Here is a 57,671-nt window from a genome sequence, read left to right on the forward strand (position 1 = left end):
GGCCTCGGCCGCGCGCCAGGCGGCCCTGGCCGCGCGGCGGGCCTCCAGCTCGGCGCCGCCGTAGCCCTTGTCCCCGGTGGCCGTGGCGGAGTCCACGCCGCCGGAGCGGGACTCCGCGGGACGGGCCGCGCCGGACGCGACGGCCGCCCACATCGCGGCCCGCGCGGCGTCCTTCGAGGTCATCCGGTCCGCCGGGCCGCCCACGGCGTCCACGACGGCGGACCGGGACGCGTCAGCGGCTCGCGTGCCCCACTCCCGGGCCACCTTCCCCGGGACCTTGCCCTCGATCAGCTCCGCCCGCTTCGAGGCGTACGCCCCGCGCGCGACGTGGCAGTCCGCCAGCGTCTTGGCGTCGGCCCTGTCCCACTTCCCCGCGGTATTGGCGCACACCCGCATGGACGCGTGCCCGCCGTCCACGGCCTGCGCCGCGGGGGCCAGGACGGCCCCGCCGAGCAGGACCGCGGCCCCGGTCAGACCGACGGCCACAGCCTCACGTGCCGTTTTCCGTGCCATCCCCACGACTTCCACATCCCGTCTGCTCGTGCCCCCGGGCCCTGCCCCGGCGGAGCTCGCCGACATCATGGAAGCCGCGGACGCACGCACCGGCCGCGAACCGCCGCTCCTCACCCTTACGAGACCCTTGCGAGGCAGCGGGATTCACCGTCCTCGTGTGCCTGCCCCCCGGTCCGGTCAGCGCGCGGACGCCGCCACGGTGTCCTTGCTCACCAGGGTGTCGCCGGACCAGCAGAGCCGGTAGAGGTCGACCTCCTGCAACAGGTCGCGGCCGGAGCGGTAGAACTCGCAGCGGCAACCCGGCGGCCGGGGCGCCGCCCGGGCGTGGTCGGGCGCGTACGGGAAGGCGCGCGCCGGGAGCAGCGGGGTGAGCGCGACGCGGGACTGCCCGGGCCGCACCTGGTCGAACCGGGACGGCGGCAGCACGCCCGTGGTCAGTTGCCAGGCCAGGTAGAGCGCGGCCGGCGCGAAGAACGCCGCGGCGGCGACCGGTGCCGCGAAGGCGGCGAGGGAGCGGCGGCGCGCGGCCCGCCGTACCGCGGCGAGCCGTTCTGCCGCCTGCGGGGCCGGGTCGAGGTCCGCGTCCCCGTACGCGGGCGGTCCGGAGGGCGCCGGGCGCGCCGCGCGGCGGGGCGGGGCCTGGTGCGGGAGGACCGCGGTGACGCGGAACCCGCCCTGGTGGGGACCGGCCCGCAAGGTGCCGCCGAGCATCGTCACGCGTTCCTGGAGTCCCGCAAGTCCCCGGCCGCGCGTGCCGTCCGGGCGGGGTGCGGGCGCCCCGGCCCGCCCGGCCGCCGGGGCGTTCACGACGCTCACGCGAGTGCAGGTGGCCCGGTGGTCGATGGCCACCGTGACGGCGCCGCCGGGAGCGTGCTTTACGGCGTTGGTGAGGGCCTCCCGCACGACGCGGTACATCCCGCGTTCGACCAGCGGCGGCAGCGCGGGCACCATGCCTTGTCGCTCCCAGCGCACCGGCACACCGGAGGCGACCGCCCGGCCGAGGAGGTCCTCGACCGTGTCCTTGCCGGGCGGGCCGTCCGCCCCCGCCCCTGCCGCTGTCTCTGCCTCCGTTCCTGTCTGCGTTCCCGAGCTGCGTGGTTCGTGCAGGAGGGCGACGGTTTCCCGTAGGTGCTCGACGGCGTCCGCGATCGTCCCGCGCAGCTCGGCGAGGTCGGCGCGGTCGCGGTCGGTGAGGTCGGGTGAGAGTTCCAGGGCGCCCGCGCGCAGGGCGACCAGGCTCAGGGTGTGGCCGAGCGAGTCGTGCATGTCGGCCGCGATGTCCGCGCGCTCGGTCAGCCGGGCCCGCTCCGCGACGAGGTGCTGCCGCTCCTCCAGGCTCCGGGCCAACCGCCAGCCCTCGCGTACGAGTTCACGGCGGCCGCGCCAGTGACGTCCCGCGAGCCACGGCGGCAGGAGGGCGGTGGGCAGCACCGCCAGGGCGTAGAACCACCACACGGGCGGCACCCGCAGGACGGCACAGGCCGTGACGTCGATCGCGAGGCACGCGGCGAGCACCAGGAGCGGGCCCCGCACCTGGGCCACCCGGACACCGAGCAGACAGCTCACCGCGGCCAGCGACAGGGCCTGGGCGTTGGCGGGGCTCGCGGCGTCCGCGAGGCCCAGCGCGCACAGGCCGTTGACGAGGAGCACCGAGGCCCCCGGCCGGCCGCGGGACAGGGGCACGGCCACCGCGAGGACGGCCAGCGGGAGCAGCAGGTCCACGACCGACGAGGCCGCGCTCGCGTCCCGGAAGCCGTACCCGGTGGCGGCGGCGAGCACGGCCCACAGCGCCCCGTCGACGAGAAGCGACCTGGCCGGGGGTATGCGGGGGCGCGGCATGGTGGGGGTCGTCCTTCCGGTCGGTGCCGTGACGTGCTCAGGTCGATTCTGCGGGGCGCGTGCGGGGCGCCCGCCGGGTGGTGGGCTGTTGGCGGGCGCCGATCCCGTGGCGCGAGGGCCGGTCCCGTGGCGCGGGTGCCGATCCCGTGGCACGGGGGCCGACGGCACGTCAAGTGCCCGCGAGGAGCGCCACGCACGCGACGTCGGACCTCCCCGCGGACCTGCGCACACGCGGCGAACCTGCGCACACGCGCGTTCCTGCCCACGCGCGACGGACCCGCGTACGCGCAGGGACTCACGTACACACGGCGGGCCCACGTCCACGCGACGGCCTACGTCCACGCGACGGCTCCACGTCCACGCGGCGGCCCCGCGCACGCGCGGCTGACCGCACGGGTGCGGCTCAGGCGTCCCTGCGCCGCAGCACGTACTGGCCGGCCGCGTGGGCCGCCGCCGCCCAGGCGGCGACGAGGAGGACGGCCGCCGCCGGGGAGAACGGGGCGTCGGTGCCCGCGCGCATGAAGTGGTCGCCCGCCCCGTACGGCAGGCGGTCGTTCACGGCCGTGAGCGCCTCGCCGCCGAGCCCCAGGAGCACGCTCGGCAGCGCCCACAGCAGCGTGCCGAGGATCGACAGCGCACCGGCCGCGTGCCGTGCGGCGAAGGCCACGCCGACGGTGAGCACGGCGACGAGCGCCTGGTAGACGCCGACGGCCAGGACCTGGGCGAGGGTCGTGCCGGCCGCGAACGAGGCGCGTCCGTCGAACGCCCCCCAGGCCACGGCCGTGCCGACCACGGCGTACCCGGTGCCGCCGAGGAACGCGACCACGGCCGTCACCAGTGCCTTCGCCGCGTGCACGCGGTGCCGCCGCGGCACCCACAGCAGCGAGGCCCGTACGGTCCCCGTGGTGTACTCGGAGGTCACCGCCACCGTGGCCAGGACGACGAAGACGAACTGGGTGACGACGGCGGAAGCGGCCGCCGCGTTCCCCACGGGCTGGACCGGATGGTCGTTGATGTCGGCGATCGAGGCGTAGTAGAAGGTGAACACGGCGGTGATCGCGAGGCCCGCCAGGAGGCAGAGGGCGGGGGCGCGGACGGACCGGAGCTTCGTCCACTCCGCGGCGACCGCCCCGGGGAAGCCGCCGGGCGTGCGCCCCTCCGCGCTGCCGGGCCGTCGCCCGCCCGAGCCGCCGGGCGCGCCCGGTGTCGGCAGTGTCCGCCCGTTCCGTCCCGTCGTGGTGGTCACGGCCGTCCTCCTTCGTCGGTGCCGCCGGTGGCGTACTCGACGCTCCGTGCGGTCAGGTCCATGTACGCCTGCTCCAGCGACACGCGGACGTCGCTCAGGCCGTGCAGCCGTACGCCGTGCCGGTGGGCGAGGTCGCCGACCTCGGCGGCGGTGCGGCCCTCGACGGTCAGTCCGCCGTCCGCCGCCGTCTCGACGCTCACCCCGTCGACGGCCATCAGGGCGCGGACGAGCGCCGCCCGTTCCTCCGGGTCGGGGACCGAGGCGCGCGCCGACGGGGGCGAAGCGGCGGCGAGGAACTCCGTCATGGAGGTGTCGCTCAGCAGCCGTCCCCGGCCGATGACGACGAGGCGGTCGGCGGTGAGCTGCATCTCGCTCATCAGGTGGCTGGAGAGGAACACCGTGCGGCCCTCCGCCGCCTGGTCGCGCACGAGCCGGCGGATCCAGCGCACGCCGTCGGGGTCGAGGCCGTTCACGGGTTCGTCCAGGATCAGCACCGGCGGGTCGCCGAGCAGGGCGCCCGCCACCCCGAGCCGCCCGCTCATGCCCAGCGAGTACGCCCCGGCCGGGCGGCGGGCCGCCGTGGACAGGCCCACCGTCTCCAGGACCTGGTCCACCCGGCTCACCGGGATGCCGTTGGTCCTGGCCTGGGCGATCAGATGCGCGCGGCCGGAGCGGGCCGGGTGGACGGCCCGGGCGTCCAGCATCGCGCCGACCGCGCGCAACGGCCGGCGCAGGTCGGCGTAGGGCCGGCCGGCGATGAGGGCCCGCCCGCGCGTGGGGTGGTCGAGCCCCAGGATCATGCGCATCGTGGTGGATTTCCCGGCCCCGTTGGGGCCGAGGAAGCCGGTCACCCGACCGGCCTCGACGTCGAACGTCAGGTCGTCCACGGCGAGTGTGCCGCCGTAGCGTTTCGTCAGTCCTCGGACGCTGATCACGAACGTTCCTTCGCTGTCGGTCACGGAGCTCCGGCGCGCGCGGCACGCGGAGCCGGGTGGGTACGGATCGCGGGTGTACGGATCACGGCCTACAAAGCCCGGCCTGCGGGGCGCGGCAGCCGCCCCGGTTCCGTACGGCAGCGACGCTAGGAGCGCCCGCGGCCGGTGCCCATGGGCCGAAAGGAAGGGACGTCCTGCCTTTCGTCAGGGACCTGCCCCGACCTGGGACGTAACCGGGGGACGCGCCGCCCGCGGGGCGGGAAACCGGCCGTAGGCTCGTCCGCGTGGAAGACACGACACCGAGCGAGCGGCCGGTCCGGGTCCTGGTGGCCGACGACGAGGCGATGGTCCGGGCCGGGGTGCGCGCCATCCTGGCCCGGGACCCGCACGTCGACGTCGTCGCCGAGGCGGGTGACGGGCACGAGGCCCTCGCGCTCAGCCGCCGGCACCGGCCGGACGTCGTCCTGCTGGACATCCAGATGCCGGGCCTCGACGGGCTGACGGCCGTGGCGAGGTTCCGGCGGGAGCTGACGGCGGTCGGTGTGATCATGCTGACGACCTTCGGCCAGGACGCGTACATCACCCGGGCCCTGGAGGAGGGCGCCGACGGTTTCCTGCTGAAGGCGGACGACCCCAGGGAACTCCTCAACGGGGTGCGGGCGGTCGGCGCCGGCGGCGCCTACCTGTCTCCCCGGGTCGCAGGGCGGGTCATCGCCGGGATGCGCGCCCACCGGTCGGCGCACCCCCACCGGTCGCTGGACCGGCTGACGGAGCGGGAGCGCGACGTGCTCGCCGGGCTCGGCGCGGGCCTGTCCAACGCGGAGATCGCGGAGCGGCTGCACCTGGTCGAGGGCACGGTGAAGGCGCACGTCAGCGCCGTGCTGACGAAGCTGGGCGCGCGCAACCGGGTGGAGGCGGCCATCGCCGCGCACGAGGCGGGCCTGATCGCGCGGCACGGCGGCTGACGGCCTCCGCGATCCGCCGCGGTCCGTGGGGCGGGTGCCGTTCCGGCGCCGGAGGGCGGGAGGCACGGGCCGCGTCCGGGCCCGGGTCCGCGTCCGCGTACGGGTCCGCGTCCGGAAAGCGGCACAGGCCGCGTCCGGGCCTGGGCCTGGGCCTGGGCCTGGGGGGAGCGTGCCTTGCTGGGCAAGGTTCCGTGCGTTCTTCGGCAAAACGTCGCGCCGACGGCTCCTAGGGTTGCGTCTCGTCGCGTTGCAGAAACACATCTATCCGCGTTCGTTCGGGGGCCTCATGGAACAGCGTCTCGGCACGGTCACCTCCGCGGTGACGGCTCAGGTCCGCACCGCCGAGGACGTGCCGCCGACGCCCTTGCCCGCGGAATTGCGGTACGAGGTCTCCGACCCCTATGCCGTGGTGCTCACCCTCGGCCCGTCGACCGACTGGGCCGTGACGTGGGTCTTCGCCCGTGCCTTGCTCACCGAGGGGCTGCGGCGGCCCACCGGGGCGGGCGACGTGACGGTGGTGCCCGCACCCCGGCACCACCGGCGTCGTCACCACCCGCGCTCCGTGCGCGTCGTCCTGCGCAACGGGTCCGGGCAGGCGCTGGTGGGGCTGGCGGTCGGGGACGTGGCCGCGTTCCTGCGGAAGACCTTCGCGCTGGTGCCCGCCGGGGCCGAGGGGTACCACGTGGACCTTGACGGGGTCATCACCGCGCTCATGGGCAGGAACCTCTGACCGCGAGCCCGGCTTCCGCGGCGCCCGCCGCCGGATGATCACGCTCCGGATTATCGGCGGCCGTGTCGGCGTTGTGCCCAGTGGCCACCGGGTCGGCGACACGTCGTAGCGCGTGCTCCGGCATCCCCTCGCACGCGACACCTCGCACGCGACACCGCACGTACCAGAGCGGGCCGGGACGACCGGCTGCTCGATCCGTCAGCTAAGGAATACCGAGTGTCACAGGAACAGAAGAACCCGGTGCCGAGCACGCAGTTCGGCATCTTCAGCGTCGGCGACGTCACGCCGGACCCGACCACGGGCAGGACGCCGACCGAGCGCGAGCGCATCAAGGCCATGGTCGCCATCGCGCTGAAGGCCGAGGAGGTGGGCCTGGACGTGTTCGCGACCGGGGAGCACCACAACCCGCCGTTCGTGCCGTCCTCGCCGACCACGATGCTCGGCTACATCGCGGCGCGGACGGAGCGGCTGCTGCTTTCCACGTCCACCACCCTCATCACCACGAACGACCCGGTGAAGATCGCCGAGGACTTCGCGATGCTCCAGCACCTGGCCGACGGCCGGACGGACCTGATGCTGGGGCGCGGCAACACCGGCCCGGTCTACCCCTGGTTCGGCCAGGACATCCGGCAGGGCCTGAACCTCGCCGTCGAGAACTACGCCCTGCTGCACCGCCTGTGGCGCGAGGACGTCGTCGACTGGGAGGGCACGTTCCGCACGCCGCTGCAGGGGTTCACTGCCACGCCGCGCCCGCTGGACGGCGTACCGCCGTTCGTCTGGCACGGGTCGATCCGCTCCCCGGAGATAGCGGAGCAGGCCGCGTACTACGGCGACGGCTTCTTCCACAACAACATCTTCTGGCCGGCCGACCACACGAAGCGGATGGTCGAGCTGTACCGGACCCGCTACGCCCACTACGGGCACGGCACGCCGGAGCAGGCGATCGTCGGCCTCGGCGGGCAGGTGTTCATGCGGAGGAACTCGCAGGACGCGGTGCGTGAGTTCCGGCCGTACTTCGACGTGGCCCCGGTCTACGGGCACGGCCCGTCCCTGGAGGAGTTCACGGAGCAGACGCCGCTGACGGTGGGCTCGCCGCAGCAGGTGATCGAGAAGACCCTGGCGTTCCGCGAGTACGCCGGTCACTACCAGCGCCAGCTCTTCCTGATGGACCACGCCGGGCTGCCGCTGAAGACCGTCCTCGAACAGCTCGACCTGCTCGGCGAGGAGGTCGTGCCGGTGCTGCGCGAGGAGTTCGCCCGCAACCGGCCCGCGGACGTGCCGGACGCCCCGACCCACGCCTCCCTGCGCGCCGCCGCGGAGGCCGAGGCGTCCAGGAACGCCGAGGACGCCGTGAGCGCCGGGGCGACCGGCGCCGGCGGCCGCGAGGAGGTGGCCGCGGGATGAGGCTCGTCGTCGTCTCGGCGGGGCTGAGCGTCCCGTCCTCCACGCGGTTGCTGGGCGACCGCCTGGCCGCCGTCGCCGCGAAGGAGGCCGCGGCCCCCTCCCCCGCTCCGGCCGCTGTCCAGGTCGTCGAGTTGCGTGACCTCGCCGTGGAGATCGCGCACAACTTCACCAACGGGTTCCCCGGCCCCGCGCTGGCCGACGCGTTCGGCGCGGTGGTCCGGGCGGACGGCCTGATCGTGGTCACGCCGGTGTTCTCCGCCTCGTACAGCGGTCTCTTCAAGTCCTTCTTCGACGCGCTGAGCGTGCACGACGAGGACGCCCTGGCCGGGAAGCCGGTGCTGATCGCCGCGACCGGCGGCACCGCCCGGCACTCGCTCGTCCTGGACCACGCGCTGCGCCCGCTCTTCGCCCACCTCAAGGCCGTCGTCGTGCCGACCGGCGTCTACGCCGCCTCCGAGGACTGGGGCGCCGCGGGCCTTGACCGGCGGATCGAGCGGGCGGCCGGCGAGCTGGCGGCGCTGCTGCGGGGGGTGTCGGCGCCGGGGAGCGCCGCCGCGGGGCAGGCCTCCACGCTGGTGCCGTTCGAGGAGCGTCTCAGCGCCCTCGGCCAGAGCCCCCGGCCCGGCAAGAGCCCCCGCGCCGTCTCCTGAACCGGCGGCCGGGGTTCCCGGGGGCCTTCCCCCGACGGGAACGGTTGGCCGTGGGGCGACCGGGAAATCGGGAGCGTGAGCGACCCGGAGTACAGGAGGCGCGCCGATCGGTTCTATATTCATACAAACCATCCATGCGCGGCCCTGCTGCGATGAACGGGGGGTAGGACCGCGGTGGTCGAGACCGACAGCACCACACACGCCGGGGCGGAGTCCCGCACTGCCCGCAACGCGCGCAAGAAGGCCCGGAAGCGCAAGCGCCTCGGCGTCGGCGCGGCCGTGCTCGTCGTGGGCGGGGCGGCCACCGCGTCCCTGCTGACCCTCGGGGACTCCTCCGGGGGCGGCGGTGACGCCGGGCGCGCGGCCGCCGCCTCCGCGCACGGGGCGGCCAAGGGGGCCGCGAAGCACGGGAAGAAGGGCAAGGGGGACGAGGAGGACTGGGACGGCAAGGTCCGGGTCCTCGGGGACGGCTCCACCTCCTACACCGGGCCGCAGCCCGGTCAGCTCAAGCCCAAGAAGCTCAAGCCGGGCGAGAAGCCGCCGCAGTTCGTGGTGTTCTCCTGGGACGGCGCCCTGGAGGGCGACGACCACCGCTTCTCCCACTTCCGCCAGGTGGCGAAGGAGAGCGACGCCCACATGACCTTCTTCCTCACCGGCATCTACCTGCTGCCGGAGAGCAAGAAGGCGCTCTACCGCCCGCCGCAGCACGGCCCGGGCGCCGCCGCCATCTCGTACCCGACGGTTCCGCACATCCAGGACACGCTCGGGCAGTTGCGCGGCGCCTGGAAGGACGGGCACGAGATCGGGTCGCACTTCAACGGGCACTTCTGCGGGTCCAAGGGCGGCGGGGACTGGAGCGTCGCGGAGTGGAAGAGCGAGATCGACCAGACGTACGCGTTCATCAAGAACTGGAAGACCAACACCGGGTTCTCCGGCGAGGCGCCGCTGCCCTTCGACCCGGACCGGGAAGTGGTCGGCGGCCGGGCGCCCTGCCTGGAGGGCCAGAAGAACCTGCTGACCGCGATCAAGCCGTTCGGCTGGCGGTACGACGCGAGTTCCTCGGGGGACTTCCAGATATGGCCGTCCAAGACCAGCGGCATCTGGAACTTCCCGCTGCAACTCCTGCCCTTGCAGGGCAAGGAGGTGCAGGTCCTCTCGATGGACTTCAACTTCCTGTACCACCAGTCCGGTGACAGCACCCAGGGCGACCCGGCGAAGTTCCCGGCGTGGGAGGAACAGGTCCGGGCCTCGTACATGAACGGCTTCAACCGGGTCTACAACGGCAGCCGGGCGCCGATGTTCATCGGCAACCACTTCGAGGACTGGAACGGCGGCATCTACATGAACGCCGTCGAGGACGTGATGCGGGACGTGTGCCCGCGCAAGGACGTCCGGTGCGTGTCGTTCCGGGAGCTGGCGGACTGGCTGGACGCCCAGGACCCGAAGGTGCTGGCCCGGCTGCGCATGCTCGACCCCGCGCAGGCGCCGGACTGGGCGTCGCTCGTCAAGTAGCGCGGCGCGGGCCGGGCCGCCGGTGTTCCGGCGGCCCGGCCTACTTCACCGAGGCGATGTAGTCGGCCCACAGGTCGACCGCCCGGTCGCTGCCGAGGGTCCCGGGGGCGTCGCCGCCCAGACCCTTCAGCGGCAGCGGCACCAGGTCGGTCAGCGCCATGCGGTAGACGACCACGGCCGTGGTCTCGGCCTCGGTGCCGCCCACGAACCAGCCCGCCGTGTTCCCGGCGGTCGTCCCGGTCTTGCCCACGGCGCCGGGGCGCACCGCGCCCGCCTCCCTGGCCGCCCCCTCGGTCATGGTGGCCCGCAGGGCGTCCGTGACCGCGCGGGCGGTCCGCTTGGACACCGCCCGGGCGGACTTCGGCTTGTCCAGCGGGACCGTGGCACCGGCGCGGGTGACCGAGCTCACCGAGTAGGGGTCGGTGTGCGTGCCGCCGGCGGCGAAGGTCTGGTACGCCCCGGCCATCCGGATGGCGCTGGGCGTGGAGTTCTCCCCGAGCGCGAACGGGGGCACCCGCTCCCCGAGGCTCGACTTGAGCAGCCCCGCGCGCAGGGCGTACGACTCCACCCGGTCCAGGCCGACGTCCAGGCCCAGTTGCAGCAGGGGCGTGTTGACGGAGTGGGCGACGGCCTGGCGCAGGGTCACCCGGCCCCAGTCGCGGTCGCCGTCGTTCTCGCCCTTCACCACCTTGCCGCTGCGGTCCCAGTACGGCCCCTCCGGCGTGCGCACGGCGACCCCGTCGTCGCCGTCGTAGACGCTGGCCGGGGTGACGGGCGTGCGCGGCCCGCCGCGGGTGCGCTGCACGCCCTCCTCCAGGGCGGCGGCGTAGACGAACGGGGTGAAGGCCGAGCCGGCGGGGATGGTGGTCGCGTTCGACTGGTTGAAGCCCTGCTTCAGGTAGTCGCGCCCGCCGTACAGGGCGAGCAGGCGGCCGTCCGGGGCGACGCTCGCCGCGCCGATCCTGGCGTGCTTGTCGGTGCGCGGCCGCCGCCGGGGGTCGAAGTCCTTCTCGGCCTTGCGGACGGCGGTGGTGAGGGCGTTGGTGCGGGCCTTGTCGAAGGTCGTGTGGATCTGGTAGCCGCCGAGGTCGAAGTCGGCGGCCTTGATGTGCCCGTTCCTGACGGCGTGCTGCTTGGCCAGCTCCACCAGGTAGCCGGTCTGCGCGCCGGGGGTGCCGCCGGTGCCCGGCCCCGTGGGCTCGGGGAACTTCGTGTACGTGGCGCGCTCGGCGCGCGTGAGGTGGCCGGTCTCGACCATGCGGTCCAGGATCCAGCTCCACCGCTCGACGGCCCGCTTGTGGTTCTCCTTGCCGAGGGCCGGGTCGTAGAGCCCGGCGCCCTTGAGGAGGGCGGCCAGGAAGGCGCCCTCGCTGGCGTTCAGCTTGGAGACGTCCTTGCCGTAGTAGGCGTGGGAGGCGCGCTGTATGCCGTAGGTGCCGCGGCCGAACCAGCTCGTGTTGAGGTAGTCCTGCAGGATCTTCTTCTTGCTCGTGCGGTTGTCCAGCTTCACGGCGAGCAGCAGCTCGGTGAACTTCCGCGACAGGGTGCGGTCCTGGCTCAGGTAGACGTTCTTCACGTACTGCTGCGTGATGGTGGACCCGCCCTGGGTCTCACCGCCGCCCACCGCGGCGCGCAGGGCCCGCAGGACGCCGGTCGGCGAGACGCCCGAGTCGGAGTAGAAGCTCGCGTTCTCGGCCGCGAGGACGGCGCCCTGGACCTTCGGCGGCACCTTGTCGAGGGGTATCTCCTGCCGGATGACCCAGCCGGTCCTGGCCATGACGGAGCCGTCGGCCCAGTAGTACACGTTGTCCTGTTGTGTGGCGAAGGAGTTGAGGTCGTCGGGTATGTCCGTGGTGGCGTAGGCGATCGCGACGAAGCCCGTCAGGCCGAAGCACAGGTACAGGAAGGCGCCCAGCCACTGGCGCCAGGAGGGCACCCACCGCCGCCATCCGCTGCGGCCCGGCCGGGGGTAGGCGGGACGCAGGCGGCGCAGGTGCCTGCGGGCCACGGCGAGGGCGCCGGACATGCCGCCGCCGGACCGCGGCCGGCGCCGCGCCCCGGGCTTCCTGCGGCGGCCGGTCCCCTGGCCACGGCTCCCGAACACCGCCCGCAGGCCTCCCGTTCGCCCTTCCGCGGCCGTACTCCTCCCACCCACTCCGCACGCCTCCTCTGCTGCCTGTTCCGCTCACCCTAGAGGTACCCGGAACGGTGGCTGCCGGGGTGTGGGCACGGTGTCCGGCGGCCGCCGGAGCCCGCGGGGGACGAACATCACGACGCGGGCGCCCAGTTGTGCGAAGATTCCGTCCCCCGGGCGACTCGACCGGGCGACAAAAGAGGAAACAGAGTGATATCCAAGAGATACAGACCCGCCGTCATCGCCGGTCTGACCATGGCCGTGCTGTCCGGCCCCCTGCTGGCGTACCCCGCGAACGCCGCCACCGGCACCCCCGCCCCCACCGTCAAGGCCGCCGACGCCGCGCCGCACAAGGCCGACCGCAAGACGGCCGCCACCTTCGCCCGCATCGCCGAGGACGTCCTGTCCCGGCGCACCCAGGCCCTGGTCCAGGGGCGCGGCGGCTCCGAGGACGGTACCGCGAAGACCCGGATGTCCGCCCGCCTGAAGAAGGACGAGGACGCCGCGCTCCGGTCGCTGCGGTCCCGCAAGTCCCGGCTGGCGGCGCTCGGTGAGGCCTACACGGACGCGGACACCCGCGTCCGGGCGGAGCGCGCCACGATCACCGGCAGGACGGCCACCGTCCGGGTCACCGCGTCCTCGACGCTCACCTACAAGAAGGTGCGCGGGGACGAACCGGACACCACCGCCTTCTCGACGCGGCAGGAGCTGACGTTCGCCGCCACGGGGAACGGCTGGGAGCTGACCTCGGTCACGTCGCGGGACAACGGCCCGGTGGCGGTCGACGAGCCGCCGACGGCCCGGGTGAAGACCGTCAAGGACGACGGCAAGCAGTACCCGAACGGCACGCCGGCGTCCACCGCGTACCCGACGAGGCCGACGCCGAGGAAGACCGGCGGCGCCTACGACTACTCCGCCATGGCGCGGTACACGGAGAAGTACTGGCGCACGTACAACGCGGCGTACCGGCAGTTCAACGGCGCCGGGGGCGACTGCACCAACTTCGTCAGCCAGGCGCTCAAGGCGGGCGGCTGGAAGTCCGTCCCGGGCACGTCCTCCGACTACCGCAACTGGTGGTACGACGGCGGGCGGCAGAGCGCCTCCTGGGTCGGGGTGAACGAGTGGGCCTGGTTCACGCTGTCCAACCGGCGGGCCCCGAACCTGACGAACGTCTACCAGCTCGACGTCGGCGACGTCCTGCAGGTCGACTTCGACAGGAACGGGTCCAAGGACCACTCGATGATGGTGACGTACCGCGACCGGCGCGGCATGCCGTACCTCACTTACCACTCGACCGACACCTACCGCAGGTCGCTGGCGAGCATCATCGCGTCGTACCCCAACGCGCGTTACTTCGCCTACCGCACCTGATCCCGTCTCACCACCGCCGGGCGGCGGGCCACGGGGAGACCCCTGACCCGCCTCGGTACGGCCCCGCGCCGCGCGGACGCGTCCCCCGGGACCGCGTGCCGTCCGGAGCGGGGCCGTACTGCCCGGCGGTGGTCACGGAGCGGGGGCCGCGGTCGGCCGACCCCTCCCGCGCGGGGGTGCGGCCGCGTGACCTTCGCGGGGGCATGGCCTCCCGTCATCGCGTGCGCCTGGTGACGACCGTGACCAGGCCGCCCAGGAACACCCCGGCGACGAGCGCGGGCGCCGGGGACCACGCGGCCAGCAGGACGCCCGCCGCGGCGACGGCGAACGGCACGCCGTCGGCCGCCCGCCTCTGGTGCGGCCGCAGGTGGATCGCCCACACCGTGGTCAGGAAGACGGCGGCCGGGACGGTGACCGCGAGGCCGGCGCCCACGGACGACGTGCCGGGGTGGCGGGCCAGGTGGTCGGCGTAGGCGGCCAGGCCCGCGCCCTCGGCGGTGGCCGACGCGAAGATCAGGTAGTGGCCGTAGGCCCAGGTGAAGCGCTTGCGGTGCGCCTGGTGCGTGGTGGCGAGCAGCGTGTGCGCGGGCCGGGCGAAGTACAGCCACCACAGGGCGAAGGCCATCAGCAGGCCGCCCGCGGCCAGCGCGTACAGGGCGCCGGTGCCGTGGTGCCGGTCGAACGCCCCCCGTACGGCGACCGTGGCGGCCGCGACGGACTCGCCGAGCACGATGAGGGTGAACAGCTCGTAGCGCTCGGCGATGTGGTGCGGGTGCCACGGTGTCATCCCCGCGGACTGCGCCCACACCGGAACCATGAGTTCCGCCACCACCATCACGGCGATGCCCGGCAGGTGCGCCCGCTCCGGCAGGAACAGCAGCGCGACCCAGCCGGCCTGGCCGGCCGTCACCCCGGCGGCGAAGCGGAGCGTGGTCCTGCGCCGGGCGCGGTCGGCGAGCCCGGCCCGGAGCCACAGGGCGGCCAGCGCCGTGCGCAACACCACGTAGCCGAGCGTGATGACGAGCAGGTCGCCCCCGTCGAAGGCCCGGCCGACGCCCGCGGCGAGGACGAGGGAGCCCGTGATCTGCGCCAGGACGGTCAGCCGGTAGGGGGTGTCGTCGGAGTCGTAGGCGGAGGCGAACCAGGTGAAGTTCATCCACGCCCACCAGATGGTGAAGAAGACCAGCGCGAAGCGCAGGACGCCGGAGGCGGCGTCGCCGTGCGTCAGCGCCTCGTGCAGGTGCTCCGAGGCCTGCGCCACGGCGACGACGAAGCACAGGTCGAAGAAGAGCTCCAGGGGGGTGGCGGACCGGTGCGGTTCGCCGGGGTCGCGGCCGGTCATGGTGTGCCGCCGCCGGACGGCCGGAGCGGCCGGGATCGCCCGGGAGCTTCCCGCGCGGCTCAGCGGAGGGCTCCCAGGGCCGCTCCGACCGTCCGGTGGAAGGTGGGATAGGTGTAGATCATGTGCCGGAGCCGGTCGACGGGGACCTCGGCGTGGACGGCGACGTTCAGGCCGTAAAGCACCTCCCCGCCCGCGGGCCCGGCCGAGGTGGCGCCGACCAGCACGCCGCGGTCGGCGTCCTCGACCAGTTTGACGAACCCCTCGTTGCCCGGTCCGTGGATCCAGCCGCGGGTGGAGGAGGCGAGGGGCAGCACGCTGGTGCGCACCCGAAGGCCGCGCTCCCGTGCCTGCCGCTCGGTCAGTCCGACGGCGCCGATCTCGGGGTCGGTGAAGGTGACCCGGGGCAGCGCGCGGTAGTCGGCCTCGGGGCCGGGCTGCCCGAGGATGTCGCGGACCGCGATCTCCGCCTGGTACATCGACACATGGGTGTAGGCGCCGCGTCCGGTGATGTCGCCGACCGCCCACAGCCCGTCCGCGGCCCGCATCCGGCCGTCCGTGGGCACGTGCGGCGCGGTGGGGTCGAGCCCGGCCGTCTCCACCGCAAGCGCGGCGAGGTCGGCGCCCCGGCCGGCGGCCACGAGCAGGCGTTCGGCGCGCAGCACCTGGTCGTCGTCGAGCCGGACGGTGAACGCGGTGCCGTCGTGTCCGACCTGCCGCGCCCGGGTGCCGGTGAGGACGCGGACGCCGTCGGCGCGCAGGGCCGCCGCGGCCAGGTCGCCCGCCTCCGGTTCCTCCCGTGACAGCACCCGCTCCTGGCCCTCGACCACCGTGACGGCGCACCGGAACCGGGCGAAGACCTGGGCGAGTTCCACCCCGACGGCGCCGCCCCCGAGCACGATCAGCGACGCCGGCAGTTCCTCGGCCGCCATGGCCTCCCGGTTGGTCCAGTACGGGGTGTCCGCGAGCCCCGGGACCGGGGGGATGCGGGGCCGGGTCCCGGTGGCCAGGACGACGCCGCGCCGGGCCTCGACGGTGTGGTCGCCGACGGTCACCCGGCGCGGTCCCGCGAGCCGTCCCCGGCCGCGGACGAGGCGCCCGCCCTTGGACGTCAGCCGGTGGGCCGCCGCCCGGTCGTTCCAGTGGTCGGTGGCCTCGTCGCGGATGCGGCCGCCGACCTTGGCCCAGTCGGCGGTCACCGTCGCCTCCCCGGCGAGCGACGGGGTCCGGCGCGCCTCGGCGAGCAGGTTGCCCGCCCTGATCATCATCTTGCTGGGTACGCACGCCCAGTACGGGCACTCGCCGCCGACCAGCTCCGCCTCGACGCCCACCACGTCGAGACCGGCCTCGGCCAGGGTGCCCGCGACGTACTCACCGCCCGGTCCCAGACCGAGAACCACCACAGCCGCCTGCTCACGCATGTCCCTCGCCGTTCGTCGTGCCGCCCGTCCCCCGGGCGTGCTCGACCGCCGAACCTAGGGCCGCCGGAACGCCCCGCTCGGACAACGGGCGCACGCGTGCTTGCCCGAGAGCGCACACCCGCGGCGGCCGGTCGTGCCGGACGCCGACGAGTGGCGGGTGGGCGGGAACAGTACGGGGGCCGGGGCCGGGCCCCGGGAGAGCCGGATGTGGCACGCGCCACGCGCGCTGCGTACCCTGCGTCCCTGGACGCCCGCGCGTCCCGGCCGTGGCGGAGAAGGGTCGCATGGCGGGGGGATTCGGGGGTAAGGGCGTCGTGTGTTGCACAGTGACTCGGGAAGCAAGGTGGTCCGCGTGACCCAGGCGGAGGACGACGAGCGGCAGTCGCCGGTCGACGACGTCATAGCGGTCTCCATGGCGTTCGAGAGCAGCGCCGAGATCGCGGAGGCCCGGGATCTCGCCCGGTCGTTCCTGGCCGACGTCCAGGCCGTGCACGGCCTGCCCGTGTCGGGCCGTGCCATGGGCATGGTGCAGCTCGTGGTGAGCGAGCTGGTGACCAACGCCCGCAAGTACGCGCCGGGGCCCTGCCTGCTGACGCTGGAGATCGTGGACGGCGCGGTGCGGATCAGCGTGTGGGACAGCGGCACGGCGCTGCCGGTGATCCTGGCGCCCGACCCGGACCGGGTGGGGCAGCACGGCCTGGAGATCGTGATGGCGGTCTGTACGAGCTTCGCCGTGCACCGGGAGCCGGTGGGCAAGCGCATCACGGCCGACGTCGTCCTGGCCGACGACCCCGCCGGCGCCCTGGCCGGCCGCCAGATGCTGTGACGTTCCGCCGCACGCCCCTGACCGCCCCGGCCTGAGCGGGCGGACTCCACGCACGACCGCGTACGGTCCCCGGTTCTCTCTCCCGGCTCTCGCGGCGTGCCTGACGACGGGCTGGGCAAGGGCGCCTCTCGCGACGCGCCTGACCACGGGCTGCGCGGGGGCGCCCTGGAGGCGGCAAACAAAAAGGCAAGGAGCCCGCTGCTCCTCGCCACTTTTAACGTATAACACACAGGGGTCCTTGCGGCAAGACCCCCTCCGTGCCGCAGAATCTCCGGCCTGAGCCGGATTCGATGCTTGCGGACGTGGGGGATGCCGAGTGCGTGTGTTGTTGTCGACGTATGAGTCGCGCGGGGACGTCGAGCCGTTGACGGCTCCTTCCCCACGGCCACGGGACCGGCGCGCCGCTGCCGCCGTGACCCGCGCGCCGTCGTCCGGCCGGAGGCCCCGGGAGTCGTCGGTCGGCCCGATGCCCCGGGCACGGCGAGCACCCCGGCCCGGCGAGCCCTCGTAGCGAGATCAGCCCGGAGCGACCCGGCGTACGGGACACCTGGAACAGCCCCGCGCCACCGGCCCGCCCTCGCACGTACGAAGCCCCCCCCAAGGACCCGCGCGCCCCCGGCGAGCCGCACCGGCGGCCGCCAGGGTCCGCCTCCCCCTCCCACGGAGCGTCGCTCCGCAGGCGTCCGCGGCAGCCATACCGACATCCGGACATGTCGACCTCCAGACACACCGGCATCCAGACACACCGGCACACCGACGTACCGACGTACCGGCACACCGACATACCGACATGCCGGTCCGGACGCCCAGTCGCCCGCCGCGCACCAGCGTGCGCGCACCAGGGCCGTCAGCGGCCCCAGAACGGAGCTCATACCGTGCACCCCCAGACCACCACCAGCGTCTTCGACCTTCCCGAGCGCCTCTCCGCCAAGGCCGAGCCCGCGCTCGTCGCCGACGACGAGCGGCACTTCGCGGCCGTCGCCGCGTGCCTGGAGCAGACGATCGCCGAGGTGTCCGGCCGCCTCGATGCCGAGCGCAGGGCGCCCGGCGGCACGGGCCGGGCCGCGATGGACCGGGACGCGGAGGTCCACCGGCTCACCGCCCGGCTGCGCACCCTGCGCCGCTTCGGCCTCGACCTGTGCCTCGGGCGCATGGTCGGCGCCGACGGCGGCGAACCCCTGTACGTGGGCCGCCTCGGCCTGACGGACAGCACGGGCCGCCGGCTGCTGGTCGACTGGCGCTCCCCCGCGGCCGAACCGTTCTTCGGGGCCACGCACGCCAACCCGATGGGGCTCACCAGCCGCCGCCGCTACCGCTGGACGGGCGGGCGGATCAGCGACTACTGGGACGAGGTGTTCGCACCGGAGGGGTTCGCCGGGCACGCCGCGCTCGACGACCAGTCGGCCTTCATCGCCGGCCTCGGCACCCACCGGTCGCCACGGATGCGGGACGTGCTCGGCACGATCCAGGCCGACCAGGACGCCATCATCCGCGCGGGCTCCCGGGGCGCCCTCGTCGTCGACGGCGGCCCGGGCACGGGCAAGACCGTCGTCGCCCTGCACCGCTCCGCCTACCTGCTGTACGCGGATCCGCGCCTCGGGCAGCGGCGCAGCGGCGGCGTCCTCTTCGTCGGCCCGCACCGGCCGTACCTGGCGTACGTCGGCGACGTCCTGCCCAGCCTCGGCGAGGAGGGCGTGCAGACCTGCACGTTGCGGGACCTCGTCGCCGAGGGGGCGCGGGCGGTGCCCGAGAGCGACCCGGACGTGGCGCGGCTGAAGTCGTCCGCGGACATGGTGCGGGCGATCGAGACGGCCGTCAGGTTCTACGAGGAGCCTCCGGCCACGGGCATGACGGTCACGACGCACTGGTCCGACATCTGGCTGAGCGCGGACGACTGGGCCGCCGCCTTCGCCGCGGCGGAGCCCGGTACGCCGCACAACGAGGCCCGTGACCAGGTGTGGGAGGAACTGCTCACGATCCTGGTGGACAAGCACGAGGGCGACGCCCCGGAGGGGCGGCTCCGCGCGTCGCTGGCCGCGAACCGGGAGCTGCTCACGGCCTTCGGGCAGGCGTGGCCCCTCCTTGAGGCCGCCGACCTCGTCTCGGACCTGTGGTCGGTCCCCGCGTACCTGCGGATGTGCGCTCCCTGGCTGGACCGTGCGGACGTGCAGCGGCTCCAGCGCGCCGACGCCCGGGCCTGGACGGTGTCCGACCTGCCGCTCCTGGACGCGGCGCGGCAGCGGCTGGGCGACCCGGAGACGGCCCGGCGCAGGCGGCGGCACGAGGCCGTCCTCGCGGCCCAGCGCGAGCGCATGGCGCAGGTCGTCGACAACCTGATCGAGGCGGCGGCCGCCTCCGGGGCCGACGGGGACGACGGCGAAGGCCTGGTGCGGATGTTGCGCGGCCAGGACGCCCAGGTCAGCCTGGTCGACGAGACCGAACTTCCGCCCGCCGACCCGGACCTGCTGGCCGGTCCGTTCGCCCACGTCGTCGTGGACGAGGCGCAGGAGCTGACCGACGCGGAGTGGCAGATGCTGCTGCTGCGGTGCCCGTCCCGGAGCTTCACGATCGTCGGGGACCGCGCGCAGGCCCGGCACGGGTTCCCCGAGTCGTGGCGGGAGCGGCTGGAGCGCGTCGGGTTCGACCGGATCACCCTGACCTCCCTGAGCGTCAACTACCGTACGCCGGAGGAGGTCATGGCGGAGGCCGAGCCGGTCATCCGGGCCGTGCTCCCGGACGCCAACGTGCCGGTGTCCATCCGCAGCGGAGGCGTTCCCGTCGTGTACGGGTCGGCGGCGGAGCTGCACCCCGTCGTCGATGGCTGGCTGGCCGAGCACGCCGACGGCGTCGCCTGCGTCATCGGCGAGCCCACGTTCCCGGCGACGTCCCGCGTCCGGTCCCTGACGCCGGAGCTGTCGAAGGGCCTGGAGTTCGACCTGGTCGTGCTCGTCGACCCGCAGGAGTTCGGCGAGGGCGTCGAGGGAGCGGTCGACCGCTACGTCGCGATGACGCGCGCGACGCGGCAACTGGTGGTCCTCACGCGGCCGTGACGACCGGCGCGCAGGACCGCCACCGGCTCCGGATGCACGTCACCTGAATCGCCCATAACGTGACAGACGTCCCGTCCCCCACTGAAGGAGTCACCATGGGCATGGACAAGGCCAAGGGCAAGGCCAAGGAGATGGCCGGCAAGGCCACCGGCAACGACCGGATGCAGGCCAAGGGCAAGGCCGAGCAGGCCAAGGCCAAGATGCGCGAGGCCGCGGACAAGGCACGAAGCAAGGCGCGCGACACGACCGAGGGGGTGCGCGACTCCTACCGCGAGGACCGCTGAGGCCGCGCCGGGAGCCGTCCTGACGTAGGCGCGAGCCACCCGGCCCCGGGCGGGAGCAGTGATCCTGCCCGGGCAAGGGGGCGCTCGCGGCAGCGGGGGCCCGGCACCGTGCCGGTCCAGCGGCGGGCGGTCGCCGATATCGCGTGCGGCGGAGCCGGGGGGTGCCGTATCGTGGACGGGTCCCTGCGCCGAGCTGTCGGTGGCGGTGGCCGGAGTTCCCGTCCGTACGGGAGTTCCTCCTCCTACCGGAGTTCCTGCTCCTACCGGAGTTCCTGTTCCTTCTGCGCAGTCTTGAGGTGACGTCCTATCCACCAGGCCCTGTAGTCGTCCGCGTTCCCCACGTGCTGTCGTGTCGCACGTGTCCGGGGGCGGACGTCGCGCAGGCCTGAGTCGCGCCACCCCTCCCCCGCAGTTCTCTGTCTTTCTCCCGGGTGCAGCTCTGCCGTCTGCCCCGGGCTCCGTGTTCTCCGGCCCCGGTGCGGCTGCCGGCAGGGCTCCCCGATTCCTTGGATCAGGAGTTCCCGTCGTGTCTTCCTCCGCGCTCGGCAGCGAGCCGCAGCACACCACCCCGCCCCCGGACCACCCGGCACCCCACCACCCGCGCATGGCCCTGGCAGCCCGGATCGCCCTTCTGGTGCTGCTGGTCGCCGAGCTGATGGACATCCTCGACCAGTCGGTCGTCCTCACCGCACTGCCCGCGATCGAGGAGTCGACCGGCGCGGGACCGGTCGCGGTGCAGTGGCTGACCACCGGCTACTCCCTGCCCGTCGCCGTCGGGCTGATCACCGGCGGGCGCCTCGGCGACCTCCACGGCCGGCGCAGGGTCCTCCTCGCCGGCACCGTCGTGTTCACCGCGGCCTCGCTGCTGTGCGGCCTCGCCACCGGCCCGGGCGTGCTGATCGGCGCCCGCGTGCTCCAGGGCGTGGCGGTCGCGCTGATGATCCCGCAGGTCCTGGCCACCCTCCACGTCACCTTCGAGGGGCAGAACCGCAGCAAGGCCTTCGGCCTGTACGGGGCTGTCCTCTCGCTCGCCAACGTCTTGGGCCCGGTGCTGGGCGGCCTGCTCACCGAGGCCGACCTGTTCGGGCTGTCCTGGCGGCCGATCTTCCTCATCAACGTGCCCGTCGGCCTCGCCGTGCTCCTCCTGGGACGCCGGTTCATCCCCGAATCGACCGCCCAGAAGGCCGACCGGCTCGACCTGACCGGCGTGCTGCTGTCCGCACTGGCCATCGTCCTGATCGTCTTCCCGCTCACCGAGGGCCACCTCCACCACTGGCCGCTGTGGTGCTTCGCCCTGCTCGCCGCCGGGCTCCTCGCGCTCGGTGCCTTCCTGCGCCACCAGCGGGGCAAGCAGGACGACGCGCCCCTCGTACGCCTGTCCCTGTTCCGGGGCGGACAGTTCGCGGGCGGCACGGCCGCGCAGCTCGTGCACGGCCTGCTCTGCGGGATGTTCTTCCTGACCTGGACCCTCTACCTCCAGCGCGGCCTGGGCATGAGCCCCTTCCACGCGGCCCTGGCCTTCGTGCTGCTCTCCCTCGGGGAGCTGGCCGGCGCGACGATCGCGGCGAGGAGCGCCGGGCGTTTCGCCCGCCGCTTGCCCCAGGCCGGAACCCTCATCGCCCTCGCGGCGACGGCCGCCTACGGGCTCCAGGCCGACTCCGGTCGGGCGGACCTGGGCCTCGCGGCGATGACCGCCCCGGTGGTGCTGATCGGCTTCGGCCTCGGCATGGTCAGCGGTCCGCTCGCCGACATGTCGCTCGCCCGCGTCCCGCACGAGGACGCTGGTTCCGCCTCGGGCCTGTTCAACACGGCCATGCACCTGGGCATCGCCCTCGGCACCGCGCTGACCGCCCTGGTCTTCTTCGCAACCACGGGCGGCTCGTCCGACCCCGGGCTCCACCGCGACGCGTTCCTCACCGTGCTGTGGTGGGTCGGCGGCCTCCTCGCCCTGATGTGGGCGCTGATGTTCGGCCTGCCCCAGCAGGCCGAACGCCGGGCCGACTGAGCCACCCCGGGTCCCGGCCACCACGTCGGCCGGGACCCGGACGCCCCGTGCCCCGGCACGTCCGGTGCCCGGTCCGTCCGCCGGGCGGGGGTCAGCCGCCGATCGGGGAGATCGCGATGCAGCCCGTCACGACCTTGTCGCCGGTGGACTCCTTGAGGACCTTGCCCTTGTGGATCACCTTGCAGGCGACGTCGCCGGCGATCGGGTCCGTCGAGATCGGGACGACGGTGGGCGGCATGATGCCGCGCAGCGTCACGGTCTTCTTCCACGGCAGCTCCGGCTTGACGACCTTCTCCAGCTTGGGGTTGGACGCCGACCCCTTGCCGGAGGCGAACTGGATCTCGTCGATGTTCTTGCCGGTGACCTCGTAGGTCACCTCGTAGGTCTCGTCGATGGCCTTGTCGACCGCGTCGACGGCCTTCTTCTCGGCCTCGGAGCAGGCGCTCAGGCTCAGGGCGAGAGCGGCGGCGAGGGGGAACACAGCGGTGCGGATACGTCTGTTCATCCGGGCAGACAACAGTAAAGGAGAATTAAAGTCAATCCGCGGTCGGGGTGATGCCGCAGGTCAGCACGGGGTTGAGGGGCTTTCGACGGTACGTCACCCGGGGCTACCGCCCACGTCCGGGCGGGCGTGGCGGTCCTGGGCCTCGAGGACGGTGTCCGCGTAGGCCGCGGCCCAGGCGCCCAGCGCGCGGATCGGGGTGAGCAGCGCGGTGCCCGCCTCGGTGAGGCGGTAGTCGACGCGGGGCGGGGCCTGAGCATAACGGCGGCGCTCCACCAGGCCGTTGCGCTCCAGGCGCCGCAGGGCCTCGTTGAGCACCTTGGGGCTGATCCCGCCGATGCGGTCCAGGAGCACCCGCGGGCGCTGGGGGCCGCCCTCGCCCAGGACGAAGACCACCACGCTGTCCCAGCGGTTGGCCAGGACCTCGAAGGCGACGCGGGCCCGGCAGTCCGCGGCGAAGCGGTCCCCGCCCAGGTCCCCCGCGGTGACCGCCGCGTCGGGCCCGTACGACGCACGTGGCGCTTCCCGACCGCCCGACTGCCCTGCCCCGCTTGCTCGTTGTCCCGCTCCCCGTTCGCGCATGGGGCGATCCTGCCACGTCGATGCGTACCGAACGGTGTGCGTCGGACCGCCTAGCGTCCAGGGCGTGACGCCCCGTGGCGGGGACCACGAGAGGCAGCACAGCAGGGACCACCGGAGGAAAGGGAGCGGGACGATGCGGATCGGCATACTCGGCGCGGGCGGCATGGCGGCGGCACTGGGCGGGGCCTGGGTGCGGGCCGGGCACGAGGTCGTGGTGGGGGGTCGGGACACCGCCGCGGCGGCCGGGACGGCCGCCCGGATCGGGGCGGCCGGGCACGGGGGCCTGGGCGAGGCGGCGCGGTACGGCGACACGGTGCTGGTCGCCGTGCCCGCGGAGGCCGCGCCACGGCTGGCCGGGGACCTGGCCCGGGACCTCGCCGGGCGGACGGTGCTCGACTGCACCGTCCCGATGGCGCCCGGCCCCGGCGGCCCGGCGCTCACCACGTCCGGCGGCACCGACTCGGTGGCCGCGCGCGTCGCGGCGGCCGCGCCCGGTGCCCGGGTCGCGAAGGTGTTCGGCGTCTGCCACGAGAGCGTGTGGACGCTGCCCCGGCCCGCCTTCGAAGGGGCGCCGCTGGCGGTGCCGTTCTGCGCGGACGACCCGGCCGCGGCCCGGGTGGTGACGGAGCTGGTCGACTCGATGGGCTGCGCGCCACTGCCGTGCGGCGGCCTGGACCGGGCGGGGCTGCTGGAGGCGGCCGCGGTCTTCGCCGTCGGCGTGTGGTGGTCCGGCGGCGAGGCCCGGCACGCCTTTCCCTCCCCCGCGCTGGCCCCCGGCGCGGTCGACGACACGCCGTAGGCACACACTCCCTCCCGTGAGCCGGCCCGTCCGCGCCGTGGTGGCGCGGACGGGCCGAGTCAGTAGGGGTCGGGCTCCGCGGGGGCGCGGCACGGCGGTGCGGCGGCCGTGTCCGCCTCGTGGCGGCTCCGGTCGGGCGGAGGTCAGCCGTCGGCCGTGACCTGGCCCTCGCGCCGCGGCTCGGCGGCTCCGGACGGCTTGTCCCCGGGGTCCCCGAGGTCTCCCCTGGCCTCCACGTCCCCCGCGGGGTCGTCCGGGCGGGACATGTCCGCGAGGGAGAGCAGCACCATCTTGGTGACCGTGCCGTCGTCGCCGACGACGTCCCGCACGTGCTGGGCGCCCAGGCGGCGGCAGAGCGCCAGGCTGGCGGCGTTCCCGGCGCCCACCATGCCGTAGACCTCCTTGAGGCCCAGGGTCTCGGCCGCGTACCGCATCAGACCGCGGATCGCTTCGAGACCGAGGCCGCGGCCCCAGTACGCGGGGGCGAGCGCGGTGATCAGCTCGTGGCCGTCGACGTTGCCGGTCTTCTTCACCTCGGCGTGGCCGATGTAGGCGCCCTCGTGCCACAGGCCCCACACGTCGAAGATCCGCTGGGGGTACACGTCCGTGAGGATGGCCCGGAACAGGGTGCGGATGTCGGCTTCCGGCACGCGGTCCTGGCCCATCCAGCGGCACACCTCCTCGTCGCGCAGCAGCCCGACGAAGTGGTCCTCGTCCTCGGGACGGTAGGGCGTGAACTCAAGGCGCGCGGTGCGCAGGGGTGGTGTCGGCGGAGTCATCGTCCGGCTCCTTCTTCCATTCGTTCGCGCAGGCTGCGGGGGCGCATGTCGGTCCAGACCTCGTCGACGTAGGCGGCGCACTCGGCCTCCGTGCCCTCCTGGCCGGTGCGGTGCCAGCCGGCCGGTATCTCGACGTCCATGGGCCAGAGCGAGTACTGGTCCTCGTCGTTGCGCAGCACCTGGAAGCGGTTGTCCTCGGTCATGGTGGCTCCTCCGTCGGTTTCGTGGCTCGTTGCTCGGCGGTTGGCGGTCGGTGCGGGTCGTCGGTGCGGGGTGGTCGGGGTCGGGGTGGGGTGGTCGGGTCGGCGGTGCGGGGTGGTCGGTGGGTGGTGTCACGCCCCGGGGCACCGGCGGTGCGGGCGCCCCGGGGCGTGGTCCTAGAGGCTGCCGCGGGCGTGCCGGGCGATGTGGTGCAGGGCGGTGGCGAAGTCCTCGGCGGCGCGGCGCACGGCCTCCGTGTCGTACAGGCCGGTGCGGTGGTGCCAGGTGAAGGCCAGGCGGCCGTCCTGGACGGCGCCGACCACCTCCAGCGGGTGCGAGCCGCTGTCCCGGGGGTCGTGGTCCTGGCCGAAGGAGCCGTGCTCGGCGCGGACCAGGCCGTCGCCGGGGGTGTCCGGGCGGGCGTCCCACTGGCCCAGGTAGTTGAAGACCACCTGGCTGTGCGCGGCGGCGCCGAGCCTCGCCCGGGTCTCCGGCGGGCCGAAGGTGCGCAGCGCGCCGAAGCCGAGGCCGTTGCCGGGCACCACGCGCAACTGGCGGCGCACTGACTTCACCAGGGCCCGCCAGTCCCGGGAGGCGCTGAGGTCGTCGGGGGCGGTGACCTGGAGGGCAACCGGGTGGACGGTGGTGAACCAGCCGACCGTACGCGACAGGTCGACGCCGTCGAGGAGGTCCTCGCGGCCGTGTCCTTCGAGGTCGAGGCGGACCCGGTCCCGGCCGGTCCAGCGGGCCAGGGCCAGGGCGAGGGCGGACAGCAGGACGTCGTTGACGCGGGTGCGGTAGGCCGTGGGGGCGGCGCGCAGCAGCGCCGTGGTGTCCTCCTCGGTCAGCTCCACGGTGAGCCGCCCGGTGGTGCCCGCCTCCGCCGCGGGCACGTCGGCGGCCGGGGGCGGGTCGGCGGTCACCGTCTCCTCCCAGTAAGGCAGTTCGTGGTCGAGCCCGCCCTCGGCGACGTGCGCGGCGAGCCCTCGGGCCCAGTCGCGGAAGGACGTGGTGCGCTCCCCCAGGGCGACGGGCTCGCCCGCCGCGGCCTGGCGGTAGGCGGTCTCCAGGTCGTCGGCCAGGATGCGCCAGGACACGGCGTCCACGACCAGGTGGTGGGCGACGAGGAGGAGGAAGGCGGGGCGCCCCGGGTCGCCGGTGAACAGCGCCGCCCGCAGCAGCGGTCCGGTGCCGATGTCGAAGCCGGTGTGCAGGTCGTCGGCGGCCTTCTCCATGGCGGCGTCGGCCTGCTGGGGCGGCAGCCCGCGCAGGTCGTGCCGTACGAGCACAGCCCCGTCACCGCCGCCGTGGCCCTCTGCCCCGCTGTCCCCCTCGGCACCACTGTCCCCGTCCTTGGGCGGCGCGTTGTACTGGCGCCAGCCGTCGGCCTCCCGGGTGAAGCGCATGCGCAGGGCGTCGTGGTGTTCGAGGAGGGCGTCGAGCGCGGTGCGCAGGGCCTTCGGGTCGGGGGTGTCGGCGAGTTCCAGGAGCGCCGACTGGTTGAAGTGGTCGTGGCTGGCGCGCGGGGTGGTCAGGAACCACTCCTGGATGGGCGTCAGCGGCACCTCGCCGCTGACCGGGCCCTCGCCGGAGCGCTGGGGCTCGGTCTTCACGACGGCGGCGAGTTCGGCCACGGTCTGGTGGGTGAACAGGTCGCGGGTGGCCAGGTGCAGGCCCTCCCGCCGCAGCCGCGACACGACCTGCATGCTGAGGATCGAGTCGCCGCCGAGGAGGAAGAAGTTGTCGTCGGCGCCGACGTCCTCCACGCCGAGGACGTCGCCCCAGATGCGGGCGATACGGCGTTCGGTGTCGGTGCGCGGCGCCACGTGCGGGCCGCTCGCGGTGTGGGCGGGGCCGGGCGCGGGCAGGGCGCGCCGGTCGGCCTTGCCGTTCGGGGTGAGGGGCAGTTGCTCCAGCGGGACGAACACCGAGGGCACCATGTGCAGCGGCAGCAGCTCGCCGAGGTGTTCGCGCAGCTCGGCCGTGTGCAGCGCGTCCGTGCCGGCCTCGGCGGGGACGACGTAGGCGACGAGCCGGGCGGAGCCGCTGTCGGTGCGCACGGCGACCGCCGCGTCGCGCACCCGGGGGCTGCGGCGCAGGGCGCTCTCGATCTCGCCCGGTTCGATGCGGAAGCCGCGGAGCTTGATCTGGTCATCGGCGCGTCCGGCGAAGCGCAGGTCGCCGTCGGCGCCCCAGCGGACCAGGTCGCCGGTGCGGTACATGCGCTCCCCCGGGGCGCCGAACGGGTCGGCGGTGAACCGCTGCGCGGTCAGGCCCGGCCGGCCGGCGTAGCCGCGGGCGAGGCCCGGGCCCGCCACGTACAGCTCGCCGGTCACGCCGGGCGGGACGGGGCGCAGGGCCGTGTCGAGGACGTACAGGCGGGTGGCGCCGGCCGGGCGGCCGATGGGCGGGGCGCCCGTGCCGGGGGTCAGGGGGCCGGTCCAGCTCGCGACCACGGTGGCCTCGGTGGGACCGTAGGAGTTGATCATGCGGCGGCCGGGGGCCCACTGCTCGACGAGGTCGGGCGGGCAGGCCTCGGCGCCGACGATGAGCGTGCGCAGGGCGGGCAGGGCGGACGCGGTCTCCGGTGCCACCGTGGCGAGGGCCGCGGGCGGGATGAGGGTGTGGCTGATCCGGCGCTCGGCGAGGGCCTGGGCCAGGCGTTCGCCGACGAGCGGCCCCTCCTCGCCGGTGACCAGGGTGGCGCCGCTGAGCAGGGAGACGCACAGCTCCAGGACGGAGGCGTCGAAGCTGGGCGAGGCGAACTGCAGGACCCGGTCGCCGGGCCCGGCGTCGTACCGCTCGGCGGCGGCCGCGGCGAAGCCCGCGAGGCCGCGGTGGGTGACCACGACGCCCTTGGGGGTGCCGGTGGAGCCGGAGGTGTAGATGACGTAGGCGGGGTGGTCGCAGGTGAGGGGGGCGGTGCGGTCGGCGTCGGTGGGCTCGGTGTCGGGTCCGTCCGACGCCCAGACGTCCGCGGGTTCGTCCAGGGTGAGCCAGGCGCCCGCGTCGCGGACCATGAACTCCCGGCGCCGGACCGGGTAGGCGGGGTCCACGGGCAGGAAGGCGCCACCGGCCTTGGCGACGGCGAGCTGGGCCACCACGGTCTCCGCGGTGCGGGGCAGGGCGAGGGCCACCACCCGCTCGGGGCCGACGCCGCGGCCGATCAGACGGTGGGCGAGGCGGTTGGCGGCGCGGTCCACCTCCGCGTACGTCAGCTCCCGGTCGCCGTCGAGGAGCGCCACCGCGTCGGGCGTGCGGGCCGCCTGCCGTGCGAACAGCGTGGGCAGGGTCGCCGCCGGCTCCGGCGGGGTGGTGCCCCTGCCCTGGTCGAGGAGGGTCTTGACTTCGGCGTCGGTCGTCAGCGGCAGGGCGCCCAGGGGGCGGTCCGGGTCGTCGGCGACGGCGGTCAGGAGGGTCGCGAGCTGGTCGGCCATCCGGTCGGCCGTGGCCGCCTCGAACAGGTCGGTGTTGTAGGTGAGCAGCCCGTGCAGCTCCCCGGTGTCGGTCTCGGCGAACTCCAGGGTGAGGTCGAACGCCGCGTGCTGGAGCTCCGGTTCGATGTCGGAGGCCTCCAGGCCGGGCAGGTCGAGGTCGCCCGCCGGGGTGTTCTGGAGGACCACCATGACCTGGAAGAGGGGGGTGCGGCTGGTGTCGCGGACCGGCTGCACCTCGTCGACGACGCGCTCGAAGGGCACGTCCTGGTGGGCGAAGGCGTCCAGGACGGTCTGCCGTACGTCGTCGAGGAACGCGGGGAAGGGCCGCTCGGGCTCCACGTGCGAGCGCAGCACGAGGGTGTTGACGAAGAACCCGATCAGGTGCTGCACCTCGGGCCGGTCGCGGCCCGAGGTGACGGTGCCCACGGCGATGTCGGTACCGCCCGAGAGGCGGGCGAGGTAGGCCTGCGCGGCGGCGACGAGCGTGGTGAACAGGGTGGCGCCGCGGTCCCTGCCGACCCGCGCGAGACGGCGGGCCGTGGCGGGCGGAAGGACGAGGCGGGCGGTCGCGCCGTGGTGGGTGCGCACGGCGGGCCGCGGCCGGTCGGTGGGCAGGTCGAGGGGTTCGGCGTCGGCCAGCCGCTCCTTCCAGTACGCGAGCTGGGCGTCGGCCCGGGGGCCGTCCGCGGTGCGCTGCCAGTGGGCGTAGTCGGCGTACTGGACGGGCAGCGGCGGCAGTTCGCCGGTCGGGGCGCCGACGGCCTGGCGGTAGAGGTGGGCCAGGTCGCCGGTGAGGACGGCGGTGGACCAGCCGTCGGTGACGATGTGGTGCAGGGTGAGGGCGAGGACGTGGTCGTCGTCGGCCAGCCGTACCAGCGCGGTGCGCAGCAGGGGGCCGTGGCGCAGGTCGAAGGGGCGGACGCGCTCGTCCGTCAGGAGCTGGTCGAGCTGGGCGACGCGGTGCTTGTCGGGCAGGTGGGACAGGTCGTGCAGCGGCAGCGGGACGTCCTGCGGCGCGTGCACGATCTGTACGCCGTGGCCGTCGACGGTGTCGAAGGTGGTGCGCAGCGAGGCGTGCCGGGCCACCAGGCCGTTCAGGGCCGTGGCCAGGGCGTCGGTGGCGAGGTGGCCGCGCAGCCGCAGGGCGAGGCCGGTGACGTACTCGGCGCCGCCGGGGGCGAACTCGGCGAGGAACCACAGGCGTTGCTGGGCGTACGACATCGGGGCCGTGGCGCGGGCGACGGGGACGATGGCGGGGCCGGGCCCGGCGGGGTCCGGTTCCGCGGTGGCCAGGCGGGCGAGCGCGGCGGGGGTGGGGTGGGTGAACACCGCGCGCGGCGACACGTCGGTGCCGAACTCCTCGGCGAGGCGGGAGGCGAGGCGGATGCTGAGGATCGAGTCGCCGCCGAGGGCGAAGAAGTCGTCCTCCGCGCCGGGCCTGGCGATGTCCAGGACGTCGGCGAAGACGTCGGCGGCGCGGCGCTCGGCGTCGGTGCGGGGCTCGACGCGGGCGGTGCGCTCCGCGCCGGTGTCGGGTTCGGGGGCGGGGAGCGCCGCGCGGTCGACCTTGCCGTTGGCGCTCAGCGGCAGCGCGGGCAGCGGCACGAACGCGGAGGGCACCAGGTAGTCAGGCAGGGTCCGCCCGGCGAAGGCGCGCAGCCCGTCGGGGTCCTGCCCGGCGGGGCCGACGAGGTAGGCCACCAGGCGGCGGGAGCCGGGGCGGTCCTCGCGGGCCACCACCGCCACGTCGTCGACGCCGGGGTGGGCGGCGAGGGCGGCCTCGGCCTCGCCGGGCTCGACGCGGAAGCCGCGGATCTTGACCTGGTCGTCGGCGCGGCCGAGGAAGGCGACCGTGCCGTCCACGGCGCGGCGGACCAGGTCGCCGGTGCGGTACATGCGGGTGCCGGGCGGTCCGAAGGGGTCGGCGAGGAAGCGCGCCGCGGTGTCCCCGGGGCGGCCGAGGTAGCCGCGGGCCACGCCCTCCCCGGCCACGTGGAGTTCGCCCGCGCAGCCCGGCGGGACGGGCCTGAGCCGGGCGTCGAGCACGTACACGCGCATGGCGTCCAGCGGCCGGCCGATCGGGACGGCGGCGGGGACGGCGGCGGGGTCGGTGAGGGCATGGGAGGTCGCGAAGGTGGTGGTCTCGGTGGGGCCGTAGCCGTCGACGACGGTCAGGCCGGGGCAGGCGGCGAGGACGCGGCGCACGGCCGCCGCCGGGACGACGTCGCCGCCGGTCCACACCTGGCGCAGTCCGGTGAAGCAGTCCGGCGCGTCCTGGGCGAGGAGGCGGAAGAGCCCGGCGGTGAGCCACAGCGCGGTCGGCCCCTCGTCGCCGGCGAGGCGGCGCAGCAGGGCGGCGTCGACGGTCCCCCCGGGGGCCACCAGCACGGTGCCGCCGGTGAGCAGGGGCGCCCACACCTCGAAGGTGACGGCGTCGAAGGCGACGGGCGAGTGCAGCAGGACGCGGGCGCAGGCGCCGTCGGCGAAGCGGCTGTCGGTGGCGAGCGCGGCCACGTCGCGGTGGCGCACCGCGACGGCCTTGGGCTCGCCGGTGGAGCCGGAGGTGAACATGACGTAGGCGAGCCGGTCCGGGTGGGTGGCCGGGGCGGTGGGGCCGCCGGGGGCGCCGGGGCGGGCGGCGGTGACGGCGGCGGTGGTGAGCCGGGCCGTGGCGCCGACCCGCTCCAGGAGGGCGCGGCGGCGCTCCTCGGGGGCGCGGGCGTCCACCGGCAGGTAGGCGCCGCCCGCCTTGAGGACCGCGAGCTGGGCGGCGACGAGTTCGGCGGAGCGGTCCATGAGCAGGGCCACGCGGTCCTCGGCGCGCAGGCCGCCGGTGAGCAGCCGGGCGGCCACGCGGTCGGACCAGTCGTCGAGCTGGCGGTACGTCACCCGCAGGTCGCCGTCGCGCACGGCGACGGCGTGCGGGGTGCGGCGGGCCCGGTCGGCGAAGAGGGCCACGGGGGTGCCGGGCGGTGTCCGGTCCGCGGGCGTGTGCCAGGCGGCCAGGAGGTCACGGTCGTCCGCGGTGAGCAGGTCGAGGCCGGCCACGTCGCCGTCGAGGCCGTCGGCGAGGCGGGTGAGGAGGCCGGCGAGGCGGGCCGCGGCGCGTTCGACCGTGGCCCGGTCGAAGAGGGCGGCGTCGTAGGCGAGGTCGAAGCCGAGGCGGTCGTCGAGGTGGGCGCGCAGGCACAGCGGGAAGGTGGTGGCGTCGTCGGCGCGCACCTCTTCCACGCGGACGCCGGTCCGGGCCGTGGCGGACTCGTCGACGGGGTAGTTCTCGAACACCACCATGCTGTCGAACAGGGCCTCGCCCGCCGGGACGCCGCTGAGCGCCTGGATGCGCGGCAGGGCGACGTGGTCGAAGCGGCGGGCGTCGCTCTGCTGCTCCTGGAGGTCACGCAGCCAGGGCAGGAGGCCGGTGGCGGGGACGCGGACCCGGGTCGGCACGGTGTTGATGAACATGCCGATCATGGTGTCGACGCCGGGCAGTTCGGCGGGGCGGCCGGAGACGGTGGTGCCGAACACCACGTCGTCGCGTCCGCTGTGGCGGGCGAGGAGCAGGGCCCAGGCGGCCTGCACCACGGTGTTGACGGTGAGGCCGCCGCGGGCGGCGGTCTCCTTCAGGCGCCGGGAGGCGTCCTCGGCCAGGGTGTGGTGCACGGCGGCCTCGGAGCGGGCGCGGTGCGCCTCGGCCGGGGGGCGGTCGTAGGGCAGCGGGGTGCGGGCGGTGAATCCGGCGAGGGCCTCGGCCCAGTGCCGTTCGGCCGCGTCCTGGTCCTGGCCGGCGAGCCAGTGGAGGAAGTCGGCGAAGGGCCGCCGGACCGGTTCGGCCGCCTGGGGGCCGCCGGTGAGGGCGGCGTAGCGCTCGCACACCTCGGTGAGGAGCTGGCCGGTGCTCCAGCCGTCCAGGGCGAGGTGGTGGGAGGACCACAGCAGCAGCACCTCGTCGCCGGGCAGGGCGGCCAGGGTGATGCGGGTGAGCGGTGCGGTGGTCAGGTCCATGCCCGCGGCGCGGTCCTCGGCGAGCAGGCGCTCGACGGCCTCGGCGCGGGCGCCGGGTGGCAGGTCGCGCCAGTCGAGGTGGGTGACGGGCAGCTCCACGTGGTGGTGGACGACCTGCACGGGGTGCGGCAGGCCGTGCCAGTGGACGCTGGTGCGCAGCGCGGGCGTGCGGTCGGCGAGCTGCTGCCAGGCGGTGGCGAAGGCGCGGGGGTCGCGCACGCCGGAGAGCCGGACCGCGGTGCGGTCGAAGTAGGCGCCCTGGGTGTCGACGAGGCCGTGGAAGAGCATGCCGGACTGCAGCGGTGTCAGGGGCAGGACGTCGGCGACGTGCCGGCCGTCGCCGACGAGGCGGTCGAGCTGGTCCTGGGTGAGGCGGGCGAGCGGGAAGTCGGAGGGGGTGCGGCCGCCGGTGCCCGGGCGGGCGCAGTGCGCGGCGATGTCGCCGAGCGCGGCGCGCATGTCCTCGGCCAGGTGCCGCACGGTGGCCTCGTCGTAGACGGCGCTCGGGTACGTCCAGCCGAGTTCGAGGCGTCCGTCCTGGACGACGCCGGTGACCTCCAGGAGGTAGGGCCGGGTCTCGTCGGGGTCGGTGTCGCGGCCCGCGGGCGGCAGGGAGGCGCGGTAGAGGGCGTCCTCGCCGGTCCCGGCGGTGTCGAACCGCCCGTGGTAGTTGAAGCCGACCCGCGGCGCGGGCGCGTCGGCCAGCGGGCTGTCGGGCAGCAGGTGGCGCAGCGCGCCGTGGCTCAGGCCGCGCAGCGGCACCGCGCGGAGCTGCTCCTTGACGGAGCGCAGGGTGTCGCGCCAGTCGGCGTCGGGGTCGACGGTGAGGGCGAGGGGGAACTCGGCGGTGAACCAGCCGACGGTCCGGGACAGGTCGACGTGGTCGAAGAGGTCCTCGCGGCCGTGGCCCTCCACCCCGAGCAGGACCTGGTGGCGGCCGCACCAGCGGGCCAGGGTGCGGCCGAGGGCGCTGAGCAGCACGTCGTTGACCTGCGTGCGGTAGACGTCGGGGACCTGGCGCAGCAGCGCGTCGGTCTCGTCGCGTCCGAGGGTGACGGTGAGGGTGGCGGCCGTCCGCTGGGTGTTGGGTCCGGGGCGGCCCGCGGGCAGCTCGGCGGGGGCGGTGGCCGTCCGGGTCCAGTGGTCCAGGTCGGCGTCGAGGGCGCCGGAGCGGGTGTGGGCTTCGAGGCGGGTGGCCCAGTGGCCGTAGGAGGTGCCCACCGGGGGCAGTGCGACGGCCCGGCCCGCGGCGGCGGCGCGGTGGGCGGTCTCCAGGTCGGCGAGGAGGATGCGCCAGGAGACGCCGTCGATGACCAGGTGGTGCGCGGTGAGGACGAGCTGCGCGGGGCGGCCGGGGCCGCGGTCGAAGAGCAGGGCGCGCACGACGCGCCCCTCGGCCGGGTCGAGCGCGGCCTGGGCCCCGTCGGTGGTGTGCTGGACCCGGGCCTCCAGCTCCGCGTCGTCCAGGCCGGACACGTCGTGGGTGGTGACGGCGCCGGGCGGGGGCTCGGGCAGCGGCTCCTGGTGCCAGCCGTGCTCGATGTGGCGGAAGCGGGTGCGCAGGGCCGCGTGGTGGCGTACGACGGCGTCGGCGGCGCGCGCCAGGGCGGGCAGGTCGGTGCCGGGGGCCAGTTCCAGGCGCTGGGTCATCGTGAAGCGCGGCGTGTCGCCGGGGCGGCGGCCGTCGAGGTACCAGTGCTGGATCGGGGTGAGGGGCGCCGTCGCCGGTTCGGCGGTGCCCGCGTCGGGCGCGTCGGGCGCGGATTCGCCCGCGCGCAGGGCGAGTTCGGCGACGGTGGGGTGGCGGAAGACGTCCTTGGTGGTCACGGTGAGGCCCGCGCGGCGGGCGCGGGAGACGATCTGGATGCTGAGGATCGAGTCGCCGCCCAGGGTGAAGAAGTTGTCGCGCGCGCCCACCCGGTCGACGCCGAGGACCTCGGCCCAGATCGCGGCCAGGCGCTCCTCGGTGCCGGGGCGGGGCGCCACGTAGGGCGTCCCGGTGTCGGTGGGCGCGGGCGGGGCGGGCAGGGCGCGGCGGTCGGTCTTTCCGCTGCTGGTGCGCGGGATGCGGGTCAGCGGCACGAACGCCTGGGGCACCATGTGGTCCGGCAGCGTCCGGCGCAGCCCGAGCCGCAGCTCGTCGCCCTCCGGGGTGCGCTCCCCGGCGGGGACGACGTACGCCACGAGGAGGGTGCGGCCCCCGTGTTCGCGGGTGGTCACCACGGCCTCGGCGACGTCCGGGTGGGCGGTCAGCGCGGCCTCGACCTCCCCGGGCTCGATGCGGAAGCCGCGGACCTTGAGCTGTTCGTCGGCGCGGCCGAGGAACTCCAGGAGGCCGTCGCCGTCCCAGCGGGCGAGGTCGCCGGTGCGGTACATCCGCTCCCCCGGCGCGCCGTAGGGGTCGGCGAGGAAGCGGGTGGCGGTCAGGCCGGGCCGCCCCGCGTAGCCGCGGGCGACCTGGCGGCCCGCGAGGTACAGCTCGCCCGGGGTGCCGGGCGGCACCGGCCGCAGCGTTCCGTCGAGGACGTAGGCGCGCAGGCCGCGGCCGGGGCGGCCGATGACGGGGCGGTCGGGCCGCTCGGCGCAGCGGCCGTAGACGGCGTCGACGGTGCACTCCGTGGGCCCGTACACGTTGTACGCGGTGACGCCGAGGTCCTGGGCCGCGCACAGCTCCCGCCAGGTGTCGGTGCCGACGGCCTCGCCGCCGACGAGGAGCAGCCGCGGGTGGTGGCGGCCGGGGGCGAGGAGTCCGGCGGCGGTGAGTTCGCGCAGGAAGGAGGGGGTGACGTTGACGAGGTCGAGGGCGCTGTCGGCGACCTGGGCGCAGAAGGCCTCGGGGTCCAGGCGGACGTCCTCGTCGATCAGGTGGACCTCGTGGCCGAGGGCGATCAGGAGCGGCCCCTCCCAGGACGTGTCGAAGGAGAAGGAGGCGCTGAGCGCGGCCCGCAGGCGGCGGCCGTCGGCGGTGTGCGCGGCGAGGAGGGCGTCCCGGTGGTCGTGGCAGAGGTTGACCAGGTGGCGGTGTTCCACGGCGACGCCCTTGGGGCGGCCGGTGGAGCCGGAGGTGTAGATGACGTACGCGGCGTGCTGCGGGCGCAGCGGTGCCAGGCGGTCGGCGTCGGTGGGGTCGTGGGCGGGCAGGTGGTCCCAGGGCACCTCGCGCAGCGCCTCGGCGGTGAGGAGGGTGCGGGGCGCGGCGTCGGCGAGGAGGTACGCGACGCGCTCCTCGGGCAGGTCGGGGTCGAGGCAGAGCAGGGTGCCGCCCGCCTTGAGGACGGCGAGGACGGCCGCCATCAGGTCGCAGGTGCGCGGCAGTCGGACGGCGACGGTGCGCTCGGGGCCGACGCCCAGGGCGATCAGGTGGTGGGCGAGCCGGTTGGCGCGGTCGTTGAGGGCGGCGAAGTCGAGCGTGGCGTCCCGGGCGACCAGGGCGGTGGCGCCCGGGGTCCGGGCGGCCTGGGCCTCGAACAGGGCCGGGAACGTGGTGTCCGGGGCGGGGGCGGCGCCGCCCTGCCACTCCTGGAGGACCTGGTGCCGTTCGGCGGCGGTGAGCAGCGGCAGCGCGCCCGCCTGCTGGTCGGGGTCGTCGGCGGCGGCCTCCAGGAGGAGCTGGAGGCGGGCGGCGAGGCGTTCGGCGGTGTCGGGGGCGAACAGGCCGGTGCTGTACTCCAGGTGGCCGGTGAGGCCGCCGTCGTGCTCGACGAAGTCGAAGGCCAGGTCGAAGGTGGCGTTGCGCACCGGCGGGGTGACGGGGGCGACGTCCAGGCCGGGCAGCTCGGGGGCCCGGGTGCCGAGGTTGTGCAGGGCGACCATGACCTGGAACAGGGGCGTGCGGCTGGTGTCGCGCTCGGGCCGCACCTCGTCCACGACGCGCTCGAAGGGCACGTCCTGGTGGGCGAAGGCCTGAAGGACGGTGGTGCGCGCCTGGGCGAGGAGGTCGCGGAACGTCCGGTCGGGGCGGACGTCGCCGCGCAGGACCAGGGTGTTGACGAACATGCCGACCACGTCGTGGAGTTCGGCGCGGTCGCGGCCCGCCGTCACGGTGCCGACGGCGATGTCCTGCTGGCCGGTCCAGCGGGCGAGCAGCACCTGGCAGGCCGTCAGCAGGGTCATGTAGAGGGTGGCGTCGGCGGTGTGGCCGGTGGCGCGCAGCCGCTCGGTCAGCTCGGCGGGCAGGGTGAAGGTCACCAGGGCGCCGTCGCGGGTGCGCACGGCGGGGCGCGGCCGGTCGGTGGGCGGCTCCAGCGGTTCGAGCCCGGCCAGGGTCTCGCGCCAGTATGCGAGTTGCTCCTCGGCCTGGTCGGTGCGGGCGCGCTGCCAGGCGGCGTAGTCGGCGTAGCGCACGGGCAGCTCGGGCAGGTCGGGGCGGCGGTCCTCGCGGGCGGCCGCGTACAGCTCGCCGAGGTCGCGGCCGAGGACGCCGAGGGACCAGCCGTCGGTGACGATGTGGTGCACGGCGAGGACCAGCAGGTGGTCGTCGGCGGCGAGCCGGGCGAGCCGGGCGCGCAGCAGGGGCCCGGTGGCGAGGTCGAAGGGGGTGGCGGCCACGCGCTCCAGGTAGGCGTCCACGTCGGCGTCCCCGGCGAGGTGGTCGAGTGCCAGGTCCACGGGGTGCGGCGGGTGCACGACCTGGCGGGCCCGGCCGTCGTGTTCGGCGAAGGTGGTGCGCAGGGCCTCGTGCCGGGCCACCAGGCCGTCCAGGGCGGTGCGCAGGGCGGCGAGGTCGAGGGGGCCGCGCAGCCGCAGCGCGGACAGGGTCGTGTACTCGGTGCTGCCCGGTTCGAAGCGGTCGAGGAACCACAGGCGCTGCTGGGCGTACGACAGCGGTGGCGCCGTGTCCGGGTCGGCGGCCGGGATGGTGTCGGCGGCGGTCGCGTCGGTCGCACCGTCGGGGCCGTCGGGGTCGCCGAGGGCGGCGGCCAGGGCGGACACGGTGGGGTGGGTGAAGAGCAGCCGGGGCGACACGTCGGTGCCGAAGGCGGCGCGCAGCCGGGAGGTGACGCGGACGGCGAGGATGGAGTCGCCGCCGAGGGCGAAGAAGTCGTCGTCGGCGCCCACGTCGCCGGTGGCGAGGACGTCCGCCCAGGCGGCGGCGACGAGGTGTTCGGCGCGGGTGCGCGGCGCCGTGCGGTCGCCACCGGTGGCGTAGCCGTCCGCGCCGGGGGCGGGCAGCGCCTTGCGGTCGAGCTTGCCGTTGACGGTGAGCGGCAGCCGCTCCATCGGCACGTAGGCGGCGGGCACCATGTGGGCGGGCAGTAGCCGTTCGAGGTGGGCGCGGAGGGCGGCGGCGGCCGGGGCGGGGTGCCCGCCGGAGCCGACGACGTGCGCGACCAGGCGGCGGGTGCCTGAGGCGTCCTCGTGGACGCCGACCGCGGCGGCGCCGACGTCCGCGTGGGCGCGCAGGGCGGCCTCGATCTCGCCGGGCTCGATGCGGTAGCCGCGGATCTTCACCTGCTGGTCGGCGCGGCCCAGGTACTCCAGGGTGCCGTCGGCGCGCCGCCGCGCGCGGTCGCCGGTGCGGTACATGCGGCTGCCGGGCGCCCCGAAGGGATCGGGCAGGAAGCGGGTCGCGGTCAGGCCGGGGCGGTTGAGGTAGCCGCGGGCCAGGCCCTGGCCCGCGACGTACATCTCGCCGACGGCGCCGGGCGGGGCGAGGGCGAGGTCGTCGTCGAGGACGTACACGCGCAGGTCGGGGATGGCGGTGCCGATGGGGCTCGCGGTGCCGGTGCGGGCCGTCGTACGGGCCAGGGGCTCGTAGGTGACGTGCACGGTGGTCTCGGTGATGCCGTACATGTTGACCAGGCGCGGCGCGTCGTCGGGGTGGCGCGCGTACCAGTCGGCGAGCCGGTCGGTGTCCAGGGCCTCGCCGCCGAAGACGACGGTGCGCAGCGCCAGACGGGCGCTCAGCTCGGGGTGGTCGGCGTCGGCGCGGGCCAGGGGGTGGAAGGCGGAGGGGGTCTGGTTGAGGACGGTGACGCCTTCGTCCGCGAGCAGGCGCAGGAAGTCCTCCGGGGAGCGGGCGGTGTCGTCGGGCACGACGACGAGCCGGCCGCCGTGCAGCAGCGGGCCCCACAGCTCCCACACGGAGAAGTCGAAGGCGTAGGAGTGGAACAGGGTCCACACGTCGTGCTCGTCGAAGCCGAACCAGTCCCGGGTACGGGTGAACAGCCGGACGACGTTGGCGTGCGGGACGACGACGCCCTTGGGCTGCCCGGTCGAGCCGGAGGTGTAGATGGCGTAGGCGGGGTGGTCCGGCAGGGGTCGGCGGGCCGGGTCGGGGCCGCCGGCCGGGCGCCGGTCCAGGTCGGCGCGGAGTGCCGCGTCGTCCAGGAGCAGCAGCGGGACGTCGGCGCCCGCGGCGCGTCCGGCCGTGCCGGTGGTGGTGACCAGGACCGCCGGGGCGGCGTCGCGCAGCAGGTGGGCGACGCGGTCGGCGGGCAGCTTCGGGTCGATCGGCAGATAGGCCGCGCCCGTCTTGAGGACGGCGAGGACCGCCACCACCAGGTCGGTGGAGCGCGGCAGGGCGAGGGCCACGTACCGCTCGGGGGCGGCGCCCGCCTCGGCCAGGCGGTGGGCGAGCCGGCCGGCGGCGGCGTCGAGCGCGGCATAGGTGAGGTGGTCGCCCCCGCAGGTGACCGCGGTGGCGTCGGGAGTGCGGGCCGCCTGGGCCTCGAACAGGTCGACCAGGGTGGCGTGGGGGCCGTCGTGCGCGGTGGCGTCGGCCAGGAGCCGTCGCCGTTCCTCGGCGGTCGTCGCGGTGAGGGCGCGCAGCGGCCTGCGGGGGTCGTCGGCGAGCTGCGTGAGCAGCAGGCACAGCCGGTCGGCGAGCGCCCGGGCGGTGGCGGGGTCGAACAGGCCGGGGTCGTAGGCCAGGTCGAAGCCGAGCCGCTCGCCCTGGTAGGCGCGGAGCACGAGGGGGTAGTTGGTGGCGTCCCGGGAGGTGACGTCGGCCAGCCGGACGCCGGAGCCGGCGGTGCGGGCCTCGTCGAAGGGGTAGTTCTCGAAGGCCACGATGGAGTGGAACAGCGGGGTGCCCGAGGGCACGTCGCTCAGCGCGGTCAGCTCGGCCAGGGAGACCGCGGCGAAGCGCCGCGCCGCGGCCTGCTCCTGCTGGAGGTCGCGCAGCCAGTCGGCCGCCGGGCGGTGGGGCTCGACGCGGACGCGGGTGGGCACGGTGTTGATGAACATGCCGACCATCGACTCCACGCCGGGCAGGTCGTCGGGGCGGCCCGACACGGTGGTGCCGAACACCACGTCCCGCTCGGCGGCGTGCCGGGCGAGCAGCAGCGCCCAGGCGCCCTGCACCACGGTGCTGACGGTGAGTCCGGCCGCGCGGGCGGTGCGGGCGAGGCGGGCGGACGCCGCGTCGGGCAGCCCGGCGGTGACCACGTCCGCGGACCGGGCCCGGTGCGCCTCGCCGAGGGGGCGGTCGACGGGCAGCGGGGTCGGGGTGGCGAAGCCCGCGAGGACGCCGCTCCAGTGGGCGCGGGCGGCGGTGCCGTCCTGGCCGGCGAGCCAGCGCACGTAGTCGGCGAAGGGGCGGCGCACGGGCGGCTCGGCGGCCTCGCCGGTGGTGAGGGCCGCGTACTCCCCGCACACCTCGGTGAGCACCTGGGCCAGGCTCCAGCCGTCCAGGATCAGGTGGTGGGAGGTCCACAGCAGGTGCAGCCGGTCGCCGGGCAGCCGGATGAGGGTGAGCCGCATCAGGGGCGCGGTCGTCAGGTCGATGCCGCGGGCGAGGTCGTCGGCGCGGAGCCGGGCGAACCGGGCGGCGCGCTCGGACTCCGGCAGCCCTTCGGTGTCCCGCCAGTCCAGGTGGGTGACGGGCACGCGGGCCTCGCGGTGCACGACCTGGAGCGGGACGGGTACGTCCTCCCAGACCACGGAGGTGCGCAGCGCGGGCGTGCGGTCGGTGACCCGCTGCCAGGCCCGGGCGAAGGCGCCCGGGTCGGCGACGCCCTCGAAGAGCAGGGCGGCCTGGTCGACGTACACGTCGTCCTCGCCGCCGACGAGGCGGTGGAAGAGCATGCCCTCCTGGAGCGGCGTCAGCGGGAGCAGGTCCTCCACGCCGCGGCCGTCGCCGACGAGGCGGTCCACCCCGGCCTGGTCGAGGCGGGCCAGGGGGAAGTCGGAGGGCGTGCGGCCGCCCGCGTCCGGGAGGGCGCAGTGCTCGGCGATCGCGGCCAGGGCCGCGACCGTGCCGTCGGCCAGGTGCCGCACGGTGCCCGCGTCGTGGACCTGGTCGCTGTAGTGCCAGGTGAACTCCAGCTCGCCGTCGGCCACCACGGCCGTGACGTCGAGGAGGTGGTCCAGGGGCTCGTCGGGCGCGAGGTCCCGGCCGGGCACGTCCGCGACCGGGGCGAAGTCCCCGCCGCCGGAGGTGTCCCACTGCCCGTGGTAGTTGAAGGAGACCTGCGGCAGGGGCAGGTCACGCAGGGCGCGGGCGGCCGGGTCGGGCGAGCCGAGGCGGGCCAGCGCCTCGAAGCTCAGGCCGCGGCGGGGCACGGCCCGCAGCCGTTCCTTCACGGCCTTGAGCGTGGCGGCCCAGTCGGGGGCAGCGGGCGGTCCGGCCGGGGAGAGCGTGACGGGGTACTGGGTGGTGAACCAGCCGACCGTACGGGAGAGGTCGAGGGTGTCGTCCGCGATGTCGGTGACGTCTGTGGCATGCGCGATGTCAGTGCCGTCCGTGGCGTCCGTGCTGGGCGCCCCGGTGCGAGTGCCGTCCGTGACGTCCGTGCTGGGCGTCCCGGTGCGAGTGCCGTCCGTGACGTCCGTGCTGGGCGCCCCGGTGCGAGTGCCGTCCGTGACGTCCGTGCTCGGCGCCCCGGTGCGGGCGGGGCCGAGGTCCTCGCGGCCGTGGCCCTCCAGCGCGACGGTGATCCGCTCGCTGCCCGCCCAGTCGGCGAGCACCCGGCCCAGGGCGCTGAGCAGCACGTCGTTGACCTGGGTGCGGTAGACGCCGGGCACCCGGCGCAGCAGCGCCTCGGTGGTGGCGCGGTCGACCCGGGCGCGGACGGTGCGCACCGATCCGGCGAGCGGGGTGCCGGGGCGGTCGACGGGCAGCGGGGTGCGCGGCTCGGCGGCCTCGGCCGCCCAGGCGGGCAGGTCCCCGTCGAGGTCGCCGTCCCTGACCCGGCGGGAGAGGTGCGCGGCCCAGTCGGTGAACGGCGTGGTGGCGGGCTCCAGGTGCACGGGCGTGCCCGCGGCGGCCTGGCGGTAGGCCTGTTCCAGGTCCGCCAGGAGGATGCGCCAGGAGACGCTGTCGACCGCCAAGTGGTGGGCGGTGAGGAAGAGTTGGGGCCGCTCCCCGGGGCGTCCCGGACGCAGCAGGGCCGCGCGCAGCAGGGCGCCGGTGGCCGGGTCGAGGGCGGCGCGGGCGGCCTCGGCGGCGGCTTCTCTGGCGGGCGCGGCACCGGAGGCGGGCAGGTCGTGGCGCGTGAGCAGGCCGGTGGCCGGGCCCTCGCCGGGGTGCTGCCGCCAGGTGTCCCCGGTGCGGGCGAAGCGGGTGCGCAGCGCCGGGTGGTGGGCCGCGACGGCTTCGAGGGCCTGTTCCAAGGCCTGTTCGTCGAGGTCGTACGGCAGGTCGAGCAGCAGGGACATGCTGAAGTGGCGCAGGGGGCCGTGGGTGGCGAAGAACCACTCCTGGATGGGCGTCAGGGGCGCGGGCCCGTCCGGGCGCGGCCGCCGGGGCGCGGGCACGGCGGTGGTGCGCCGGGACGCGGCGGCGGCCAGGTCGGCGACCGTCTGGTGGCGGAAGACGTCCTGCGAGGTCAGGCGGAGCCCGGCGGCGCGGGCCCGGGAGACGGCCTGGATGCTGAGGATCGAGTCGCCGCCCAGCTCGAAGAAGTTGTCGGTGACGCCCACGCGGGCGACGCCGAGGACCTCCGACCAGATGGCGGCCAGCGTCTCCTCGTCGGGGGTGCGCGGCGCGGTGTACTCCCGCTCGCGCGGGGCGGTGTCGAGGTCGGGGGCGGGCAGGGCCCGGCGGTCCAGCTTGCCGCTGGTGGTCAGGGGCAGGGCGTCGAGCACGGTGAACGACGACGGCACCATGTGGTCCGGCAGGACGCGGCGGCACGCGGCCCGCAGCGCGGACGCGGTCGGGCGGCCCGCGCCCGCGGCGGGGCCCGCCTCCGCCGCCGTGCCCGCGCCCGTGCCCGCCGTGGAACCCGAGCCCGCTGCCGAGCCCGCCTCCGCGGCGAGGCCCTCGGCGTCCGGCGCGGGTGTGACGTAGGCGGCCAGGCGCAGGTGCCCCTGGGCGTCGGGCACGGCGACGACGGCGGCCGCGGCGACGTCCGGCTGGTCCAGGAGCACCGCCTCGATCTCGCCGGGCTCGATGCGGTGGCCGCGCACCTTGACCTGGTCGTCGGCGCGCCCGAGGTAGTCGAGCTGCCCGTCGGCGGTCCAGCGGGCCAGGTCGCCGGTGCGGTACATGCGGCTGCCGGGCGGCCCGAACGGGTCGGGCAGGAACCGCGCCGCGGTGAGGCCCGGCCGGCCCGCGTAGCCGCGGGCGACCTGGGTGCCCGCCAGGTACAGCTCTCCCCCGACGCCGGGCGGCACGGGCCGCAGGCGCTGGTCGAGGACGTACGCGCGGACGTTGGCCAAGGGCCGTCCCACCAGGGGGCGTCCCTCGCCGGTGACGCGGTGGGCGAGCGCGTCGACGGTGCACTCGGTGGGGCCGTAGAAGTTGTACGCCGTCACCCGCGGGTGGGTGCCCAGGTCGCGCCAGAGGGCGGGGCCGATCGCCTCGCCGCCGAGCATGAGGACGCGCGGGCAGTGGCGCGGGTCGGTGAGCAGCCCGGCGGGCAGGAGCTGGCGCAGGTACGAGGGCGTCAGGTCGAGGAAGTCGATCCGGTGGGCGACGACGTACGCGACCAGGGCGGCGGCGTCGAGGCGGGTGGTCTCGTCGACGAGGTGCAGCGGGTGGCCGTCGACCATCAGCAGCACGCCCTCCAGGGAGGTGTCGAAGGAGAACGACGCGGTCAGCGCCACCCGCAGCGGGCCGCCGCCGGCGTCCGCGACGAAGCCCGCGCGGTGGCCCGCGAGGAGGTTCGCCAGGGAGCGGTGGGAGACGGCGACGCCCTTGGGGCGGCCGGTGGAGCCGGAGGTGTAGATGACGTAGGCGGTGGTGTCCGGGTGGGGCGCCGCGAGCGGGCGCCCGGGCGCGGCCTCCCGGACGTCAGACGCAGCGCCCGGGGTGTCGGGGGCGGCATCCGGGGTACCGAGCGCGGCATCCGGCGAGTCGGCGGCGGGCAGGTCCCGGAGCGCGGCCTCGTCGAGGACCAGGGCCGGGCGCGCGTCGTCCAGCAGGAACCGGACGCGCTCCTCGGGCAGCGCCGGGTCCAGGGGCAGATAGCCCGCGCCGGACTTCCACACCGCGAGCATCGCGACGACCATGTCGGCGGTGCGCGGCAGGCGCAGCGCGACGAGCTGTTCGGGGCCCGCTCCCCGGGCGGCGAGGTGCCGGGCGAGGCGGTCGGCGCGGGCGTCGAGCGTGGCGTAGTCGAGCCGTTCGTCACCGGCGACGAGGGCGGTGGCGTCCGGGGTACGGGCCGCCTGCCGGGCGAAGAGGACGGGGACGGGGGTGTCCGGGACCTCCAGGGCGGTGGCGTTCCAGTCCTGGGTGAGGCGGCGCGCCTCGTCCGGGGAGAGCAGGGGCAGCGCCCCCAGGGGGCGGTCCGGCGCGGTGGCGGCGGCGTCGAGGAGCCGCAGGAGCTGGTCGGCCATGCGCGCGGCGGTGGCCGCGTCGAACAGGTCGGTGCGGTACTCCAGGAGGCCGGTGAGCCGGTCGCCGTCGGGCACGAACTCGACGCTGAGGTCGAAGGTCGCGGCCCGGCGGGGCACGGTCACGGGCGCGGCCGTGAGCCCGTGCAGGCCGGGGGCCGTGGGCGGCTCGGGGTGCAGCAGCACCATCACGTCGAACAGGGGGTTGCGGCCGGGCTCGCGGGTCGAACCGACGGCCTCCACGAGCCGTTCGAAGGGCGTGTCGCCGTGCGCGAAGGCGTCGTTGACGGTCTCGGCGGCGGCGTCGAGCAGGTCGCGGAAGGTGCCGTCCGGGTCGACGGGGGTGCGCAGCACCACGGTGTTGGCGTAGAAGCCGACGGCGCGCTCCAGGTCGGTGCGGGGGCGCCCGGGGGTCAGGGAGCCGACGGTGATGTCGTCCTGGCCGGACCAGCGGGCGAGCAGCGCCTGGCAGGCGGCGACCAGGGACGTGAACAGCGTGGTGTGCCGCTCGGTCGCGAGGGCGCGCAGTCGGGCCGTGGTCGCGGCGGGGACGGTGAAGGTGTGGACGGCGCCCGCGCCCGACTCCTCGCCGCCGCGCGGCCGGTCCAGGGGCAGCTCCGGCGGCACGGCGCCGGCCAGCCGCCGCGCCCCGTGGGCGAGGTGGCGCTCCAGGCGCTCGCCGGAGAGCCGTTCGCGCTGCCAGACCGCGAAGTCCGGGTACTGGGTGGCCACCGGCGGCAGGTCGGGTTCGGCGCCGCGGACCAGGGCGTCGTACGCGGTGCACAGCTCCTGGAGGACCACGCCCATCGACCAGCCGTCGGTGACGATGTGGTGGGCGGTCAGGAGCAGCACGTGCGAGGGCTCGTCGCCCTGGGGGTCGCGCAGGAGCAGGGCGCGCAGGAGCGGTCCGGTGGCCAGGGCGAAGGGCCGGTCGTACGCGGCCAGGAGGGCCGCTTCCAGGGCGGCCGCGGGGTCGGTGCCGGGGGGTGCGGTCACCTCCTGTACGGGCAGGGGGACCGGGGCGGCCGGGTGGACGGTCTGCGCGGGGCGGCCGTCGGTCTCCTGGAAGGTGGTGCGCAGCGCCTCGTGGCGGGCGACGACGGTGTCCAGGGCGCGGGAGAGCGCGGCGCGGTCCAGCGGGCCGGTGAGGCGCAGCGCCACCGCGCTGTTGTAGCGGGCGTCGCCGGGCCGCAGCCGGTCGAGGAACCACAGCCGCTGCTGCGCGAAGGACAGCGGCAGCGGACCGGTCCGGTCGGCGCGCGGGATGCCGGGCGGCGCCGCCTCCGGGGCCGCCCCGTCCGGTGCGGGGGTGCCGGTCGCGGCGGCGCGCCCGGCGAGGCGGCGGCGCAGTGCCTCCTGGAGGTCCTTGGGCAGGGCCGCGGCGCGGTCTCGCTTCGAAGACGTCATGGTCTGGAGGTCCTCACCGTTCGTCGTGGTCGCTGTCGCCGCGTGCGGCGTCTTCGAGTTCGCTCAGGATCTGCTCCTCCACCGCGTCCGCCAGGGCGGCGACGGTGCGGTGGACCAGGACGTCGCGGGGCGTGAGACTCACGCCGAAGGCGTCGTTGGCCCGGGAGGCGATGAGCAGGGCGCGCAGGGAGTCGCCGCCGAGCGCGAGGTAGTCGTCCTCCACGCCCACGGTCACCTGGAGGACCTCCTCCCACAGGGCGGCCAGGGCCTCCTCGGTGGGGGTGCGCGGCGCGACGTGGCCGCTCGTCCGCTCCTGCTCGGGCGGGGGCGCGGGCAGGGCGGCCCGGTCGGTCTTGCCGTTCTCGGTGAGCGGGAAGCGGTCGAGGACGACGTACGCCGAGGGGACCATCGGGCCGGGCAGGGTGCGGGCGGCCTCGGCCCGCAGCTCGGCCGCGGTGGGCGGCTGCGTGCCGGGCGCGGCGAGCAGGTGGGCGACCAGGCGCGGCAGGCCCGGCTCGTCCTCGCGGACGCTCACCACGGCGTCGAGGACGCCCGGGTGGCGGGTGAGGGCGGCCTCGACCTCACCCGCCTCGATGCGGTGGCCGCGGAGCTTGAGCTGGTGGTCGGTGCGGCCCAGGTAGTGCAGCTCGCCGTGGCTGTCGCGGCGGACGAGGTCGCCGGTGCGGTACATGCGGGAGCCGGGCGGGCCGAACGGGTCGGCGGTGAACCGGGCCGCGGTCAGGGCGGGCCGGTTCAGGTAGCCGCGGGCCAGGGCCGGTCCACCGAGCCACAGTTCGCCCGCCACGCCGTCGGGGACCGGGCGCAGCCGGTCGTCGAGGACGTAGGCGCCGGTGGCGGGCAGCGGGCGGCCGATGGGCGGGGCGCCGCCGTCCGGGGTCAGCGGCGCGGACCAGGTGGCGACGACGGTGGCCTCGGTGGGCCCGTAGGAGTTGACCATGCGGTGGTGCGGGGCCCAGCGGGCGACCAGTTCGGGCCCGCAGGCGTCGGCGCCGACGGTCAGGGTCTTCAGGTCGGGCAGGGTGCCGGGGGTGTCCGGCGGCAGGGTGGCGAGCGCGGCGGGCGGCAGCAGCGTGTGGGTGACGCGCTCGCGGCGCAGCACCTCGGCCAGTTCCGCGCCGAGCAGCGGCCCGGGCGGGGGCACGACCAGGCGGGCGCCGTGCGGCAGGGACATGCACAGCTCAAGGACGGAGGCGTCGAAGCTGGGCGTGGCGAAGGCGAGGACCCGGTCACCGGGGGCGACCTGGTAGTGCGCGGCCTCGGCGGCGGCGAAGGCGGCCAGGCCGCGGTGGGTGACGACGACGCCCTTGGGGGTGCCGGTGGAGCCGGAGGTGTAGATGACGTACGCCGGGTCGTCCAGGTGCAGCGGGCGGACGCGGTCGGTGTCGGCGGGCCGGTGGTCGCCCGTGTCGGGGGCGGCCGCGAGGAGGGCGGCGACCTGCTCCGCGTCGAGGGTCTCGGCGGGCCGCGCGTCCCGCAGCATCAGGGCGACCCGCTCGGCGGGGTAGCCCGGGTCCACGGGCAGGAACGCGGCGCCCGCCTTGGTGACGGCGAGCTGGGCGAGGACCATGTCCGCCGAGCGGGGCAGGACGAGGGCGACGAGGTCGCCGGGGCCGGTCCCGCGGGCGATGAGCCGGTGGGCGAGGCGGTTCGCCCGCCGTTCGAGGTCGGCGTAGGTGAGGGACAGGCCCGGTGCGGTGAGGGCCGTCGCGGTGGGGGTGCGGTCCACGGCGGCCTCGACCAGGGCGGGCAGCGTCGCCGGGGCGGCCGGGGCGAGCGCGGGGCGCGCGGGGCCGTGCAGCAGCCGCTCGCGGTCCTCGGGCGGCAGGATCTCGACGGCGTCCAGGCGGGTGTCGTCCTCGGCGGCGGCGAGCGCGCGCAGGGTGTGCAGGAGCTGGGCCGCGAGCGCCCGCGCGGTGGACTGTGTGAGGTAGCGGGGGTCGTGGCCCAGTTCGACGGCGAGGCGCTCGCCGGGCGAGACGACCACGGTGAGCGGGTAGTTGGTGGCCTCGCGGGCGTCGAGGTCGCGGACGTGGACGCCGTGGGCGCCCGCCGTGGCGTCGCCGACGGGGTAGTTCTCGAACACCACCAGGCTGTCGAAGAGGGGGGTGCCCGCGGGGACGCCGCTCAGGGCGTGCAGGTCGGTGAGCGGTACGTGGGCGTGGAGCCGGTCCTCGGCCGCCGCGGACTGGGTGCGGCGCAGCCACGCGCCGCACGGGGCGGCGCCGTCCACGGTGACCCGGGCGGGCAGGGTGGTGATGAACAGGCCGGTGATGGTGTCGGCGCCGGGCAGGTCCGCGGGCCGGCCGGAGACGGTGGTGCCGAAGCACACGTCCTGCTCGCCGCTCCACCGGGACAGCAGCAGCGCCCAGGCGCCCTGCACGACGGAGTTGAGGGTGAGCCGGTGGCGGCGGGCGAAGTCGGCCAGGCGCCGGGTGTCGTCCTCCGGGAGCCGCTGGGACAGCCAGGTGCCGGAGCGGGCGGTGGCGCCCTGGGCGGGCCGGCGGTCGTAGGGCAGGGCGGTGGGCGCGGTGAGGTCGGCGAGGACGCCGCGCCAGTGCTCCTCGGCGCGGTCGTTGTCGCGGGCGGCGAGCCAGGCGGCGTAGTCGCCGAAGGGCCTGCGCTCGGGCAGGTGCGGTTCCTCGCCGCGGGCCAGGGCCGCGTGGGCGGCCATGACGTCGGACAGGACGTGGAAGACGCTCCACCCGTCGAGGAGGACGTGGTGGAAGGTCCACACGACGCGGACCTCGTCGGGGCCGAGCCGGATCAGGGTGACGCGCAGCAGGGGCGCCTGGTCGAGGGCGATGCCGCGGGCCTTGTCGGCGGCCAGCAGCCGCTCCAGGTCGGCGGCGCGGTCCTGGGGCGGCAGGGCGCTCCAGTCGAGCGTGGTGACGGGCAGGGTGACGTCCCGGCGCACGACCTGGAGGGGTTCGGGGACCCCGCTCAGGGCGACGGCGGTGCGCAGCACGGGGGTGCGGTCGACGACGTGCTGCCAGGCGGCGGCCAGCAGCCGGGGGTCGCGCACGCCGTCGGCCACGAAGGTGATCTGCTCGGTGTACAGGCCCTCGCCCGGTTCGTCCATGCCGTGGACGACCATGCCGGTCTGGGTCGGGGTGAGGGGGTAGATGTCGGTCACGTCGCCGCCGGTGCCGGCCAGGCGGTCGACGGCCCGCTGGTCAAGGGAGGCGAGCGGGAAGTCGGAGGGCGTGCGGCCGCCGGCGCCGGGCGTCGCGCAGTGCGCCACGATCGCCCGCAGTTCGTCGGTGAGCTCGGCCGCGAGGCGGGCGACGGTGTCGCGGTGGTGCACCTCGCGGGAGTAGGACCAGGTGAACTCCAGGCGCTTGTCGGTGACGTGGCCGAGGACGTCGATGAGGTGCGGCCGGTCGGCCGTCCGGTCGGCGCCGCCGGTGAGGCCGTCGCAGGGGGCGTGGAGCAGGCCGCCCGCGGCGGTGGCCGCGTCCTGCTGGCCCAGGTAGTTGAAGGCGATCTGCGGCAGGGCGGGCAGGTGCTGTCCGGCTGTGGGGTGCAGGTGGCGCAGGGCGCCGTAGCCGATGCCGCCGTGCGGGACGGCCCGCAGGGTCTCCTTGACGGACTTCAGGGCGGTGCCGGTGTCCGCGTCCCGGGGCACGTCGAGGGCCACGGGGAACATGCTGGTGAACCAGCCGACGGTGCGGGACAGGTCGACGTCGTCGAAGAGGTGCTCCCGGCCGTGGCCCTCCAGGGCCACCGTGACCCGGTCGCGGCCCGTCCAGCGGGCCAGAACCCGGCCGAGGGCGCACAGCAGGACGTCGTTGACGCGGGTGCGGTAGACGTCGGGCACGTCCTGGAGGAGGCGCCGGGTCTCGTCGCCGTCCAGGCCTGCGGTGACCGTCTCCTCGCAGGTGCCGGCGTTGCTTCCGCCGCGGTCGACGGGCAGCGGCGCGGTGTCGGACAGGGCGCTCCAGCGGGCGAGTTCGGCGTCGAAGCCGCCGGCCTGGGTGTGGGCGGCCAGGCGGTGCGCCCAGGCCTGGAAGGAGGTGGTCTTGGGACCGAGGTCCGGCTCCTGCCCGGCGCGGACGGCCCGGTAGGCGCGGTCCAGGTCCTCCAGGAGGAGGTGCCAGGACACCGCGTCCACCACCAGGTGGTGCGCGGCGAGCAGCAGGACGGGCCGCCGGTCGTCGTCCAGGTGGCACAGCGCGGCCTTCACCAGGGGCCCGGTGTCCAGGTCGAAACCGTCGCACAGGGCGTCGGTGAGCGCGCGCAGGGCGGCTTCGGGGGCGCCGCCGGTCAGGGTGTGCGTCTCCAGGTGGGGCGGTGCCCCGGGCGGGGCGCCGTGCTGATGCCTGCGGCCGTCGCCGTCGGCCGGGAAGCGCTGCCGCAGGGCGTCGTGGTGGGTGAGGACGGCGGCCAGGGCGGTGCGCAGCGCCGTCTCGTCGGTGTCGGCGGCCAGGTGGTACGAGACGGCCTGGGTGAGGCGCGCCGGGTCGCCGGGCAGGGTGTCGAACAGCCAGTGCTGGACCGGGGTGAGCGGGGCCTCGCCGACGACGGGGCCCTGGTCGGCCGCGGCGGCGGGGGCGGGCAGGTCCTCCGCGGCGGCGGCGAGTCCGGCGACCGTCGGGTGGCGGAACAGGTGGCGCGGGGTGAGCGCGAGGCCCGCCCTGCGGGCGGCGGAGACGATCTGGATGCCGAGGATGGAGTCGCCGCCGAGAGCGAAGTAGTTGTCCTCGGTGCCGACCTCGGGCACGCCGAGGACCTCCGCCCAGATCGCGGCGAGGGTCTTCTCGGCGGCGGTGCGCGGGGGGCTGGCGCTGCCGGCTGCTGGGGCGGCCCACACCGGGTCGGGCAGGGCGCGGCGGTCGAGCTTGCCGGTGGTGCCGAGCGGCAGTCGCTCCAGCGGCGTCACCACGGACGGCACCAGGTGGTCGGGGAGCGTCCGCGCGAGGAAGGCGCGCAGCTCGGCGGGGGCCGGGGCCGCGGGGCCGCGGGGCACCGCGTACGCGACGAGGCGCCGGTGGCCGTCGCGCTCCACCACGCGGGCCGCGGCCGCGGCCACGTCCGGGTGCCCGGCGAGGGCGGCCTCGACCTCGCCCAGTTCGATGCGGAAGCCGCGGACCTTCACCTGGTCGTCGCCGCGGCCGAGGTAGAGCAGGTCCCCGTCGGCGCTCCAGCGCACGCGGTCGCCGGTGCGGTACATGCGGCTGCCGGGCGGGCCGTAGGGGTCGGGCAGGAAGCGGGACGCGGTCAGGGCGGGGCGGTCCAGGTAGCCGCGGGCGACACCGGTGCCGGCCAGGTACAGCTCGCCGGGCGCGCCGACGGGCACCGGCCGCAGCCGCTCGTCGAGGACGTAGGCGCGGGCCCCGCCGACGGGCCTGCCGATGGGCGGGACGCGGTCGGGGGCCTCGGGGTCGCAGGTGTGGGCGGTGGCGTAGACGGTGGCCTCGGTGGGCCCGTAGATGTTGAGGACCTGGCAGCCGGGCACGGCCGCGCGGACGTCGCGGACGGTCCGCGGCGGCAGGGCCTCCCCGGCCAGGACGACGGTGTCGGCGGTGACGTGGACGGTGTCCTCCGCCAGGAGCCGCCCCAGGGCGGAGGGGACCGCGCTCAACAGGCCCGCGCGCCAGGGCCCTTCGCGTTCGGCGAGGGCCAGCAGGTCGTGGACGACCTCGACGCTGCCGCCCGCGAGCAGCGGGGAGAAGATCTCGAACACCGACACGTCGAAGTTGAGCGAGGTGGAGGCCACCACGTGGTCGAGCCCGCGGTCGGCGAAGGCGGTGGCGGCCCAGTCGGTGAGGGCCACGACCGACGCGTGGGCGACGACGACGCCCTTGGGGCGGCCGGTGGAGCCGGAGGTGTGGATGACGTAGGCGGGGTGGCCGGGCAGCAGCCGTCCGCGCCGCTCGTCGTCGCCGATCGCGTCCGGGGACAGGGCGGCCAGGCGCGCGGCGCACTCCGGGTCGTCGAGGACGACGCGGGTCCAGGGCCCGTCCGGCAGCCTCCCGGCGCTCGCCGTGCTGGTGACGACCGCTTCGGGGCGTACGTCGTCGAAGAGGAAGGCGAGGCGTTCGGCGGGGTAGCCGGGGTCCACCGGCAGATAGGCGGCGCCGCTCTTGAGGATGGCGAGGAGCGCCACGACGAGGTCGGCGGTGCGCGGCAGGGCCACGGCGACGAACCGCTCGGGTCCGGCGCCGGCGCCGGCGAGGAGCCGGGCCAGGCGGTTGGAGCGCTCGTCGAGCTGGCGGTAGGTCAGGCGCTCGGCGCCGCAGCGCACGGCGACGGCGTCGGGGGTGCGGGCGGCCTGCTCCCCGAACACGTCGGGCAGCACCTTGGGCGGCGCCGGGACGGTCCGGCCGCCGAAGCGGTCGAGGAGCGCGCGGGCTCGGCCGTCGTCGAGGAGCGGGAGTTCGTCCAGGCGGCGGCCGGGGTCGGTGGCCATCTCCGTGAGCAGGGTGCGCAGGCTCGCGCCGAGGGCCTCGACCGTGGCGGCGTCGAAGGCCTGCGGGTCGTAGTCGAGCAGGACCGCGAGGTCGTCGCCGGGAGCGACCACCACGCTGAGCGGGTAGTTGGTGGGTTCCAGGTCGCGCTCCTGCTCGACGGCCAGGCCGTGGCGGGCCACGGCGTCCGCGTCGAACGGGTAGTTCTCGAAGACCACGATGCTGTCGAACAGGTTGGTGCCGCCGGGCACGTCGCTCCAGGTCTGGATCTGGGCGAGGGAGACGAAGTCGTGGCGCCGGGACTCCGACTGCGCGGCCTGGAGGTCGCCCAGCCAGTCGAGGAGGGGCCTGCGGCCGTCGATCCGCGCCCGGGTGGGCAGGGTGTTGATGAACACGCCGACCATGGAGGTGACGCCGGGCAGTTCGGCGGGGCGGCCCGAGACGGTGGTGCCGAACACCACGTCGTCCCCGCCGCCGTACCGCGACAGGAGCAGCGCCCAGGCGCCCTGGAGCACGGTGCTGACGGTCAGGCCCGCGTGCTGCGCCGTCGCGCGCAGCCGGGCGGACACGTCGGGGCCGAGCGTGACGTGGACCGAGCCGGAGGACGAGGCGCGGTGGGCCTCCTCGGCCCTGCGGTCGCGCGGGAGTTCGGTGGGCACGGAGAACCCGGCCAGCGCCTCGCGCCAGTACCGTTCCGCCCGCGCGGTGTCCCGGCGCGCCAGCCAGGCCAGGTAGTCGCGGAAGGGCGCGCGGTCGGGGACGTCCGGGCGGCGGCCCGCGGTCAGGGCCGCGTACCGCTCGCACACCTCGTCGAAGACCTGGGCGGCGCTCCACCCGTCGAGCAGGGCGTGGTGGAAGGTCCACACCACGCGTACGCGCTCCGGCGCCAGCCGGATCAGGGCGAGCCGCATCAGCGGGGCCTCGCCCAGGTCGATCCCGGCGTCGCGGTCCTCGGCGAGGAGCCGCTCGGTCTGCGCGGCGACGTCCTCGGCGCTCCGGCCCCGCCAGTCGTGGTGGGTGACGGGCACGGTGGCCCGCCGCCGCACGAGCTGGAGGGGTTCGCCGGTCTCCTGCCACACCAGGCGGGTGCGCAGCATCGGGTTGGCGTCCGCCGTGTGCTGCCAGGCCTCGGCCAGGGCGCCCGGGTCGGTGACGCCGCGCAGCACGAACTGGACCTGGTTGACGTAGGCGCGGGCGTCGGGGTCGAGCAGGCTGTGGAAGAGCATGCCCGCCTGCATCGGCGTGAGCGGGTACAGGTCGGCGACGTCGCCGCCGTCGCCGACGACCCGGTCGAGGGTCTCCTGGTCCACGCGGGCCAGCGGGAAGTCGGAGGGCGTACGGCCGCCGACGCCGTCGCGGCGGCAGTGCGCGACGATGTCCCGCAGGGCGCGCAGCATGCCGTCCGCGAGGCGCGCCACCGTCTCCTCGCGGTGCAGGCGGCGGCCGTAGTACCAGGTGATCTCCAGTTCGCCGTCCGCGACGCGGGCGACGACGTCCAGCAGGTGCGGGCGCCGAGCCTCGGGCGCCTCGGCGCCGCCGAGGCCGCCGGGCACGGAGCGCACCAGCGCCCCTCCCCCGGCGGACCAGTCGAACCGGCCCAGGTAGTTGAAGCTGATGCCGGGGGCCGGGGCGGCGCGCAGCCGCTCGTCCCGGGCGAGGTGGCGCAGGGCGCCGTAGCCGATGCCGCGGTCCGGGACCGCGCGCACCTGCTCCTTCACGGACTTCAGGGCGGTGCCCCAGTCCCCGTCCGGCACGGTGAGGGCCACCGGGTACAGGCTGGTGAACCAGCCGACGGTGCGGGACAGGTCGACGTCGTCGAAGAGCTGGTCCTCGCGGCCGTGCCCCTCCAGGCCGACGGCCACGGTGCGGTGTCCGGTCCACGCGGTGAGGACCCGGCCGAGGGCGGTGAGCAGGGCGTCGTCGATGCGGGTGCGGTAGGCGCCGGGGACCGTGCGCAGCAGGTCGTCGGTGTGCCGGCGGTCCAGGCGTACGGTGACCGCGCGGGCGTCGGCCATGGTGTTGGCGTCGGCGGGGTCGTGCCCGGGGTCGCTCGGGTGGTCGCCGGGCTGAGCGGTGGGCTGGTCGACGGGCAGGTCCACGGGCAGGGGTGCGGCGCAGTGTCCCGCGACGGTCTGCCAGTGCTCGCGCTGTGCGGCGAAGCCGTCGGCCTCGGTGTGCGCGCGCAGCCGCCGGGTCCACTCCTGCACGGAGGTGGTGCGCTCCGGCAGGGTGACCTGCTCCCCCGCCCTGGCCCGCGCGTAGGCGGTGTCGAGGTCTTCGAGCAGGACGCGCCAGGAGACGCCGTCGACGACCAGGTGGTGCACGGCCAGGAGCAGCCGCGGGCGGCCGCCGCCGAGGAACAGGCGCGCGCACAGCAGCGGGCCGGTGTCCAGGCGGAAGGCGGCGTGGGCCGCGGCGGTGAGCCGGGCCTCGGCCTCCTCGGCCGCAGCGGCGGTAAGGCCGCGCAGGTCGTGCACCCGCAGCAACTCGGGGGCCGCCGTGCCGGGGGCGGGGCACTCCTGGCGCCACGCGCCGCCGGTGCCGCTGCTCTCGGTGCCGCTGCCCTCGGCTCCGTCGTCGAGGCGTACGAACCGGGAGCGCAGGGCGTCGTGGTGCTCCCAGAGCGCGGTCAGGGCCCGGGCCAGGGCGTCCGGGTCGACGTCGTCGTCCGTCTCCACGACGAGGGCCTGGTCGAAGAACTCGGGGCGCCGCGGCGCGGCGTCGAGGAACCAGTGCTGGATGGGTGCGAGCGCCACCTCGCCGGAGACCGGGCCGGTCCCCGCGACGGTCCGCGCGGTGCCGGTGGCGGCGGCCAGGGCGGCGACCGTCGGGTGGCGGAACAGGTCCCTGGGGGTCAGGCCCAGACCGGCGGCGCGGGCGCGGGAGACCACCTGGATGCTGAGGATCGAGTCGCCGCCCAGCATGAAGAAGTTGTCGTCGGCGCCGACGCGCTCCACGCCGAGGAGTTCCGCCCAGATGTCGGCGAGGATCCGCTCGGCCTCGGTGCGGGGTGCGCGGTAGGCGGTGTCGGCCGCCGACCAGTCGGGCTCCGGCAGTTCGCGCCGGTCGACCTTGCCGTTGGCGGTCAGCGGCAGCGCGGGCACGCTCACGAACGCGGCGGGCAGCATGTAGTCGGGCAGGTCGGCCGACAGGTGCGCGCGCAGGTCGGCCGCCGGGGGCGCGCCCTCGGCCCGCGCCGGTACGAGGTGGGCGGCCAGGCGCTTGCGGCCGGCGTGCTCGTACACCGAGACGACGGCCTCGGCGACGTCGGCGTGCGCGGTGAGGCGGGCCTCGATCTCGGCGGGCTCGACGCGGAACCCGCGGATCTTGATCTGGTCGTCGGCGCGCCCCACGAAGACCAGCTCGCCGTCGCCGCTCCAGCGCACGACGTCGCCGGTGCGGTACATGCGGGCGCCGGGCGGGCCGAACGGGTCGGCCACGTAGCGCGCGGCACTCGCCCCGGCGTCGCCCGCGTAGCCGCGGGCGAGACCGGCCCCGGCGACGTACAACTCCCCTGGCACGCCCGGTGGTTGCTGCTGGAGCGCCTCGTCGAGGACGTACACGCGGGTGTTGTCGAGGGGGCGTCCGATGGGCAGCACCGGGGGCAGCGGGTCCCCGGTCCGGTAGGCGCGGCGGGTGGCGAAGGTGGTGGTCTCGGTGGGGCCGTAGCCGTCGACGACGGTGAGGTCGGGGCAGGCCTCCAGGACGCGGCGCACCACCGCGCCCCGCACGGCCTCGCCGCCGGTCCACACCTCCCGCGCGCCGCGCAGGCAGGCGGGGTCCTCCTGGGCGAGCAGCCGGAACAGGCCCGCGGTGAGCCACAGGTGGCGTACGCCCCGCTCGGTGACGGCCCGGCGGACGACGGCGGCGTCCACCTCGCCCGCCGGGGCGAGGACGGCCGTGCCGCCGCGCAGCAGCGGCACCCACAGCTCGTAGGTGGAGGCGTCGAAGGCGTGCGGGGAGTGCACGAGGACCCGGTCGTGACCGGTGAAGGACCGGTCGAGGGCGAGCGCGGCGACGTCGCGCTGGCGCGCGGCGACGCCCTTGGGGGTGCCGGTGGAGCCGGAGGTGAACATCAGGTACTGGACGTTGTCCGGCCGCACGGGGACGGCAGGGGCGATGGTCCGGTCCGGCAGGGCGCCTGCGCGGGTGCCGCCCGGAAGCGCGGTGGCTCCGGGGGCGCCGTCCGGCAGCAGGACCGTGCCGTCCGGGAGCACCTCGCGGGCGGTGTCCTCCCAGGCGGCGTCGGTGAGCAGCAGGCGCGCGCCCGCCTCGGCCAGCATGCGCCGCAGCCGCTCGTGCGGCGCCCTGCCGTCCAGGGGGACGAAGACGCCGCCGGTGCGGACGAGGGCGAGCTGCGTGACGACCAGGGTGACCGAGCGGTCCATCAGGACGCCCACGGGCACCTCGACGGCCACGCCGTGCGCGGCCAGGCGAGCGGCCAGGGCCTCGGCCCGGGCGTCCAGCTCGCGGTAGGTGAGCCGTTCGTCCCCGGCGTCCAGGGCCACGGCGTCGGGCGTCCGCCGCACCTGGGCGGCGAACAGCTCCGCCACGGTGGCCTCGGGGACCTCGGCGGCGGTGTCGTTCCACTCGTCGAGGACCTGGCGGCGGCGGTCGGGCGTCAGCAGCGGCAGCCGCGCGGGGGCGCGCTCGGGGCCGGTGGCCATGCCCTCCAGGAGGACGGTCAGGTACTCCGCCGTCCGCTCGGCGGTGGCGGTGTCGAACAGCGCGGGGTCGTAGCCCAGGCGCAGGGTGAGTTCCGCGCCGGGGTAGGCCACGAGGCTAAGCGGGTAGTTGGTGGTCTCGATGCCGTCCAGGCCGCTCAGCCGCAGCCCGTGGGCGGCGGCGAGGCCGTCGTCGACGGGGTAGTTCTCGAAGACGACGATGGTGTCGAACAGGCCGACGCGCTCGGGCAGTTCGGTGCAGGCCTTCATCCGCGTCAGCGGCACGTAGTCGAAGCGGCGGTCCTCGCTCTGTTCGTGCTGGAGGGAGCGCAGCCAGTCGAGGAGCGTTCCCTCACGGGGCACGGTGACCCGGGTGGGCAGGGTGGCGATGAACAGGCCGGTGATGTCCTCGGCGCCGGGCAGCTCGGGGGGCCGGCCGGAGACGGTGGTGCCGAAGACGACGTCGTCACGGCCCGTCTGACGGCTGAGGAGCAGCGCCCAGGCGCCCTGCACCAGGGTGTTGAGGGTCAGGCCCGCCGTGCGGGCCAGGTCCTCCAGGGCGCGGGTGGTGGCCTCCGGCACGCGGACGCTGACGCCCTCGGAGGACTCGGCGCGGTGGGTCTCGCGGGGCTCGCGGTCGTAGGGCGGCGTGGTCGGCTCGGCCAGACCGGCGAGGCGCCGGTGCCAGTGCTCCTCGGCCCCGGCCCAGTCGCGGTCGCGCAGCCAGGCCACGTAGTCGCGGAACGGGCGGCGCTCGGGCAGGGCTCCGTCGCCGGGGGCGCGCCCGGAGAGCTGGGCGTGGCAGGCGAAGACGTCGGAGAGGACCTGGAACAGGCTCCAGCCGTCCAGCGCGAGGTGGTGGAAGGACCACACCACGTGCACGGCGTCGTCGGCGATCCGGGCGAGCACCAGCCGCTGGACCGGG

At 75.7% G+C, this 57,671-nt stretch carries 24 protein-coding genes (1 of these 24 running past the window's edge); 11 read left to right on the plus strand and 13 right to left on the minus strand.

Annotated features, from left to right (window positions below):
• From IE330_RS15330 to IE330_RS15345, 4 genes are all read right to left on the minus strand, one after another.
• On the minus strand, positions 1 to 486 hold a 486-nt coding region (locus IE330_RS15330; RefSeq protein ID WP_190136553.1), incomplete at its 3' end, for a hypothetical protein.
• A gap of 204 nt (positions 487 to 690) precedes the next feature.
• On the minus strand, positions 691 to 2,352 hold the full coding sequence (locus IE330_RS15335) for a sensor histidine kinase (RefSeq protein ID WP_190136554.1): 1,662 nt from the start codon (positions 2,350 to 2,352) through the stop codon (positions 691 to 693).
• Positions 2,353 to 2,755: 403 nt separating this feature from the next.
• Positions 2,756 to 3,598, minus strand: a complete 843-nt coding sequence (locus IE330_RS15340; RefSeq protein ID WP_190136555.1) for an ABC transporter permease — start codon at positions 3,596 to 3,598, stop codon at positions 2,756 to 2,758.
• A complete protein-coding gene (locus IE330_RS15345; RefSeq protein ID WP_190136556.1) occupies positions 3,595 to 4,533 on the minus strand; it encodes an ATP-binding cassette domain-containing protein in 939 nt (312 codons plus the stop codon). The genes IE330_RS15340 and IE330_RS15345 overlap by 4 nt, the downstream gene beginning before the upstream one ends.
• A gap of 284 nt (positions 4,534 to 4,817) precedes the next feature.
• Here IE330_RS15345 and IE330_RS15350 point away from each other — a divergent pair, with 284 nt between their 5' ends.
• From IE330_RS15350 to IE330_RS15370, 5 genes are all read left to right on the plus strand, one after another.
• The gene (locus tag IE330_RS15350; RefSeq protein ID WP_190136557.1) at positions 4,818 to 5,498 is read left to right on the plus strand and encodes a response regulator; all 681 of its coding nucleotides are present in this window, start codon (positions 4,818 to 4,820) and stop codon (positions 5,496 to 5,498) included.
• A 286-nt stretch (positions 5,499 to 5,784) separates the two neighbouring features.
• Positions 5,785 to 6,228, plus strand: coding sequence for an SsgA family sporulation/cell division regulator (locus IE330_RS15355; protein WP_190136558.1), 444 nt, complete (start codon positions 5,785 to 5,787; stop codon positions 6,226 to 6,228).
• 216 nt (positions 6,229 to 6,444) lie between these two features.
• Entirely contained in the window at positions 6,445 to 7,632 is a 1,188-nt protein-coding gene (locus tag IE330_RS15360) for an LLM class flavin-dependent oxidoreductase (RefSeq protein ID WP_229925662.1), read from the plus strand.
• Positions 7,629 to 8,282 (plus strand): FMN reductase, encoded by a 654-nt coding sequence (locus tag IE330_RS15365; protein WP_190136559.1) that lies wholly within the window; start codon positions 7,629 to 7,631, stop codon positions 8,280 to 8,282. Before IE330_RS15360 ends, IE330_RS15365 begins: the two co-directional genes overlap by 4 nt.
• 174 nt (positions 8,283 to 8,456) lie before the next feature.
• On the plus strand, positions 8,457 to 9,794 hold the full coding sequence (locus tag IE330_RS15370; RefSeq protein ID WP_229925663.1) for a polysaccharide deacetylase family protein: 1,338 nt from the start codon (positions 8,457 to 8,459) through the stop codon (positions 9,792 to 9,794).
• Between the two features lie 40 nt (positions 9,795 to 9,834).
• On the opposite strand, the gene IE330_RS15375 is transcribed toward IE330_RS15370, so the two are convergent.
• A complete protein-coding gene (locus IE330_RS15375) occupies positions 9,835 to 11,820 on the minus strand; it encodes a transglycosylase domain-containing protein (RefSeq protein WP_190136560.1) in 1,986 nt (661 codons plus the stop codon).
• 318 nt (positions 11,821 to 12,138) lie between these two features.
• Here IE330_RS15375 and IE330_RS15380 point away from each other — a divergent pair, with 318 nt between their 5' ends.
• Positions 12,139 to 13,299 (plus strand): amidase domain-containing protein, encoded by a 1,161-nt coding sequence (locus IE330_RS15380; protein WP_229925664.1) that lies wholly within the window; start codon positions 12,139 to 12,141, stop codon positions 13,297 to 13,299.
• A 214-nt stretch (positions 13,300 to 13,513) separates the two neighbouring features.
• Here IE330_RS15380 and IE330_RS15385 read toward each other — a convergent pair whose 3' ends face one another.
• Positions 13,514 to 14,641: a low temperature requirement protein A gene (locus IE330_RS15385; protein WP_190136561.1), complete on the minus strand. Its 1,128-nt coding sequence runs from the start codon at positions 14,639 to 14,641 to the stop codon at positions 13,514 to 13,516.
• A 59-nt stretch (positions 14,642 to 14,700) separates the two neighbouring features.
• On the minus strand, positions 14,701 to 16,059 hold the full coding sequence (locus tag IE330_RS15390; protein WP_190136562.1) for a dihydrolipoyl dehydrogenase family protein: 1,359 nt from the start codon (positions 16,057 to 16,059) through the stop codon (positions 14,701 to 14,703).
• Positions 16,060 to 16,471: 412 nt separating this feature from the next.
• Here IE330_RS15390 and IE330_RS15395 point away from each other — a divergent pair, with 412 nt between their 5' ends.
• The 4 genes from IE330_RS15395 (at position 16,472) to IE330_RS15410 (ending at position 22,224) form a co-directional block, all read left to right on the plus strand.
• Positions 16,472 to 16,885: an ATP-binding protein gene (locus IE330_RS15395; RefSeq protein WP_190136575.1), complete on the plus strand. Its 414-nt coding sequence runs from the start codon at positions 16,472 to 16,474 to the stop codon at positions 16,883 to 16,885.
• Positions 16,886 to 17,760: 875 nt separating this feature from the next.
• Positions 17,761 to 19,935 (plus strand): RNA polymerase recycling motor ATPase HelR, encoded by a 2,175-nt coding sequence (gene helR / locus IE330_RS15400; RefSeq protein WP_190136563.1) that lies wholly within the window; start codon positions 17,761 to 17,763, stop codon positions 19,933 to 19,935.
• A 95-nt stretch (positions 19,936 to 20,030) separates the two neighbouring features.
• Entirely contained in the window at positions 20,031 to 20,219 is a 189-nt protein-coding gene (locus tag IE330_RS15405; RefSeq protein ID WP_190136564.1) for a CsbD family protein, read from the plus strand.
• Positions 20,220 to 20,745: 526 nt separating this feature from the next.
• Positions 20,746 to 22,224 (plus strand): MFS transporter, encoded by a 1,479-nt coding sequence (locus IE330_RS15410; protein ID WP_190136565.1) that lies wholly within the window; start codon positions 20,746 to 20,748, stop codon positions 22,222 to 22,224.
• A 91-nt stretch (positions 22,225 to 22,315) separates the two neighbouring features.
• Here IE330_RS15410 and IE330_RS15415 read toward each other — a convergent pair whose 3' ends face one another.
• On the minus strand, positions 22,316 to 22,729 hold the full coding sequence (locus tag IE330_RS15415) for a hypothetical protein (RefSeq protein ID WP_190136566.1): 414 nt from the start codon (positions 22,727 to 22,729) through the stop codon (positions 22,316 to 22,318).
• Between the two features lie 93 nt (positions 22,730 to 22,822).
• Positions 22,823 to 23,308: a winged helix-turn-helix transcriptional regulator gene (locus IE330_RS15420; RefSeq protein WP_190136567.1), complete on the minus strand. Its 486-nt coding sequence runs from the start codon at positions 23,306 to 23,308 to the stop codon at positions 22,823 to 22,825.
• A gap of 133 nt (positions 23,309 to 23,441) precedes the next feature.
• On the opposite strand from IE330_RS15420, the gene IE330_RS15425 reads away from it, so the two are divergent.
• Positions 23,442 to 24,107: an NADPH-dependent F420 reductase gene (locus tag IE330_RS15425; protein WP_190136568.1), complete on the plus strand. Its 666-nt coding sequence runs from the start codon at positions 23,442 to 23,444 to the stop codon at positions 24,105 to 24,107.
• 143 nt (positions 24,108 to 24,250) lie between these two features.
• Here the strand turns inward: IE330_RS15425 and IE330_RS15430 are convergent, their stop codons facing one another.
• The 4 genes from IE330_RS15430 to IE330_RS15445 form a co-directional block, all read right to left on the minus strand.
• Positions 24,251 to 24,886, minus strand: coding sequence for a GNAT family N-acetyltransferase (locus IE330_RS15430; protein ID WP_190136569.1), 636 nt, complete (start codon positions 24,884 to 24,886; stop codon positions 24,251 to 24,253).
• A complete protein-coding gene (locus tag IE330_RS15435; RefSeq protein ID WP_190136570.1) occupies positions 24,883 to 25,089 on the minus strand; it encodes an MbtH family protein in 207 nt (68 codons plus the stop codon). Before IE330_RS15435 ends, IE330_RS15430 begins: the two co-directional genes overlap by 4 nt.
• Positions 25,090 to 25,263: 174 nt before the next feature.
• The gene (locus tag IE330_RS15440) at positions 25,264 to 45,654 is read right to left on the minus strand and encodes a non-ribosomal peptide synthase/polyketide synthase (protein WP_190136571.1); all 20,391 of its coding nucleotides are present in this window, start codon (positions 45,652 to 45,654) and stop codon (positions 25,264 to 25,266) included.
• Positions 45,655 to 45,667: 13 nt separating this feature from the next.
• A protein-coding gene (locus tag IE330_RS15445; RefSeq protein ID WP_229925665.1) for a non-ribosomal peptide synthetase crosses the window boundary here: on the minus strand, positions 45,668 to 57,671 show its 3' portion. 1,772 nt of this gene lie beyond the right edge of the window; the window shows 12,004 of its 13,776 coding nt (coding positions 1,773-13,776); its start codon lies beyond the right edge, outside the window; its stop codon occupies positions 45,668 to 45,670.

The sequence above is a fragment of the Streptomyces longispororuber genome (assembly GCF_014656095.1).
In the GTDB taxonomy this organism is placed as follows: Bacteria; Actinomycetota; Actinomycetes; order Streptomycetales; family Streptomycetaceae; genus Streptomyces; species Streptomyces longispororuber.

Coding starts and splice junctions, on each gene's coding strand:
- IE330_RS15375 (WP_190136560.1), bottom strand. CDS start 11,820: ATGTCCGGCGCCCTCGCCGTGGCCCGCAGGCACCTGCGCCGCCTGCGT.
- IE330_RS15440 (WP_190136571.1), bottom strand. CDS start 45,654: ATGACGTCTTCGAAGCGAGACCGCGCCGCGGCCCTGCCCAAGGACCTC.
- IE330_RS15355 (WP_190136558.1), top strand. CDS start 5,785: ATGGAACAGCGTCTCGGCACGGTCACCTCCGCGGTGACGGCTCAGGTC.
- IE330_RS15335 (WP_190136554.1), bottom strand. CDS start 2,352: ATGCCGCGCCCCCGCATACCCCCGGCCAGGTCGCTTCTCGTCGACGGG.
- IE330_RS15405 (WP_190136564.1), top strand. CDS start 20,031: ATGGGCATGGACAAGGCCAAGGGCAAGGCCAAGGAGATGGCCGGCAAG.
- IE330_RS15415 (WP_190136566.1), bottom strand. CDS start 22,729: ATGAACAGACGTATCCGCACCGCTGTGTTCCCCCTCGCCGCCGCTCTC.
- IE330_RS15390 (WP_190136562.1), bottom strand. CDS start 16,059: ATGCGTGAGCAGGCGGCTGTGGTGGTTCTCGGTCTGGGACCGGGCGGT.
- IE330_RS15420 (WP_190136567.1), bottom strand. CDS start 23,308: ATGCGCGAACGGGGAGCGGGACAACGAGCAAGCGGGGCAGGGCAGTCG.
- IE330_RS15425 (WP_190136568.1), top strand. CDS start 23,442: ATGCGGATCGGCATACTCGGCGCGGGCGGCATGGCGGCGGCACTGGGC.
- IE330_RS15385 (WP_190136561.1), bottom strand. CDS start 14,641: ATGACCGGCCGCGACCCCGGCGAACCGCACCGGTCCGCCACCCCCCTG.
- IE330_RS15395 (WP_190136575.1), top strand. CDS start 16,472: ATGGCGTTCGAGAGCAGCGCCGAGATCGCGGAGGCCCGGGATCTCGCC.
- IE330_RS15365 (WP_190136559.1), top strand. CDS start 7,629: ATGAGGCTCGTCGTCGTCTCGGCGGGGCTGAGCGTCCCGTCCTCCACG.
- IE330_RS15430 (WP_190136569.1), bottom strand. CDS start 24,886: ATGACTCCGCCGACACCACCCCTGCGCACCGCGCGCCTTGAGTTCACG.
- IE330_RS15435 (WP_190136570.1), bottom strand. CDS start 25,089: ATGACCGAGGACAACCGCTTCCAGGTGCTGCGCAACGACGAGGACCAG.